Source organism: Bradyrhizobium sp. UFLA01-814, assembly GCF_046718885.1.
Lineage (GTDB): Bacteria > Pseudomonadota > Alphaproteobacteria > Rhizobiales > Xanthobacteraceae > Bradyrhizobium > Bradyrhizobium elkanii.
In genome coordinates this window covers 1-55,503 of record NZ_JAQOSR010000032.1, presented here as the reverse complement: position 1 = coordinate 55,503, position 55,503 = coordinate 1, and the positions used below count along the sequence as shown (strand labels likewise).

Sequence of the window (55,503 nt, the reverse complement as noted above, 5' to 3'; positions counted from 1 at the left end):
GCGACTGCCGCTGATGATGGGGGAAGTCGTGAAACACGACGTCATGCAGCTCGACATTGGCGAGATAGGTTCCGACGGCGCCGCGCAGCCAGGCCGACAGCCGCCCGGCGTGGTCATCCGCGGCACGTTCGCCGATCGCCGCCGCCACCCGGGCGAGGAAGTCCTGCGCGAAGCGCGTGCGCAGGGCGATGATCACATCCGCCTTGGTCGCGAAGTAGTGGTAGAAGGTGCCCTTCGCGACGCCGGCCCGGGCGGCGATGTCGTCGATCGTGGTGGCCTCGATGCCCTTCGCGATGAAGAGGGCCGCCGCAGCCGACATCAGGTCGTCGACCCTGACCTCGGCGGGCTGGGTCCGTCTCCAGCGTTGCGCCGCGCCGCGCGTGGCTGCCGCCTGCCGTTTCCCGATCATACCGTCAGCATCCATCCGTACCTGATATCCGATTCTTGGATCGCATATTTAGAATGGTTTTGAAATGGCTTAGATGAATTGACCGACTGTCAGTCGATAGATATTTCTGCCGGGGGCCGTCCGGGTCCGCGCGATCGGCACGGTCTGGCGCCGTCATCATGAGGAAGCTTCCATGAAATTCTTTCGCGAGGCCGAGCCCGGCATCTTCATCGCAACCGGCCGTCTGCAGACCGAGCAGGACGGCTGCGACTGGACCGCGGAATACAGCGAGCTGCTTGCCGCAAACCGACCGCTCGCCGTGATCGTCAACGTCAACGATCAGCCGGAGGTCGCCGCCGGCAAGCCGATGGTGCTGTGGATGAAGGCGCGCAAGGCCGAGCTCGGCCGGTTGATCCGGGTCACCGTCTACATCGCTGCTGATGACGAGGAGCGCGCCGAGCTCGAGCGCAACCTTCCCGGACGGGCCAAGGCCTTGCCCTATCCGGCCGCGATCGCCGCCAGCGAGGCGGACGCGCTCTTCCTCGCGCGCGCCAGTTTGATCTAGGAAACGAGGCTGGATAAAACTGCGCTCCCTCTCCCGCTAGCGGGCAGGGCTATCGCATTTCGTGGCGGTGCCCTCGTGGCCATCCTTCGAGACGCCCGCCTTCGGCGGGCTCTTCAGGATGAGGTCTTGTTTTGCGGCACAATAGTAGACCCTCATGGTGAGGAGCGCCGCTTGCGGCGCGTCTCGAACCACGAGGCCAAGCACTTGCCCGGTCGCCAAGGGGCATATGCGATAGCCCTGCGCTTGCGGGGGAGGGCTGGGGAGGGGGTCTCGCCGCGAGTCACCTGGTGGAGAGAGCCTCCACCCGCCGCGCTCTGGCGCGCAAGTGCGCTGCCGAGCGCGTCGACCTAAGAGCGAGCTTCGCTCGTCTCGACCCCGCAAGCGTGAGAGGTGCAGCGAATCTGTTGCGACACTGATTCAACCGAGAAACATCACGCTCTATGCCTCCAGCGCGACGAACCTGAACGCGTCGCCGTCGCGCTTGATGTGGCCGGCATTGAAATGCCCGCCGATCACCAGCGTCGGCGTGTCGGCAAAGCGCGAGAACAATTCGCGCCGCGTCGCGGCCGATTGCTTCTGGTCGGAGTCCGCGGTCGACGACCAGTCGAGGTGATACATCTGGCAGGGATGATGCGCGACATCACCGGTCAAGAGGCCTTCCTCGCCGCCGGACCTGATGTGGATGCTCATATGGCCGGGGCTGTGTCCCGGCGTCGGGATCAGCGTGATTTCTTCGGTCAGCCGGTGGTCGCTCGGCACCAGCTCGGCCTTGCCGGCATCCGCGATCGGCTTCACCGAGTCGGCGAATACGGCCGCATGTGCGGGATCGTCGCTGTGGTCGCGCCAGTGCTCGTATTCGGTCTTGCCGAACACGTAGCGGGCATTGGCGAAGGTCGGCACCCATTTGCCGCCGACGAGTCTTGTGTTCCAGCCGACATGGTCGACATGCAGATGCGTGCACAGTACGGTGTCGATGGTGTCGGGCGCAAATCCGGCCGCGGTCAGCTTCTCCAGGAACGGATCGCTGCGGTTGTTCCAGGTCGGCACGTTGCGGCCCTGCTTGTCGTTGCCGAGCCCGGTGTCGACGATGATGCGGTGCTCCGGCGTCTCCACCAGCAGCGAATGGATCGACATTTTCAGCCGGCCATCCTCGTTGGCAAAATGCGGGATCAGCCAGGGCAGGCTCTGGATCTCCTCCCGGCCGGCCAGCGGCAGGATGAAGCGTGTGCTGCCGACGGTCTCGAGCTCGACGACCTTTGTGATTTTGACCTTGCCTACGGTCCAGTGCATGCGGCGTGCCCTCCGTTTCTTGTTGCTCTTGCCGGACCATGCGGGTTTCCGCGCGCCGGCGCAATGGATCAAGTCGGCGCCTCCCGCGTTACCGCCTCGTTGGAAGAAGGAGTGTGCAATGCCGGAACTCGCAATCTCCCCTGAAAAAGTTGGCTTCTTGATCGAGAAGGCGCGGGAATTCGATGTCAAGGAAGGGATCGTCGATCCCGACTCCGGCTCGAACGGCGCCGACGACGAGATGATCGACGTGCTGGAGGACGACGGCAACGATCCGGTGGCGCGCGAGATCACCGGCTTCATCAACGCGCTCAGCGAGGACGAGCAGGTCGACCTCGTCGCGCTGATGCGGCTCGGCCGCGGCGACGGCACGATCGAGGAATGGGCCGATCTCCGCCGCGAAGCCGCCCGCGGGCGCAACGGCCGTACCGCGAGCTATCTGCTGGGCGAGCCCATGCTCGGCGATTTCCTCGCTGAAGGGCTCGACGAGTTCGGCCTGTCGCCGAGTGACGAGCGCATCACGCCGATCCACTAAGCAGCCGCATTGTTCACCTGACCTCGCCCCGCAAGCACCGGGCAATCGCATATGGAATGGACCGATTCTTCCGCGCCGTCATGGCCGGGCTTGTCCCGGCCATCCACGTCTATTCTTCGCGTGGAAACGAAGACGTGGATGCCCGGGACAAGCCCGGGCATGACGAGTTTGTGGGAACTCCGATCGCCTCAAACGGCCATATGCGATTGCCCTACCGCGTGCGGGGAGAGGGAGAAGATTATCGCGCGCAGTCGACGATCACGGTGCCGATCTTGTCGCCCTTCTCGACGGCGAGATGGGCGTCGGCGGTCTCAGCGAGCGCGAATTGCCCGGCGATATTGTGCACGCGGGTACCCGATGTCAGCCATTGGGTGATGTCAGCCTGCGCGGCCGCGAGCAGCGGTGGCGGCAGTGCGAATAGCACCAGCGAGCGCACGGTGATGCATTTCTCCATCAATTCGCGCACCGGCAACGTCGGCGTGCGGTTGCCGTTGGTGGCGTAGACCGCGATCGTCGAGTTCATCGCCATGATCTTCAGCGTGGTCGCGAGATTGCCGCCGAAATCGACGTCGATCACGCGGTCGACACCGCGGTTCTCGGTGAAGGCCATCACCTTGGAGACGACATCCTCGGTCCGGTAGTTGACGACGGTGTCGGCGCCGGCGAGCCGTGCCTCGACGTCCTTGACCTGCGAACTGACAGTCGCAATCACGCGCGCGCCGCCCCATTTTGCCAATTGCACGGCGTAGTGACCGACCGCTCCGGAGCCGCCGGTGACCAGCACCGTCTGCCCGGAGATCGGGCCGTCCGCGAACAGCGCGCACCACGCGGTCATGCAGGGGATACCGAGCGTCGCGCCGGCCGCGAACGATACGTCCTGCGGCAGCGGCGTCACCAGATAGTCGGCAAGCGTGATGTATTCGGCCGCGGTGCCGAAGGCGCGGCCATTGCGCTGGCCGTTGAACAGCCAGACGCGATCACCGACCGCAAAGCGGGTGACGCCTTCGCCGACCTGGTCGATGATACCGGCGCCGTCGCTGTTCGGGATCACGCGCGGGAATTCCATCGCGTGATAATTGCCGCTGCGGCGGCCGACATCGGCCGGGTTGACGCCGGACGCCTCGAGGCGAACCCGGACTTCGCCGGGACCTGCGTCGGGCGTCGGCATCTCGCCGACGGTGAGCACCGTCGGCGCCGCACCGGTCCGTTCGTACCAGACCGCTCTCATCTATCGTCCCTTTTCCGAAGTTCGTGAACTCGTCCAGCGACCTCTTGCGCGAACTTCGGAAAGCAAGAGGGCGCTGGCAAGAGTCATAGGTCTCTGTGCCGCTTGACCGATTTGAAGCTCCCAATCGGTCTCGCCGCATATAGTGCAGGAGCTTCAAATCGGCAGCACTAGAGGGTGCCCGGGAAGGCGCCGCCATCGAGCAGCAGGTTCTGCCCGGTGATGAAGCCGGCCTTGGCGCCGCACAGGAATGCGCAGGCATAGCCGAATTCGTCGGGATCGCCGAAGCGGCCGGCGGGGTTCAGCTTGGCGCGCTCGGCCAGGACCTGCTCGGCCGAGATGCCGCGCTTCTCGGCCTCGGGCTTCGCGGTGCCGCGCAGGCGGTCGGTCTCGAACGGGCCCGGCAGCAGGCCGTTGATGGTGACGTTGTTGATCACGGTCTTGCGCGACAGGCCGGCGACGAAGCCGGTGAGGCCGGCGCGGGCGCCGTTGGACAGGCCGAGGATCTCGATCGGTGCCTTCACCGCGGCCGAAGTGATGTTGACGATGCGGCCGAACTTGCGCGCCATCATGCCGTCGACGGTGGCCTTGATCAGCTCGATCGGCGTCAGCATGTTGGCGTCGATCGCCTTGATCCAGTCGTCGCGGGTCCAGTTGCGGAAATCGCCCGGCGGCGGGCCGCCGGCATTGTTGATCAGGATGTCCGGATCGGGGCAGGCCTTGAGCACGGCTTCGCGCCCGGCCGGGGTCGTGATGTCGCCGACGATCTCGGTGACGGTGACGCCGGGGTGGGCTTTGCGGATTTCGTCGGCGGTCTGCTTCAGCGCCTCGGCGCCGCGCGCCGTCAGGGTGACATGCACCCCCTCATTGGCGAGCGCGATCGCGCAGGCGCGGCCCAGTCCCTTGCTCGATGCGCAGACGATGGCGCGGCGGCCTTTGATTCCAAGATCCACGGTTCACTCCCTGTGATGTCGGGTCGGTTTGTAAAGGTTTGATGGCGCCATTCTAGCCAAGCTCGGCGGCGCCGATAAGGGACGTGCAATGCATAAGTGCATGCCGGGCAGGAACAGGCGGGTGAGCACGTTGGAGCAGGGCAGGAGGCTAGATGCGTTGCTCGCGCCGCAGCCGCTCGATCGCCATGGTGGCTTCGGGCGGCAGCGAGCGGAATCCGGCCTGTCCGGCCGCGGAGAACAACGGCCGCAATTGCGATCCATTGAGGAACTGCGGCTGCCTGGCGAGCGGCACCAGCTGATCGAACACCAGCACCAGCGTGGTCACGACGAGACCGACCCTGATGACGCCGAGCAGCGCGCCGCCGAGGCGGTCGCCGATCCCGATCTCCGAGCCGATGGTGTCGTCGAGCATCGTCCGCGCCATCTTTCCGAGGATGACGCCGATCAGCAGGAAGAGGCCGAACAGCAGCACGCCATTCGGCGGAAACGGCGACGACGGCAGCGTCGCGATGTGGGGCCCGATCATCGCCAGCGCGGCGACCGCGAGCGGCATGGCGACGAGATAGGCCAGGATGGTGACCGCGCTGCGCAACAGGCCGGTCGTGAAGCCGGTCACCACCGCGAACACCAATCCGACGATGATGGCAAGGTCGAAGAGGTTCATGGATTAAGGAATTCCCTGCCCGAATCTCCTGCGATCCCCTGGTTGATCAAACCTGCTTACATCAGGGACAATTGTCGCTATCAATCGTCCGCTTCAATCCGGGAACCTGTCGATGTCCGACCTATTCGATGTCAGTAAAGAAATCATCCTCATCACCGGCGCCTCGCAGGGGCTCGGGCGACAATTCGCCCGCGTGCTGGCGGCGCATGGTGCCGCGGTGGTGCTGGCCGCGCGCCAGGTCGCGAAGCTGAAGAGGCTTGAGGAAGAGATCAAGGCCAAGGGCGGCCGCGCCGCCGCGGTGCAGATGGACGTCGCGGAAATCTCCGGCATTGCGCAAGCGCTCGACGCCGCCGAAGCCGCGCTCGGTCCGGTCACGGTGCTGATCAACAATGCCGGCATCGCGATCGAGAAACTGTCGACCGAGCAGACCGAGGCGGATTGGGACGCCGTGATTGGCGCTAATCTGAAGGGCGCCTACTTCCTCGCCACCGAACTTGCGCGGCGCATGATGGCGCGCAAGCAGCCGGGCAATATCATCAACGTCGCATCCGTGCTCGGACAGGGCGTGCTCAAGGCGGTGTCGCCCTATGCGATCTCCAAGGCCGGCATGATCCAGGGTACCAAGGCAATGGCGCTGGAACTCGCCGGCAACAACATCCGCGTCAACGCACTGGCGCCGGGCTATATCGATACCGAGATGAACCATGATTTCTGGTCGACGCCGGCGGGCGAGCGGCTTGCCAAGCGCATTCCACAGCGCCGGGTCGGCGCCGAGTCCGATCTCGACGGCGCGATCATGCTGCTGGCCTCGAACGCCTCGCGCTACATGACCGGGACGGTGGTGACGGTGGATGGCGGCTTTCTGTTGAACTAGCTTTGTAGCCCGGATGAAGCGCAGCGAAATCCGGGGAGCATGCGTGAAGGTCCCGGATTACGCTTCGCTCCATCGGGCTACGATTGCAACGGATCCGCGTATATCGTCGTCCACCGCCGTCATCGCCCGGCCTGTGCGCAATTGCGCACATGGACCGGGCGATCCAGTACGCCGCGGCCGCTCGGCTCAAGCACTGCGGTCTCTGGAATACTGGATCACCCGCATGCGCGGGTGATGACACGGAGCAAGCTGAGGGCGTCTGCGCAATTTTCGGGATAATAGAATAATGCCGCTGATTTGCCCGACGAGTCAAGTCGCCGTGTCGAAGTCGGCAGCCCCGGCTCCTTTGCATGGGGTTGTTTTCGATATTTTTGCAGTGCGGCCCTGCGACGGCAGCCTCATAGGGTGGGCAAAGGCGCTCTTGCGCCGTGGCCACCCTACGCATCTGGTCACCCCGCCCGCATCTCCGCCCTGATCATATCCGCCGCCTTCTCGCCGATCATGATGGTCGGTGCATTGGTGTTGCCGCCGATCAGGGTCGGCATGATCGAGGCGTCGACCACGCGCAGGCCTTCGAGACCGTGCACGCGCAGCTTCGGATCGGCCACCGCGAGCGGATCGCCGGTGCCCATCTTGCAGGTGCCGACCGGGTGATAGACCGTGTCGACGCGCTCGCGCAGGATGCTGCGGATGTCGTCGTCGGTGCGGACGTTGGATGTGAATACATCCTTCTGCTGCAGGGCGCGCAGCGCCGGCGCTTCCATCAGCCGCCGTGTGGTCTTGTAGCCCGCCACCATCGATTCGAGATCGTCTTGCTCGCCGAGGAAGTTCGGGTCGATCAGCGGCGCCTGCATCGGGTCACTGCCGGCCAGCGCGACGCTGCCGCGGCTCTTCGGCCGGAGCAGGCAGACATGGCAGGAGAAGCCGGTGCCGCCGTGGCGCTTGCGACCGTGGTCGTCGACCATCGCCATGCCGAAATGCAGCTGGATGTCGGGGATGTCGAGATCGGGCCGCGTCTTCAGGAAGCCGCCGCATTCGGCGAAGTTCGAGGTGAGGGGGCCGCGGCGCTCGCGCCGATATTGCATGATGGCGCGGACGAGCCGCGGCATGCCCTTCAGCGAGATACCGGCGAAGTTCGGATTGTCGGACATGTAGCCGAAGATGAAATCCGGATGGTCCTGCAGATTCTGGCCGACACCGGGCAGATGATGCACGCTGGCGAGGCCGTGCCTGCCGAGCGCTGCGGCGTCGCCGACGCCCGACAGCATCAACAGCTGCGGCGACTGGAACGCGCCGGCCGCAAGGATGACCTCGCGCCGTGCGCGGAGTTGCTTCAGCTCCTTGCCCTGCCGGTATTCGACGCCGACCGCGCGCTTGCCCTCGAACAGGATGCGCGTCGCGTGCGCATTGGTCTCGACGCGCAGATTGGCGCGCCTGCCGATATGCGGATGCACATAGGCGCGCGCCGCGCTCCAGCGCTCGCCGTTGCGTTGGGTCACCTGGTAGATGCCGAGGCCCTCATGGTCCTCGGCATTGAAATCCTCGCGGATGCGGAATTGCGCCTCCTGCGCCGCCTGCAGGAAGCTCTGCTGGATCGGATTGCCGGAGCGCAGCTTGTTGACGGCGAGCGGGCCGCCCTTGCCGTGATACTCGCCGTCGAAATCGGCGTTGTTCTCCGAGCGCTTGAAATAGGGCAGTACGTCGGCGAACGCCCAGCCGGTATTGCCGAGCGCGGCCCAGTGGTCGTAGTCGGCGCGATGGCCGCGGATGTAGACCATGGCATTGATCGCCGAGGAGCCGCCGAGCCCCTTGCCGCGCGGCTGATAGCCGATGCGGCCGTTGAGCCCCTTTTGCGGCACGGTGTTGAAGGCCCAGTTGTTGACGGTGCCCGCGACCATCAGCACCAGCGCGCCGGGCGTGGTGACGACCCAATTGTCATTGGTGCCGCCGGCATCGAGCAGCGCCACCGACGTCGCCGGATCCTCCGACAGCCGCCCAGCCACCGCGCAGCCGCCGGAGCCCGCGCCCACCACCACGAAATCGAATGTGTCAGTCACGAATGTTCCCCCTTGGTCTTCGTTTTGCGTCATTGCGAGCAGAGCGAAGCAATCCATCTATTCGTTGTGCGGGACCATGGATTGCTTCGCCACGCTCGCAATGGCAGCGTGATTCTTACGACAACAACCGCATCAGCTTCTCCAGCCGCGCGACCTTCGCGCCATAGGGCGGATAGAGATCGGCAAGCCGGTTGAACCGCGAGCGGTAGAACACCGGCTTGAACTTGGTCAGCGTCTTGAATCCCCACTCGCCGTGATAGGCGCCGGCGCCGGAGGCGCCTACGCCGCCCATCGGCTCATGGGCCTGCGCGAAGTGGAACAGGCAGTCATTGACGGTGACGCCGCCGGACACCGTGCGCGCCAGCACCGCATCGCGGGCGGCGCCATCGGTGCCGAACCAGTACAGCGCCAGCGGGCGATCGCGGCTGTTGACGAAGGCGATCGCCTCCGCCGCATCGCGCACGCCGATGACCGGCAACAGCGGCCCGAAGATCTCCTCCTGCATCACCGTCATGTCCGGCGTCGCGTCGACGATCACGGTCGGCGGAAATTTGCGCCTCGCCTTCCACTCGCGGTCGTTCGGCGCCGCCGGCTGCATGATGGTCGCGCCTTTTGCGGCGGCGTCGGCGACCAGCCCCTCGAGCCGCGCATAGTGCCGATCCGAGACGATCGACGTGTAATCGGCGTTATTGGGATCGGTACCGAACATATGCTGCATGTGGCCCTGCAGCCGCATCGCGAAGGGTTGCACCGCGGCCTGCGGCACCAGCACGTAATCGGGCGCGATGCAGGTCTGGCCGGCATTGAGCAGCTTGCCATAGGCGATGCGCTGTGCGGCTTCGTCGATATCGGCGGAGCCGTCGACGATTGCGGGCGACTTGCCGCCGAGCTCGAGCGTCACCGGCGTCAAATTGCGGCCACAGGCTTCGGCCACCAGCCGGCCGACGCGGGTCGAGCCGGTGAAGATCAGATGATCGAACGGCAACGCGGCAAACGCCCTTGCGATTTCGTCGTCGATATCGGTGACCGCGAGCTCGGTGACGTCGAATTTCTTGGCGATCGCCTCGGTCAGCAGCTCGGCGAAGCGCGGCACCAGCTCGCTCGGCTTGATGATGGCGCGGTTGCCGGCCGCGATCGCGGCGACTGCGGGCGCCAGGGTCAGCTGCAGCGGATAATTCCACGGCGCGATGATGCCGACCACGCCGAGCGGCTGCGGCATCAGCCGGTTCTTGGCCGGCGCGAACTGCACCGTGGTCGGGACCCTCCGCGGCGCCATCCACCCCTTGAGATGCTTGGCCGCGTGCCTGATCTCGCCGAGCACCAGCATGGTCTCGGCGATCGCGGTCTCGACGGTGGAGCGGTGGCCGAAATCGGCCGAGATCGCCGCCTCGAATCGCGCCTCATTCTCGGTCAGCGCGGCGCGCAGGCGGCGCAGCCGGTCGAGCCGTGCCTGCAATGTCGGCGCCGGCTCGCCGCGTGAGAGCTCGAACTGGCGATGAAAGGCCTCCTCAAGCGCATGCAGCCCCGGGCTCTTCAACGGCCGGTCCATGGCATTTCCCCCGCGGATGACGTCTTCTTGACGGATTTGTTGCGCGCCAAGCTCCGCTTTTGCGCGCGGTCTGGCAAGGCCCGGTTCCCGGCGGCAAATCCTGCCGGGGCAGCCGGCGATTTCGACGTCACAAAATCCTCAAAAACCCGCATCCGGGGCTTTCCAAACCGGGCTCACGTTGATACATACGCCCCGCACCCGATGGCTTCGGCCCGGGTCGCCTTCTCAGGAAGCCCCCGGACGGATCGATCGGCGCCGTTGAAAAGCGTTGGCCGGCCGGCTCAGGCACCCTTTCTGCAAGGCACGCAACGGTTTAACGCGGGGTGGAGCAGCCCGGTAGCTCGTCAGGCTCATAACCTGAAGGTCATAGGTTCAAATCCTATCCCCGCAACCAAATATTCGATGTATTACAAAGGGTTAGGCGAAAGCCTAACCCTTTAATTTTTCGTAAATGCCCTAGCACACGCCTAGCACAAAATTCGACTAGTGACCGGTTCCGCGCTATCCTGGGTTGAGGAGGTGCGAGATGGCTCGGCACGAACTCTTAGGCGGCCTGGTTCAGGTTTACCGACGCGGCGAAGGCCGCTCCTGGCACTGTTCCGCCTCCATCGATGGCCGCCAGTATCGCGTCACGACTGGCGAGGACGACCTCGTTCTGGCCAAGCAATATGCGGAGGATTGGTATCTCGGGCTTCGAGGCAAGGCAAAAGCAGGTCTCCTCAAGGAGAATGAAAAGACCTTCCGCCAGGCGGCCGAGCAGTTCTTGAAGGAATACGAGGTGATCACCGAGGGCCATCGCAGCAAGCGATGGATTGAGGGTTACGGCATACGGTTGCGCCTCCACCTGTTGCCATTTTTCGGCGACATGGGGCTATCCGAGATCACGCCCGGTAAGGCGCAGGAATACCGGGTGCACCGAATCGCAACCTTGAAACCGAGGAAGCCTCCAGCACGAAGCACCATTCACGATGAAATCGTGACACTGCGGCAGGTGCTCAAGACGGCCATTCGGCACGAATGGCTGGCGCACCTTCCTGACTTCTCCCCGCCATACAAGTCGCAGGGGAAAGTGGTGCACCGGCCTTGGTTCAGCCCAGAGGAATACAAGCAACTGTACACAATGACCCGGGAGCATGCGAAGGCGAGCCTTCCGCATCACCGCTGGAATGCCGAGCAATTGCACGACTACGTGCTGTTTCTCGGCAATACGGGCTTACGTCCTGACGAAGCAAAGAACCTCCAGCACCGCGATATTACGATTGTGGAGGAGGGGCGTCGCGGCGATCGGATTTTGGAAATCGAAGTGCGCGGAAAGCGCGGTGTCGGTTATTGCAAGAGCACGCCGAGCGCAGTGCTTCCCTATGAGCGGCTGCTCGGTCGCCCGAAGTATGTACCGCAGGGGAAGGCGCGAGAGAGGAAGAAGAATCCTCGTCCTGTGATGCCTCCACAGTATCCGCAGCCGACTGACCCGGTGTTTCCTGGTAATCACATCAAGCTATTCAATCGGCTCCTGGAAAAGAGCAGTCTGAAGCTCGATCGCGATGGCAAGCCGCGAACGGCCTACAGCCTGCGTCACACGTATATCTGCATGAGGCTGATGGAAGGTGCGGATATCTACCAGATCGCCAAGAACTGCCGTACCAGCGTCGAGATGATCGAGAAATTCTACGCCGCACACATCAAGAATACCCTGGATGCTACAGCCATCAACGTGCGGCGCCCGAAGTCGGTGCGACAGGTGAAGCCGTTGATTTTAAGTGAGCCTACCATTCTCGTCGATCCTTCTGCCCTTGGAGCCTCAGAGACCAGAGATGTTGACGCTTAGCGGGCCAAGCTGGGCACGCACTTAGAGCCCGCAGGGGCTCCTCTTACGAGCCGGTAGCGGCTCGCCTTTTGCGCGCAGGCGCACTTGCTTGCTGGCTCTCTGATGTGTCCCTCGCCGGAGGCTCTCGGAAAAGCATCTGCCTACGGCACCGCTATCACTGATGCGTTCCCGGGTACCGTTGTTAACCGGTCTCGGAACTCCGCGGTCGGCTTGTTCGTTTTCCGCGCTGAAGACCTTTGAGGAGGGAAAACGAGTCGCTCTCTACGCACTCTTTAAGCTCAGGGGCGCGAAGTCTCGGCTCTATATTTTTTAGGACTTGGGCACGAGTACAACTGCCCATGAACGAGTTCACCTCACCTTGTACGAGAAGAGAGCACTTGCCGCTCGTAGCCAACGAGATACCAACGCCCCGCAAGCGACGCTCGAAAGCGAAAGCCGCCTCCGACCCGATCCAGGCTCGATAGCAGCGAGAAAGTGGTGTAATATTACCACTTAGTGGAAAATTAACCATAATCGAGGCAGAAATCACAAGCGACACGCTTGCACAGGACCTGGCTTGTTCTATTTTTGTTCTAAACGGAAGCCGCCCGCAATGCCAGTCCTTTCCCGCTTCGCCCGCTTGAGCGTGCCCCTCGCACGTCGCGCCTTGCTACGTATTGTCAGCGCTACCTATGAGTGATCGGGGCAAATGGCTGATCGACCTTGAGAGGAAACCCGTCGGGGCGCTACCCGACGGGCTTGTGCTCGTCGATGGCTATGCCGCCCAAGGACGACCTCCGGAAGAGGTCGCCATCATGGAAAAGGCAAAGTCCTACAACGCTCAATACGTGTTCTTCGAGGCCGGACAAAACGGACGCCCCTCAACTGCGCAAGCCTTTGTGTTCGTCTCCGACGGCCGCGATGACGACCAGCAGTTTGCGAATCTGCATAAGCGGCTGTGGAGTTGGGGTGGCGTCCCCTTGGTTTATCGCAAGACCCCGGGCCTTGTGCAGCTATTCAGATGTGCTCACCAACCTGACTTCGTCTCTGCTACCGGTCAGATCGTTTGCAAGCCGGTGAAGACGCTCGCCATCGCGGCGAGCATTTCGAACGACGACGCATGGTGGGATTCAGCACAGCTGCGCAACGGCACCTTGTGGGACGATCCCGCCGTCTGCAAGATGATGATGTCGGCGTCAAAGTCAGCGCACAAACACCTCATCGATGCCGTTAAGCAACTCAACCGTGACTTAAACGAAGAAGGTATCCTCAAGAGCCGTCTGCGGCGGCGTCTGCTCATCCTCTCGCTGTTGATCGCGTACTTGGAAGAGAGGGGTGTGTTCCCCCCTGATTATTTCGGACAGTTCCTCAAGAATGCAACGAAGTTTTTCCAGGTCTTAGCCAACGGCAAGGCGCTCATAGCGCTTCTTTCGGACCTTGAGGAGCGCTTCAACGGTCACGTGTTCACGTTAGATGATGCCGATCGGACCTCTCTTCGCACAAGTACGCAGCTAGCTCGCTTTGCGAAGCTCGTCGAAGCTCATGAGGAAATCAACGGACAGCTCACACTATGGGAGCTGTACTCCTTCCGAGATCTCCCCGTTGAGTTGATCAGCCACATCTATCAGCTGTTTGTTACCGACAGCGACGTTTCGGTTTATACCCCGCCTTTTTTGGTGCGGCTGACGTTGGAGGAAGCACTTAGCTGGGACCGTCTCGACCGACTGCACGAGCGAAACGAGGTAATCCTCGATCCCGCATGCGGGTCGGGTGTCTTCCTCGTCGAAGCATATAAGCGGCTCGTCTTGCATTGGCGAAGTCGCAATCAATGGAAGCGCCCGCGCACCGCTGATCTGAAGAAGCTTCTCAAGAAGGTGCATGGCATTGATCTAGAACAGGGAGCAGTCGAGCTGGCCGCCTTCAGCCTTTGCTTGGCGCTCTGCGACGCCTTGGAGCCAGAAGAAATTCGGTCCAGCATCAAGTTGTTCCCTCTACTGCAAGGCAAGACACTTCATAACAGCTGTTTCTTCGAAGCTAAGACGAGGCGACTTGTTAAGGAGCCGGTCGGAGTAGTCCTTGGAAATCCGCCGTTTGCATCGAAGCTAACGACCGAAGGTGCGAAGGAAAGCTATGCGGCCTACCAGCGCACTCACGGCGTGTTGCCGGATAGGCAGCTCGCCTATCTCTTTCTCCATGAGGCAATGGAGATGGTCGCTGAAGGCGGCATTCTCAGCATGCTTCAACCCTATGGCTTTCTATACAACCAGCAATCGGATGAGTTTCGAAGGGATTTCTTCGAGCGCTGGGACGTTCGCGAGGTTCTCGACTTTGTATCCGTTCGTGGCCTGTTTCAAAAAGGAGGTGCAGACACCAAGGTTATCGTCGCTGTCGTGGAGGCAAGCCCTCCGAAAGAGAAGCGCAAGTTGCTCCACGCAGTATTTCGGCGGAGCGGCCGAGCTGATGCCGAGCAAGGGTTTGACATCGACTACTACGACCTTCACTGGCTCACTCGCGACCTACTGTTGAATAATGATGGCGTATGGCGCGCGAATCTTTTTGGCGGCGGTCGGGTCTTGACCCTCCTTGATCGGCTTAAGTCATTCCGTACGTTAAGAACCTATGCGACTGAGCGGGGCTGGGACTTTGGCGAAGGCTTTATCGAAGGACAGAGGGGCGTTTCTAACCCAGCTGAACACCTCATCGGCAAGCCATTGCTTCCGTCGGAAGCTTTGAGCGCCAATAAGATAGACGAGTCTCAAATAGCAACCGTTCGGAAGCAGCCCATTGAGGGGCCACGTTCATCGAAGCGGTTCACTCCTCCCATGCTTTTGATCAGAGAACAGATGGAGTTGCCGCATGCGGTTTGGACGAAGGGCTACCTAACCTACAAGAACCAGATTGTAGGATTTGCCGCGCCAAAGTCGCACGAACAGCAATTGCGCGCGATCGATAAGTGGCTGACAGCGGAAGCGCCGGCGCTCAAGGCGTTCGTGGCAGGCGTCAGCGCTAAAGTCTTCACACAGAAGGCAACCACGCTGACCGCTGCCGATATTCTCGCTCTGCCGTACCCGGAAGCCGGGACGCTTGACCTGAGCGATAACGAGACAATCGTCGCAAGCGATATGATCGACTATCAGCGCGACCTCATCCGCTTGGGTGAGGACTCCCGTGCGATGATGAACTCTGGCTTGGAAGTGCTGCCGGAGTTTGCATCAGTTTTCATGGGCCAAATCAACAGCGTCTACAAGCGAAAGCCAATTCACGCCCTACCCGCTCAGACTTGGCCAGGAGTTATTTGCCAGCCTTTCGTCTTCGGCAATGGAGGCATTGACTGGTCCGGCGCAGACGGCCTCCAAGGAAGGCTCAATGCCCTGCTCCTCGAAAGGAACGAGACACTTCATGTGACGCGGATTGCGCGGATCTACGACAAGCAGTTTGTTTTCTTATTGAAACCTGATCGTTTGCGCTATTGGCTACGCTCCGTAGCATTGCGCGACTCCGACGAGACGCTTGCTGATCTACGGGCTCAGGGATTTTAACGGAATGCTCGCCAATTTTCCTGACCCTTCTCTGCAAATTGGTGCTCTGGCAAAAGACCTCCACCTACCGCATACGTTTTTGAGCGAACTGCTCGCGCTGATTGGAAACGAACTACCCAAATGGCGAGATAGGCCAGATCGCAAGAAAGAGACGTCAGAAACGGTGCTGTCATCTCAACTCTGCGCTCACCTAAACAGTGTCACACGGTTCGCGCCGGGGTGGGACTTTCTACAGTTTCGTCCCGAAGAGCCTGACGAGCAGTACAAGGGGCGCAAGATAGACATCGTGCCCGCGCCGAGCGGTGTCAACATCTGGGTAGACGGCCGCCGGTACTCTGACTTTGATCCGCTTCTCCCGATCGAGTGCAAGCGGCTACCTACTCCAGCCGGAACAGATCGCGACGAGCGCGAATATGTATTCAGCAAATTCACTTCAACCGGTGGCATTCAGAGATTCAAGGCCGGACACCATGGTGGCAATCACGTCCTCGGAGGGATGATTGGCTACATCCAGAAAGACTCTGGCGAAGACTGGCAAAGTCGCGTTGCCGGATGGATCGACGGGTTAATCGCCGCTAAGGAAGCGGGATGGGCAGCTACTGACCATCTGATAACTCACGCGATTGACAAAGATAAGCGGCTGATATTTCTGCGATCAGCCCACAAGCGCCAAAAAAGCCTTCCCGATATACTGCTCCATCATCTTTGGATTCATATGGACTGACTGAACGGCATCAAGGCTACGCGCTCGCGCTTTCTGGAGCCCATTCAGCCACCTTCAAGCGGAGATAACTTTCCTGCAATAGTCGTTGTTCGGCTGCCGCTCTCCAATAAGTTTCGCGGGCAGCCACTCTCTGTGTTCCTTGCCCTGGTGACACCAAAGATCACCCGTTTCAACACGTTCTGCTCGGCCTAGGACACGGTACCCCTGAGGGGAGTCGTATCGGCCGCTCTGCTGTTGGACTATCGCATACGTTTTGAACTGCTGCCAAAACGTTATCTCATAGATCGCCGATTCCACGTCATCGTCAGGTACCGCACGGATTATTTCCAAACCCGGTTCGCGCTTATATTCCTTCCCAGCTCTTTGTATCATCTCTCTTGCGATTTCTGCTCCTGCCCCGTCGACATAAGTATCTATTTTGTAGGGAGATTCGATGAATCGATTGTCTTCGCGGTAGGCTAACCCCCGAACCATTTTCTCCGTCATCGCATCGAGTCCTGCACGCGGGATCTGAATAGCCAATTGCTCAGCTTTGGGCCGCCCCCATCGTTCGCCAAGCCCTGTCATGATCTGGCCTTGCGGGATTTCCTCACCCTTAAACATCTCTCCAAGCATCTTCCTGCCTCGGGCGGCTCTCGCGGCCGCGTCTTTCTCATCCCGACCGGCCTTGGGGTCCATTGCCCTAAGAGCAGCGTCGGCGAGGCCTTGGGAAGCTTCGTGTTTGGTGTCGAGCGCAAGGGCTACGCGATTCAGCAGGTCACCTTCGATCTTGCTGTATTGCTGGTTGCAGTCGAAGCAGCTTGGAAACGTCCATCTCTCCAGGGTCTCTGGCGTCGCATCCGGATACCAAGCCTTCGGAAACATGTGGTCCGACGTTAGTTCAACGCCGTCCCGAAGGCAGTGGACGCACTTCCCGATCTCCGCCTTTTTCGCCATTGGCTCTAGCCGTTCCTGCGTTAGACCCGTCTTATAGCACACGCGCTGACGTTGTACTCTGCGATAACCTAGTGCGTTAAGGCCTGCGCCGCCCAGAGCGGGAGTTCCCCATCTCAAGCCACAAACTCATCCAGGCGCGGTTCTATTGCGTCTCAGGCCTACTCCCGTGTGGTGGCTGCATCCAATGCGCGGCCAGTAGCTGGACGGGAAGTTGGGCCCGAAGCGCGTCGGCGCAAGGCATCCAACCGTATCCCGGAGGGTCCCTCGGTCGGAGCCTCCTTGCCCCGCCGCTCATCCTTCGTTCCCTGAAAACTCCCGTCCGGCCGCGATTGGCGCAGCCGGGAAAACCAAACGGGAGTAAGAAAGATGAAACGCAATGAAAAGAAACCGGCACCACATGGAGTTTATGTGGTCGAGGGAGAAGGTGACGACGCCTTCTGGACCCGGATCGGCGCAGCCTGGTCTCACCAGGACGGCAAGGGCTTCAACATCCAGCTCAGCTGTCTGCCCCTGAATGGCCGCCTGGTCATTCGCGAACCGAAGGCCGACGCGGAGGCGGGGCAATGAGCCCCGCCGCCACGCGGCGGTACGCCGTCGGCTTCAGGAGCTGGACGCTGTACCAAACCGTCGTGCTCGCCAGCAGCGAGCACGAAGCCATCGCTAAGGGTAAGGCGCTCTACGACCTCAACGGTCTGGCTGAGTTCTCGGTCAGCGACAGCGGCGAGGAGCCCTGGCATGCCCGCATCCTTGAACAGGAGGCACGCTAATGCACCCCGTTCCTGTTCTCCTTCGCAACACGGTCGCCCATGGCGACTGTATTCAAGTCATGCGCCAGATGAAGTCCGCCTCCGTGGACTTCATTCTTACCGATCCACCGTACCTCTGTCGCTACCGTCCCCGCGATGGCCAAATCATTGCGAATGACGACCGCGACGACTGGCTCAAGCCAGCTTTCGCCGAAATGTACCGCGTTTTGAAACCCGGCTCGCTGTGCCTGAGCTTTTACGGCTGGAATGCCGCCGACAAGTTCATCGGCGCGTGGCGCGCTGCGGGCTTCCGCATCGTAGGCCATATCGTCTTTACCAAGCGCTACCCTTCATCATCTCGCTTCGTACGCACCAGGCATGAAATGGCTTACCTTCTCGCCAAGGGGCAGCCCGCGCGACCGGCAAAGCCTATCGACGATGTATTGGAGTGGCGCTACACGGGTAATCGCCTTCATCCGACTCAAAAGCCGATCGAGGTCTTGCAGCCGCTCATTGAAGCGTTCTGCCCTGCCCACGGGCTTGTGCTCGATCCCTTCTGCGGATCAGGCTCGACGCTAGTTGCCGCGCAAATGGCGGAGCGAGACTACCTAGGCATTGAGCTCAATGCCAAGCATTGCGACACCGCTCGCATGCGGGTTGCCTGCAATGAAATGGCGTGTTTCTCATGACGTGCGCTCTCCCGAGGCCAAAACGAGTGATGCCGGGTCCAACGAGGACCCGGCACCATCGCCATCAGAGGGCATTCGAGCCTTGCGCTCGCAACCGTTGACGAAGTCGCAATTCAGCATCGGCTTTCGCATTGTCGAAGGCCGCGAACAGCTGGTCCTTCGTAAGGGACGAGGGTGAAGCTGCCTTTTCTGCCGCCGCCAGTTCCGCGAAAACCGCGGCCCGGGAGGATAGCCGGATGAACGGCTCCTTTGCGGTGGGTCCGGCAAGCGTGGAAGAATTATTCACCGAGTGAGAGGAGATTTTCATAGTGCACACCGAGAGGGCCTATCTTGCGCGGCCTCGAAAGGGGCCGCAGAGCAATGATCAAGATGAGCCTGGTTCGCTCCCGGATTTATGGGGTGCCCTGCAAGTGTCATTCCTGACATTGAAGAAAATGGCGGTTGCTAATGGTCTTCGCGCCGATGTATGCGCGGTGTGGCGTGCCGTTCGGCATAGTGGCTGGCGCAGAGATTATGTGGCACACTAAGCCAAATGGCTATGCAAGCGCCCTTCTTGAAGCAGATGGTTCTCCCGGCTACCAAGGGGGAAGCCTATCCGTTCAGTATACCCCTGGTGCAAAAAGGTTTTGACCTAAGATTTACGACGCCCGTGACGTTCATCTGCGGCGAGAACGGTTCAGGAAAATCCACGCTGATTGAAAGCGTGGCGCTGCATTGTGCATTTAGTAGCACCGGTGGCAGTCGCAATCACAACCTGGGTGGACAGTCATTGGACGTAGCGCCGCTGCAAGAACTTCTGAAGTTCTCCTGGAACGTGAAGGTCAATACCGGCTTTTTCGTGCGGGCTGAGAGCTTCTTCCAGTTTTCGAATTTTATTGACGAACTGGCGCGTGAGACGGGGGTGGACATCTATCAATCTTACGGTGGTGCTTCGCTCCACGCCCAATCTCATGGAGAAGCATTTTTATCGCTTTTCTCGCACCAGTTGAGCCGGAGGGGAATCTTCATCCTTGACGAACCAGAGGCCGCGCTATCACCTCAGCGTCAACTAGCCCTGCTTAGGATTGTCCACGAGTTGGTGAAGACAGGAAATGCGCAATTCATCATTGCCACCCATAGCCCCCTCCTGATGGCTTATCCCGACGCCTCACTGTTCTTTATCAATCAGGGCGAAATCTCAGAGCGCGGGCTGACAACCACACCGCATTTCCAGGTATTGGCGCGGTTCTTTGCCAATCCGGTCAGCTATGTTTCCGAAGTGCTCGCAGATTGAAGGTTCTCCGGTCTCAGACCGCGCCTTTGCCGCCACACTGCGAACACTTGCCAGAACCACGACATTCGTAGCAACGGACGCTTTCCGACCTGCGACTAACATCATGGGGGTGGGGATGTGGATTGAGTTGCTTCACGTTTCCAGAGCCGCCACAAGTTCTGCAGGATTTTTCGCCATTGCAAGCGTGGCATTTCGTAGGCGACATGATCGATTCCCTCCGATGTTTGTGGGTGGTGAAGCACTAACTGGTACTCACGCTGGCAATCGTTGGATTACTTTGAACGTTTCCGGCGGATGCCACGATCCGGGAAACGAAGGAGCATAGTCGTATGTATTTGTCCCACCATTAAGCCGCATACTGACTTCAAAGATGACCTCCCGCGCACCATCGGCGTTGACGCGCACGCCTTTGATGGAATCGTGCAATAGCGGGTCGCTCATCAAAAAGGACAACATATGTTGGAAAGCCAGTTCTGGCTGATCGTATGCAAATGGCATTGTCCTTCTTTGGCCGCCCATTCTGGGAATAAGGTCAACGTATATTCCGGGGCTTGGGCGAGGCGCGGCTTTTGGCGTTGGCGGATTTGTGGGCTTGGGGGGAGGAGGGGGCGTCTCGGGTTGATTCACGCTGGCGAAGAACTTAAGCACTTTCGAAATCAACGACACTGTTCTGCTCCTGTAAATCCAAGGTTCAACTGAGGCTCAAACGGTTGCACCCAGCCGCTCGCGCAAAGCGGGGTCTTCGAAAGCTTTCAAGGCACGCAGTTTGGCTGGACGGCGCCCGCCTTCCAGCACAATGACCTTGTCCACGTAGTCAGGACCCATCAGATCCTGCGGTGTTGCGAGTGGTTTATCCGCGCTTGAGAACAGGTCGCGCGTGGTGCCCAATTCCTTGGAAAGCTCATGGGCGAGCGGGCCAGTTGGCTCCATGAAACAGCGCACGGCCATCATGTCCATGAGCCGGTCAGCGCCACCGTAAGCTTCCTCAATCTGGGCCTTGGTTTGCGCGAACAGCCAGAGACGCAGCCCAGGCTGGCGACCAAGCGCAAGCATCTGCTCGACTTCCTGCATGTAGCCGAGTTGCGGAAATTCATCGAGAAAGAATGTGACCGGTGGCAGACCCCATTCATTCCGCGCGTCGCGGATGCCGTAGAAAATATGGCCTAGCAAGGTACGGATGAGCGGCCGGTACATCACGAGTTCTTCCGGCGTAACACACAGGTAAAGCGTGCCATTGGCACGCCGCAGGTTCTGGAAGTCGATGGTTGTTTCGGCGACGATTGGTTCGAGCTGGGGTGCGCCCCAGATTTCGACGTGGCGCAGGACGGTATCGTAAAGGTTCGATCGGGTTTCCTCGTCGGCATTGGCGAGTTGGTTACCGACCCTCACCAAGCTGCGCACGCCAGACTCCTGCAGGAATTCGATTTGCAGTTTGAGCTGTTGGGGCGACGGCGAGAACCAGTCGACAACCGCTGACATGTCCCGGCGTTTTTGGTAGCGGTGGAGGCAGATATCGTAGAGCGCTCCATGCAGGAGCTGCGCGGCTCGACCTTCCCAGAACCCCTTCGACGACTTTGCATCGGTCGGCACCATCAGCAGCGGCAGGAGACGGCTGATCGCGGTGTATGCGGCTACGGGATCCGATGGCACGGTATCGAGGGGATTGAAGCAAAGTGTCGTGTCGGCGTTGCCTGGTGCAAAAACTTGTACCGGGCCTACGCTGCGGCCTCGCCAACCGGAGGTAAGGTCGAAAATCTCGGGCTTGACGTCGAGGACGATCGCCGGGGCGTTTAGGTAAAGCAGGTTACGGACGACATGGGCCTGGGTCTTACCCCGTCCCGGTCGGGCGATAGTGATGAGGCTCTCGCTGCCATCATAAAGGTATTCCTGGCCTGAGCCTTCAAAGACACCAAGCGAAAGGGGAGCGTTGCTCATCGCGACGTGGCCCAACCCGACGAACCGCCGCTGAGGTGACGCCGTGCGAATTCAGCCATCGGTGTATTGGGGTGCGACTCCAAATACAGGTTGACCATATCGACGGTGGTAGAGAACACTTCGTCGAAGCTCGGCGTGTAGTAGTCGAGGCATTTTTCCTGCCAGAACCGCCGGTTCTCTTCGAAGCTGCTGCCTCCGGACCGTACCTGTTCAAAAGCCACGGACGCTTTGTTATCGGCGTGCAGAATCCCGACGTAAAATTGTGCCATGAACTTCTCATAGCCGCCGTCCGGAATGAATGCTTTTATTACAGATGCGTAGTCACACATCCGAAGCCACTTGAGAACAAACAGGTGGCGCGCCGGCAGGGTACCGAGCGCTCGTTTGAAAATCATCCGATAGTAAAATTGATTGATGCCGCGATCTTCGATGTAGATGAGCACGGTTGCGTTGTTTGAAAGCTCATTTTCGACGTAATCGACCACTTGGCCGTGCAAATCGCCCGGTATGGTCGTTTCCTGCCATAGCGGCGTAAGCAGGAGTTCTGCTGGAACGCTCAAGTTGCCCCCAACCTTCAGTTGAGCCCGCCGCTATTGAACAGTCGGGCTTGCCCGCGTCAAGGTGCGTGGCAAGCGCGGATCGGCTGATTCTGGTGCGTTTTCGAGGGGGGCGGTCGGCGGTGATATTTTCGCGTTCGGCGGGTGTAGCGCTCTTGCCAACCGAATCGGAGCGGTTAAACTTCCGGTAGTGCGCACTTATGGGTTTTCAAGGAAAACCCGGCGCACCGCCTGAGGTGCCTGTGGCTATCTACAGCCTGCATCACAGTTCAATAGGCAAGTCCACTCAGGACGAGCCGTACACGGCCGCTGCTCACATCCGTTACATCACTCGGGCTCGGGCCCTCGGCAGGCTTGAGGGCGAGCGCATGCCTACCGACGCCAACGAGGCAATGGATTACCTCAAGGAGGCGGAAGATACTGGCCGAAAGAACGCCCGTGTCATCGACAAGGTGATGCTGGCCTTGCCGGTGGAGTTGGATGGCGAACAGCGCGCCGCGCTGGTTCGGTCATTTGCCGAGGCCGTTACCAAGGGCCGGGCGCCATGGCTGGCCGCCTTCCATGACAGGGGCAAGGACGCCAAGAACCCGCATTGCCATCTGGTCATTCGTGACCGTGACCCAAAAACTGGGAAGCGGGCGATTGGGATGAGCGAGGCAGGCTCGACCGAACGCTTGCGCGAGCTATGGGAAGACCATGCGAATGCCGCACTCGCCGAGGCTGGGCTTAAAGTGCGTATCGACCGGCGCACGCTGGAGGAGCAGGGTGTCCGCCGCAAGCCGACCATCCATGAGGGGGTTCGTGCCCGGCGGTTGAGCAAGGAAGGGCGCACTCCGCCGTCACGGCGAAGGTCGTATCGTAACCAGCCGCGTACTCGGAGCCGGACCAGGGAAGTGGACTACCGGAAGCTCGACAAGGGCCTAAGCCGGACCGCCTATAACCGGCGCATACGGTTGGAGCGGGAGAGCGAGCAGGACAGGTGGGCAGCGATTGATGCCGACCGCCAGTATCGGGAAATCGAACATCTCAGGGGTATTCACCGGCCTGACTTGGACGATGGGGTAGCACGGGGGCGCAAGCGGAAGCTGGAATGATGTTGGTTATCGAAACAGGTCGCCGTAGGATTCGTGGAGCTAACTAACTTATTGGAATCGAGTATGGACCGCGCAAGAGACCTCGCCATTCGGCTGGACAAAGTTGAGGAGACCTTGGAGGAATTGCAAGGACGAGAGAATGACGAGGCTTCGATCAGGAAGCGGCACCTGACCGCCATTGGTGAGCACTTGCAGTCCCAGCTTCTTGAAGAAATCGAATGGGCGAACGAGCCGCAACCTGAGTTCAAAATCAAACGTAAGAAGAAATTAAGGCGGTAGAACTCGTTGCTTGGCTACTGAGTATCTTCGTCGTACAATCTCAGCATTGGAAGATTTCGAGACCACGGCCGACTTTGAGCAAAAGCGCGAGCTGCTCAAGCTGCGCGATCGTCTCAATCAGCTGCGGAAGTATGAGCAAGAGGCCTCAGAATTGGAGAGCATCCTCAGCGATCCGGAGTGCCGAGAGGATCATTCTGCCGCCAAGGAGCGGCTTGCGGCGCTAAAGCGCGCGATAGAGACTAAAAAAGAGCTGATTGCGGTCCAGTTTGAAATCCTTAATCTGACCGGCGACAAACTCGAACTTGAAAAGCGGTTGGCTGCCTTAGACGACTAATGGAGGGCCTTAATGGCCAAGTCGGAAAATGGTTTTGAGGCCGAGCTGAAGGAAGTTCGGTTTGAAATACATACTTTGGACAACCGGCGCGAGGGACTAGTTCAGTCCCTGGAACGTGCGACCTCGCCGGAAGAAAGCAGCCGCCTCAAGGAGCAAATCGGAAAATGCGATGTTGCTCTCATGGTCGCCCGCCAGCGCGCCGATTATCTTGAAAAAAGAGAGCGCGAAGACGACGAGGCTTTGGGATTGGCCCCTCCCTTAAAGCGTAAGCTCAGGCGATAGGCCGCTAGGTCGAAAGATACGATAACGGTCATCCGTCCGAGTAGACGCGCCCAGTTGGGGCGCGTTTTCGTTATGAAGAGCCTTAAGCAAAGGACTGTAGCGGGAAAGCAACGCTAGACGCGTTTTGAAGAGGGTAGGGGAGGGGAATGGCGCACTTATACATCGCTGCGCGACATAGGTGCATGGCCGACACAGCGGCCATAAGGTGTCGCTAGCGCGACAAGTAATGGAGAGGCATGGCTTCGTATCATCTTTCGGCTCAGCCGGTGAAACGCTCGGAAGGACGCTCCGTGGTCGCGATGGCTGCCTACCGCGCAGGAGTGCTGCTAAGGGATGATCGCCGCAACTCCGAAGCTGATTACAGGCGCCGTCTAGGTGTGCAGCATGCCGAAATCATGGCACCGGAAGGAACCGCTGAATGGCTTTACAATCGCGAAGAGCTTTGGAACGCCGTTGAACGCCTGGAAGTGCGACGGGACGCCCAGCTTGCCCGAGAGATCAATATGGCACTCCCTCACGAGCTCTCCGATGAGGAACGGCTTGCCCTGGTCCGAGAATTCGTTCGCGAGCAGTTCGTCTCGCTCGGTATGGTCGCCGACTTTGCAATCCATGCGCCCGTTCCGGGGAAGGGGGATGATCCACGCAACTACCATGTCCACATACTCCTCACCATGCGCAAGGCGGGCTACTGGGGCCTGTGGCGCGTGAAGACGCGCGAGTGGAATAGCGACGAATTGCTCCTAAGATGGCGCGCCGCCTGGGCTGATCACCAGAACCGTGCCTTGCGCTCATTGGGATTGAAGGCGCGCGTGGACCACCGCAGCTTCGCCGCCAGGAAGCGGGAGGCACAAGAAAGCGGGCATCGCAACAGGTCGCTCCTCTTTGATCGGGAGCCGGAATTGCACGTCGGGCCCAAAGCAAAGAAAGCAGGACGCGCCTTACCCTTGATGAGCAAGACCAAGTCCGTAGGCCCGCACCGCAAGCGAGTCTTAGACTACGGGCGCTTTGATGCTGGTAGTCGCGGCGAATTCAATATCGGCAGACTCTCGGCGAACGCTGATCACCTGCAAAAGCTGATGGCCCGGACACAAGCGCGCGTCGCGCGCCTTCAAACGAGGCGAGTGTTTTACGAACGTCAGGTTCAGCGCTATGCGCCTGCGGCGCCAGCACGCGTGAGTTCCTTCGCTATGTCTGAAGGAAGTGAGAGCAAGTATCTCCACGCTCTGCGCAGGCGCGAGCAGGTGGCGCTGCTGGTTAGCGAACTCGACCAACTATTCTTTGAACTTCTTGATCTGCGGGAGAGCCAACTGGTCAGGCGCACGGTCTGGTCCAACCGGCTGCGGCGCTGGCGGGCCCGCGACGTGACACCTAGTGACGGGAGGTCCCGGCCGCACCGTTAGCCTTGAGCGGCCAGGAATCGTATTTTCCCCACCACCTCACGTAGCGCCAGCCTCTATAGTTGATTTTCGAGGCAAGGATTGGATGCCGCACCACGTCACTACGAAAAAGCACCAGAGAGCGCCGTCCAGGCAGTCGCATGACCTCCGAGGGGTCCAGCAACCAACGACCCGTCTCCGACATGCCCAGCGATCGCTGTCGGCGCAGCACGTCTGTATTGCTGCTTGAGATGCCCTGGTTGTGCGCCAGCGATGTTGTCTGCCCCAACATCTCCGAAATGAATCGCGCCGCCTCAAGGTCGGCCACATTGAAGAAGACCTTGCACGTGGCGTTGGCCAGGAATGATCCGGCGCGGCGATAAAGGGCGCGCAGTTGGTTCATGTCTTGGAAAATGAGGATGGGCGTGCAGTAGGCGCGCAAGTACCCAATTCCGCGCTCCAGTGGCTCGAGCGTGCCAAGGGCCGCTGCTTCGTCGAGCAGCAGCAATACTTTGGGCTTACCCTTCGAACGGTCCTTGGCCCGCGTCAGCGCGTTGATGACGCTGCCTACCATGACGCGCAAGAACCCGGCGTAGACGGAGAGCTTTTCTTCATCCACGACGAGGTAGACCGTGGCCGTATCACTGATGAGTTGGCTGAGGCTGAATGTTGAATGCGATGTTATGACACCGGCAGGGCTATCACGGGACCAGATGCGAGTGGCCTTTTCGGTATTCGATATAACGCTTTTGAACTCTTCGCTGCCGTCCATGGAAAGGAAGCTTCCCGCGAGTTCTGCCGCCGCGCGAGGTCCTTCCTTGGCGATCGAGCCCAGGAGATCCTTGAAGGACTCTGGAGGCAGGGTCGAAAGTGAACGCACCTGTGAAAGGGTCCGCTGGTCGGCCGGGAGGCGCAGGACGTGGAGAATAAGGCAGGTCAGCATCCCCTCCGCCTTCCCGTCCCAATGGCTCTCGCTGCCGTCGGGGATGACCATCAGTTTCGCGATTGCCTCGACATCGTCCTTCTCATGAAAACTGCCAAGCCGCACCATATCCAGCGGGTTGAATGCATCTGAATGAGCGGGATCGGTGCTGTCTAGGGCGTAGACCGGGCCGAACGAAGCGCGGTGGCGCGCCGTAATTGCACGGTTCTCGCCCTTGATGTCGGTGCAAAGGATTGAGCCACGGTAGTCCAGCAGGTTTGGAATCACGATGCCGACGCCTTTCCCTGCGCCCATCGGTGCGAAGACCGCTATCATTCCATCCCTGTTGAAACGCAAAAAAGAACGGCCCCTCCGGCCGACTATTGGTCCTTGTCCCCTTCGAACGCCCGACCAGAACAGCTCCCAGCTCGTTGCGAAGCGAGCTGAGCCCAGCGCACCTCCGGGATTAAACCCACCCCACCGATAGATCGTATGGATGAGCCGGACAGATCGCGTGCAGAGCCACAGGCAACCGAGCGAGACAAGCCAAGCCAATCGCAGCAGCCCGAGAAGTTTCTGTACCATGTGGTCAAGGTGGCACGTCCCAACCGTGTCCTTCAATGTATCAAGATAATTGAACTAAGCTGGCTCGCGGAAACAAGCGAGTTCGAAGCGAGCAACGCTCCGAATGCAATATGTCTAACGTCAGGTCGCGCCGGTCCCGCCGCGCGTCAAGGGTTGCACGAGCGGCAAGCCGCCCTTGACGCGCGTCCGTCCCGGCGCGAGGGCTTGCCATGGCAAATGCCCACGTGTGGGCATTGCCCCTTTTCGGACTTCAGTCCTTGATGCGGCGGATGGTCGACGCGCTTACATGCAGTGATGTGGCAATCATTTCAGGCCGCTCCCCGGCCTTGCGCCTTGCTGACGCTTCCCTCCTTTGCTGGAGCGTAAGTTTCGGCCTCCTACCAAATCGCACGCCCGCCGCCATGGCGCGTTGGCGACCGGCGGATGTGCGCCGGAGAATATCCTGCCGGGTCTTTCGGGCGATGTAACCAACCAAAGCCGCCAGCACCTCGCCCAGCTCGGTAGTCGTATCGGCCCAGGGTTCTGCGAGCGACCTGTACGTTGCGCCGCGAGATGTGATGGTCTCCAGGATCGCGAGCGTCCTGTATGGTCCTTCGCGGGTTAGTCTGTCGAGAGCCGCGAAGATCACTACGTCTCCCGGCCGTACGTCTCGCAGCAGCTGGTTGAGCACGGGGCGCTTGGCGTTAGTGCCACTTTCCTTTTCCGCGTAGATCTTGGCGCACCCTTCTGCACGCAGCTGAAATTCTTGGATGTCGAGCACCTGACCGTTGGTGCTGACTCTCGCATAACCCAGGATTGTCATCAAAGCCCTCCGTGACACGTTGAGGACCGCGCAAATGTCCTGAGTTTTGCAAGCTGAAAGCGGCTTATAATCTTAGCTTTCTTATCCTCGCGAATTCCTGAGTCTTTGCGTGGGGTTAAACGATCCAATCGAAATGGCTTTCTTTGTTCGCAATGCGTAATCCTGCGCTCAGAGAGTTAAATCGTAAATCAGAATATTTGCGCATCAATTGCCGCAGCTCAGCCTTTCAGCGTGGCCCTTCCTGGGCCAAAGGGCTGACGTTGCCTGAGGTAGACAATCGTTCACACACATCCCGATCGTGGAGAGAATGGAAATGATGAAGAAGCTTATGTTGATTTCTGTCGTATTAGTTGGAGGCGCGTGCCCGGCGCTCGCATTCCCGGCGGAGTGCACCGGCCAGTTTGGTTACTCGGCCAAGTGTTGCGCGGCGTCCTATGGACGGAAAAGCGCGGGAAGCATGGACAATGGGCAACGGCACGCGCAGTTGGCCGCTTGTACCGCCAAAGAAAAAAGCGGGAGGCGCTAGCAAGGCGCGACGATAGTCCGGGAATTCAACCAGGAGACTAGGATGTTTGGAAGGACAGTATTCGCTGCTGCGCTCACCTTGAGTGCAGGTGCCACTTGCGCTCAGGAAATCAAGATTTCGTCGGTGAGCCTCTCGCGCCTCGGGAAGGCCAACCTCTGTTCCGCCCTCGGCGGTGGCGAACAGGCCCCGGTCATCACAATTCGGCACACCCGGGGGACGGGCAGTATCTCCATCTCGATGGTCGACCGTCTGAGCAATGGCAGGACGAACGATCACGGGAGCACCGAGGTTCAGGCCGAACCGTCGGGCACAACTCTTGTCAGGAACAGCTTCCGGCCACCGTGCAACCGGATCACGTCCCAAGGCGTGAAATCGGCCTACTACGTCACGGCGACTTCCGGGCAAAGCTCGAAAACGGTTCTTTGGGGTCGGTACCCTTAGCGAAGGAGAGGCCCGGCTGGCGGATGTCCTTTGTCTTATCAATTGTTTCCGTAATGCACCGACCTTCCCGCGAAGCTTCGTGAACAGCTCGCGAGGCTCTTCGCGAAGTGGCGGGCTGTGCTAGGTTCGATTGCCGCGAGGCACATGGCCGCTACGTTCAATAACCAAAAGAAAGGCGACGACCATGAACCTACGTGGCACGCTCGCTCTATGGCTAGGCAAGCTGAGGATATTCTTCTCAGTGAGCATCAGCCACTAAAGCAACAGGGGCCGTTCGAGCGGCCCCTGTTTTCGTCCAATAACCATTCAGGCGATGACTCTCTATGAGTCAAAACGCATAAAGCGTCAAGACGGTTCTAATGGAGTTATTGCATACGGACTGCTCGTTCCGCTGGAAGCCAAGCTGACTCATCGCGGAGGTGGGCCATGTTCGAGCTGTATCCCGAGATTGCGACGTTCGCCCACTTCTCCGATGAAGTGCCCAAACCGACCGTAATTGTTCGGCGGGACGGCGCACTGAAGCCAAAGGAGCCGTCATTTCACGTTCGTGACGCCACAACGGACGCGAAATCAGGCGAGCGCCAAGGCGGACATGCAACAGCGGCACTAGCGGCGATGGCCGAGGCTTAAGCCGAGCTTGAGCGCTTTCTGGCGAAGTGCGGCTTCGCTGCGGCCAGTGAGCTTGGCGATCTTGACCACCGGGGTTCGCGCCTTTGAGTGGGCGCGCAGCTCCTTGACGTCATCTTTCGTGTAGTCACGGCGGGTTAGCTTCTTTGCTGTCCTTGAAGTCTTTTTTGCTTTCTTGGCCACGTGACTTTCCTCTTCAAGCTGTACGGCAATAACGCCTGTGCGGGGGCTCTCTTAGCTCGCTAAACGCCGAACGACCGGATGGCGGGCAATCTCGTGGCCTGCTGAATTCACCACGGAAACCTCGGTGTCGCTATAATCTGCATCATCCATGCCGATCTCGCTTGCTATCACCGCGCCGTAATCATCGGCTTCCTGCGGCGTCGCAAACTCCATTCCGTCCCGGTCAACGTTGATATGCTCTTTTGATATCACGTGGATGAAATAACGCATTGCCATTCCCGCACTGCCCAGCGTGGGGTTATGATAGCTATCTTTGGAGAAATTGAGGACAGGTCTCGCTGGCGAGTAGCAGCCTTTTGTTGCTTACGGATTAATCACATCCAAGCAAAAAGTAATTGCGTGCATCGGACAGTTCCCCAATTGTCGAAGCATGAACATTACGCAACTGCAGGAGCGGATTGAATACTACCACGACCTTGAGAGCGAGGTGGTGAACCGGCAGGCCTCCGCGACGACCGATGCTAAGCGCTTCGAGCTTGAGCGCATGCGCCGCCTTATCCAGGTCGTTATTTCCGGCCTGTTGGACAGTGCAAAGAAAGAGCTATCACGTGACCACACTGGACGAGTTGAACGTCAGGCTGTTCGTGGCCAAGCAAGAGCTTAGAGGTTTTGAGGAAGCTGGCGCAGACGCCAGGAAGGCTGCCCAAGCTCCGAATGCGGAGTTTCCCTCGGACATTTATTTGAGTCTTGCGGCAGACCTCGACGCGCAAGCCGCTGCCAAGCGTCAGGAAATTGCAGATATTGAGGCAGAGCGTACAAAGCTATTATAGCTACTTGTATTCTCGCGAGCATCAATCAAAGAGAGGTTGTGAATTTCAATGCCTCACACTTCGCGTCTTGTTCAAAGAATTCATTTTGAGGATTTTGGAGGGGCCGAGTTCGAGCGGCTTGTCTTCGCCTACCACGTTCGTGCTGGCTGGTCGGATGTGGCTTGGTATGGTCAAACCGGTAGCGATGGCGGGCGAGATATTGTCGGCAACGAGCCGCTTGATAGTCAGCCAGCCCGCAAGTGCGTGATCCAATGTGTCAATCGCGCCACCTTAACCCAAGCCAAAGCTAACAGGGACATGAAAGCGGCCCTTGCAGCCTGTGGCGGGTCTCTTGCAGCTTTCAAATTCGTGGTGCGTGGAAAGGTCTCTGCAAAGCTGCGAGACGCGGTTGAGGCGTCTGCAGCCTCGTTAGGCATTAGCAGTTTGACGATCTGGTCAGGTGTAGAATTCGAAGAGCATTTACGCCTGTATGGTGAGGACTTGCTCCGAAGGTTTTGTGCAGGTGAGCCCTTTCCAGACAGCCGAGAAGACTTGCGGCGCTTCGCAGAAGACTTTGCTGGGCTGAGTGATAAGGACGCCCTGGATATCATGGCTGCCGTATTTGACCGACCAGCGTTTCGGACTCGTTTCCAGGAAGAGAGTTCGTTGCCAGCCTTCAAGCAGGCGATCGAGGATACGATTGCCGCGCTAAATACGGGGGTCTGGCGGACTCGCGAAGGCAATGAAATTCGCCGAATACCAACGATCCATCATCTCCGTGATGCCAGAATGAAGTCGCAAGTGTCTATGGCGGTCAGTCTGGTCGATAAGCTGCGACGGACATTCTCAACTGGTCTGCGTGACGGTCGAATAAGACCCTGCGCCTGTGGTCAATCGGACTGCCCGGTTTTCATGATAACTCCGGCGATGGCAAACGAACTGGATAAGATTAGGCACGATGCGCTGGCGGCATTTCGAGGCGCCAATCCGCGATTTGACGTCTCCGTTTCCTAGTCTTTATTCCCGACCCTTGTGCTTCATGGAGACATCTAAGGTCGCGGTCTATAGTTATTCAAGTGCGACTCATCGTTACCGAGGAAAGGCACCACTGGGAGCCTCAACCGGCCGAACATTCCTGATGTGTGCGGAGATTTTGGGGTTGATTACATAAACCTGTTGCAGCTCATCCGCGCTGAGAAATGGGTCATCGGCTAAATGAAGGGGCGTAACCGGCAAAGAAACCGGCAATCTCCCGAGAGAGCGCGAATCTAAGTCTTTGCTTTGATGTGTATTGATCGTTCAACGAACCGGCAAAAACTTGGCTACTTCTTACCGTAGACCTTGATGATCTCCCGGCGGCGCTCCTCCGGTGAGAGGCCTTTCCGGTCAAACTCCGCAAACCGCTTCTTCATGGCTGGGGTCAGCTTGATCCCCTCAACAGCGCAGATCTGCTCAAAACGCTCACGGCCGATCGTAAACGTTGATGGCTTCTGAGCGCTTGCTTTCTTCGGCATGACTGGATGGTAGGGCAGAGGGGCGCAGGTGGCAAAACAATAAGGACCGCTTGCGCGGTCCTCATACCTACGTGGCGTCGACTAAGAAAGGCGATAGCTGGATTCTGAGTATGGCTCCGCGAGCCGTCAATCCCGCCTTTGGGGAGTCTATTGGCTGGTGACGGGCTTCCGCGTACGATTCGGCAGTGGAAGACATCCAAAGCCAGATTGAACTTGATCGTAAACGCGACCTGCTGAAGCTGCGAGAGCAGTTAGATGACCTTAAGTGGTGCAAGGCCCAGGTTGCCCCCTTGCAAGCTATCCTGGATGATCCCCACCAGCAGAGTAGGCATGAGTGGGCTAAACGATGCTTGGACCTAGCTGAGCGAGCGATTGTTGCTCGACAGAAAGTGGTTGATGTCGCCATTAGATTGGTTGGGCTACGGGGGGGACAAGCTTGAGATTCAGAAGCAGCTCGATGCCTTAAGGGGCTAGGCGCGATTACCAGCAGGTTTTCTCTTGAAGGTATAGCTCCGGCGGATGAGCTCGGTAGCGAGGCGATAGCAGAGGGTCGCTCCCAGCTGGGCGGGCCGTCAAGCCGATTGCCTAAATGTGTGACGTATGTCACATTGGGGTAGGGTAAGTTGTTGATTTTAGCACAATTTCTAGCACAAAAATATTTTTGAAGACGATTTTATAAATAATATCAATTGCTTGCCCCACTTGCTGGGCGGCTCATAACCTGAAGGTCATAGGTTCAAATCCTATCCCCGCAACCAAAGTTGAAAATGGAAACCCAGCAATCTCAACGGATTGCTGGGTTTTTGCTTTTCGGTCTTAAGCAGCCGCATCAACAAATCCAATTGCTTAGCTCGATAGGTTCAAATCAACCCGCAACCAATTGGAGAGTGCGAAGCGCCACGGACGATCAGTGCCAATGGCGTAGGTCCTCGCTACCAAAAAAGAGAGTGATCGCTGACGCGCAATCATCATCCCTTCAATTCCGAAGGCTGGCCCGTCTGTTAGTGCCGTGCGGCCCGAACGAAGCCCCGTGCGGCGTGCCGCGCGAGTATCCTGACGAAGGCGACGGGGCGCGCATCCGTTCCTATCGACAATACGAAATCGCGCTGCTCGTGCGCTCTGCCGATATTCAATCGAGCAGGAAGCGTCTGACTTCCTCGGCAACCGTGCGACCTTCCGTCTCAAGCGCAAAGTGCCCGGTGTCCAGAAGGACAATTCGTGCTGCGGGAATGTCCCGCCGAAACGCTTCGGCGCCCTCCGGGGCGAAGAATGGGTCGTTCCTGCCCCAGGCGGCCAGCAGCCGTGGCTGATGCTGACGGAAGAATGCCTGATAGAGCGGATAGCGTTCGATGTTGCGCTTATAGTCCAGCTTGAGGTCGATCTGCAGATCGGCATTTCCGGGGCGGGCCAGAACCGCCGCATCAAGCGTGTAGGACTCCGGCTCAATAATGGATGGATCGGCCACGCCGTGGAAGTAAGCTTGCTTGACCCCCTCGAGCGTCATGCGGGAGCGAATGGGCTCCCGTTTGTCGGGGCTTGGGCTGACCCAGTAGGCTCGCAGCGGATCCCAGGCTTCCTTCCTCAATCCCTCGACGTACGCGTTGCCGTTCTGGCTGATGATCCCTGCAACACGCTCCGGATATGTCAGCGCGAGGTCCCAACCCACCGGTGCACCGTAGTCGAAGACATAGAGCACGTAGCGCGTAAGCTCCAAGACGTCGACGAACGCTGCGATCGTGCGCGAGAGGGATTCGAAGTCATGCCGATAGTTTCGCTCGGCGGGGATTTGCGTGAAGCCGAACGAGGGTAGATCCGGCGCGATCAGCCGAAATCGATCGGCGAGCTGTGGCATCAGATGACGAAAGTAGAAGGAGGAATTCGCAAAGCCGTGCTTGAGTTTACCGCAAAGCCACCGACAGGATCCGCGATCTTGCGCCAATTTCATCGCGCAAGCTGTGGTTTTTCGCTGTTGGTTTGGAGGATGGTTCTTCCACCGCCGTTCTGTTCTCAGCATCTGTGGTCGAAGCGGCAGTATTAGAACTGCGAGTAACGCGATAAAGGGAGTTGCGGACAGTTCTGCGATCTCAGCATAGCCCATCTGCCTGGGTTGAGAATGCCGCAGGAGATGCTGGAGGCGACGATTGAGATGGCGAAGCAGGCCGACAAGTGCACATGCTTCTCACCAGCGAGCGCATTCCGGCGTCGTGTGCCTTAGGCGCCAGCGATCAGTGAGGCGATATCTGAGAGCGGACGTCGGCCGAAGTCTTTCGCGAGCTCGCCTATGATCTTGCTTCTCAGGTCGTGGTGAAAGTGCTTGCGCATCTCCCCCAAGGTTCTGGGGTCAGAGACAACGACCAAGTGCTCTATTGTCCCGTCCATGCTGAGCTTGTTCAGGAAAGCCGCGGTTGCCGCTGCAAAGTCCTCTTCGATGAACCGCCTGCCATCGGGGTTGGCGGAGCCGGTATGGTGCCGTGCACCTGAGCCTGCGTGGAGGTGCGCGGGCGGAGCTGCCGTGATCTCGACCAAGTGCACCCCAGGTTTCACGCCTGTATTGTGGAACATGCGAAACGTCTCGCCGTCAGCGACGGCAACTGTCGTACCGGCAGGTAGAATCATCGAAAGATCTCCTGTTCATCCGGCGAGCTATGACACTTGCACGCCGAGCGCCCCACTGCGTGTTTTCGATGAGCCCCTGTCGGTCGAACGAATGGTCGAGGCGGAGGGGATCATGAGCTCCCTCGCTGAACCGGTCTCCAGGTGTTCGCGCTGGCCAAGATGGCGCCAAAGCTGTCGCGGGATTCACCAACGTGAAACATCCCGCCGTTAGGGGAGGGCGTGTACGCGATCTCCGTGCCGACGATCGTGCTGGGGAGCCCGGCTCTGTGCGCGCGCGGGAGCAGCAGACGCATGCGTGTGCCGGCACCGCGCTTGCTCTCTGTACAGACCACGCCGCCTCGTTCTTCAGCGAAGCGCCGGACCTGGGAAAGGCCGGTGCCATGGCCCGTGGCCCTTGTTGTGAAGTCCGAGGTCAAGGCCTGCGATAGGATCCTCTCAGGCATGCCGTCCCCATCGTCGGCGGCAACGATCTCGACGAATTCCCCGGACGCGTCGGCGGAAGGCTCGACGTTGTGCGCCTTGACGGTGATCGTGCCGCCTCTCGGCATGGCATCCGCCGAGACTTGGCAAAGGTCCAGCAAGGCGAAGTATAGCTCCTCCGGGTCGGCATTGAAGGCCCATAGGTCAGGGGCGATCTCGGCGCGCACCGTGATGTGCAGAGGCAACGTCCAGTCAAGCGCACTTGCGATCGTTGCGAGGCGAGTGCCTGTGACAAACCCGTCGATCGACTCGGCGCCTGCTTGCTCGGCATCGAGGAACTGCCGGCTGGACATCGCGCCTCGCGCGATCGCCTGCTGCATTTTCGCAAGGATGGCCTTTCGGCGCGCGGCATCGGTCTGGCACTCGAGCAGCCGCAGGCCGCTGTCGATCACGGCGAGGAGGTTGTCGATGTTGTGGACGAGGAACTGCGCCACGTCGGGCATGATGCTCGCGATATCCCGCCTGCGAGGGGTGGCCACGCCGCGCGCATCAGACGGCACGCTGGCGCGGCACAAAATCCCCGAGACCTCGCCGTTGGGGCCGACGAGCGGGATCTCCGCGTACCTGGACGCGATGAGACCGCTACCGCCGTCGCGAACGTCTCGCACTCGTGCGCTAAACGCATGCTGCACTCCGAGCGCGACGCCGGCGCGGTCCGCGAGCACGACAACATCCTCCAGCAGCCGGCCTTCGACAGGGCCGGATAATGAAACGCCAATCGTCTCTCTGATTTGCATATCGGACCTCCTGGCTTGCAATCGTGCAGCGGAACTGCGACTTCGGCCCGCATAAGGGACGACGTAGGTCGAAGTCTGAGTCCATGATGGTCGAAAGGAAAATCACCTCTCGCCATGGAGTCGATAGCCGACCGTTATCGGATTGTCTGAAAGACGCTTGGCTAGCCGGAGTGGGCTCGTTCGCGCGGACTCTTCGACGCCCGACCGACCTGGGCTGATCTCAGGCTCCCGAACCACTGCCGGAGTAGCTGGCCTCGGTTGCGCGAGTCCGATGCGGCAGACCTCCGGCCATCATAACGCGCGGCTATCGACTTCATGGCGTGACGTCACTTCCCATTCACAATGTGGAATTCCATGCTTCGACGGCGCCGCGCTGATCCGGCTCGCAACACCACGATCGACTATGTCGCAGCACTCTGGGAGTGAGATACGATCATGTTTTCAGTGATTTTCGAGGTCCTCCCCAACAAGGGGAGTTGGGATGACTACCTCGACAGCGCCAAGATGTTGCGCCCCGAACTGGAGCAAGTCGAGGGCTTCGTCGACAACATCCGCTACAAGAGCCTGACCCGCGAGGGCTGGATCCTCTCGCTTTCGAGCTGGCGGGACGAGAAGTCGCTCGTCCGCTGGCGGACTCGCATGCGCCATCACGAGCTCCAGCAGAAGGGCCGGGACGAAATCTTCGCAGATTATCACCTCCGCGTCGGCCAGATCACCGGTGACAATCAGGTGCCTGCCGGGTACGCCCTCACGGAGCAGCGGCTCGACGAGACCGAAGTCGGGGAGGGAACGACGGTCACGCTGATCAACGCGACGCGCCCCGCGGAGTGGAAGCAGACCGACAACCCGTATGACTGCGCCGAGTGGCTCGGCCTAAACCCGTGGGCGGCCGACAGCACGTCCTGGGACATCTGCGACGCCATGCTCACGCCTGGCGATCTGATTCTGCTCATATCCTGGAAGAACCACGCTGCGGCGCAGGCCTACGAGGACACTTTCGCACCGAATGACAATGCGAGGGTCCGGAAAGTGCGGATCGTGCGCGACTACGGGAAACACGACCGCCGCGAAGCGCCTCAATACTACGCAGATGCCAAAGGCGGTGAGACGCTCCGCGCCTGACGCCATGCGCCGGAAAGGGCCGGCCGGCCGCGTAGTTAGATGATCCGGGCGAACGCACGACGCCTACAACGGCGTCGACTGCACGCCGCACGGCAACGCGTCCGAATTGAGCCTTTTCCTCGTTCACCCAACCCTTCACCATGTCGGCTCTCAGAGATTCCTGAAGGCGTGTCCGTGCGTCCAAATCAACAGCCAGGTCATTCAAACGGGGGCACGCAAGTAGCATCTAGGCCCCATGATTGCGGCGCGCCTCGTCACGTCGCGGAGCGCAAAGGCTCATCAGCACAGACAACCGCACCTTGACGGAAACGATCCATGGAGCTTCATCAAGTTCGCTACTTTCTCGCTGTGGCGTCCACACTCAACTTCACCCGCGCGGCCGAGCTGTGCAATGTCACGCAGCCGGCCCTGACCAAGGGAGTGCAGAAGCTCGAGCAGGAACTCGGCGGCCAGCTGATCTACCGCGAACGCCAGCTGACGCAGCTCACCGACCTTGGAAAGGAAGTCCTTCCGATGCTGGAGCGCACACTGGCCTCGGCGGAGGCGGTGCGCCGCAGGGCCGAGGAATTCCAACGCAAGGACGTAGCGCCATTGAAGATCGGCCTCGCCCCCTCTATCTCGGCATCGCTGGTCCTCGATCCGATCGCGGAGATCGCAAAGTTCGTCCCTGGACTTCACGTCGAACTGCGCGAGGGCGTGGCGGAGAAGCTCGTCGACCTCTTGCTTGCGGGGGAGATCAACGCGGCTATGGTCGGGGATGTGCAGGACGTGCCCGACCGTATCGACGACTGGTCGCTGTTCGAGGAACGCTACGTCGCGGTGCTCGCGCCGACACACCGGCTCGCAAACCGTCAGTCGATCGGCATCGATGACCTCCGTGAAACCGTCTTGCTGGAACGGGCTGAATGCGATGTTGCCCCGAAAATCCAGCGGTCGTATTTTCCGGAGGTGCCCCCTCACTTCGGCCACTGCAGCGGTCACGACTTGCACCTGCAGCACATGGCGGCTGCGGGCTTCGGCGTGATGCTCGCGCCCGAGCACATGCCGCGCCTTCCGACGCTCAAAACCATCCCGCTCGAAGGCGACCCGGTCTTGCGGGAGGTGCGGCTGCTGGCAGTACAGGGGCGCCGCTACTCGCCGGCGCTGGACGCTTTCGTCAAGGTCGCGCGGCTTCGCGACTGGTCGTTCGAGGTCTCCGACCGGGGTGTGCCCTACGAAACGGTCGTAGAGATGGCGAGGGCGTCCGCATGACGACGACACCCGCGCCGGCGGCCAGCCGCCTCCAGCCAACCGATCTTCAGCTTGACGGCTCCTTGCCGATGACCAACCAGGCCGACAAGACACTCGCCCAGATTCGCACCGAGCTGTTGTCGACGTTTAGCGCGGCAGATTGGGAGTCTTACAACCACCTCGTGGGCTGGCTCCGCGATACCGACGTGGCATCGCGCGCGTTGAAGGTCGGGGACGAGGCGCCAGATTTCCTTTTGCCGGACGCCGACGGCCGTCTCCACTCCTCCGAGCAATTGCGCCGCGACGGACCCCTCGTGCTGAGTTTCTTCCGCGGCGGCTGGTGTCCGTTCTGCACCGCTGAGCTCTCCGCCCTCCAGGCTGCGAAGGATGAGTTCGAGAGCGTCGGCGCGACCCTCGCAGTCGTGACGCCCGACACGAAAGACTTCCCGCGGCAGCTCAAGCGGAGCCTGGGTTTGGATCTGAAGGTCCTGTCCGATGTCGACTACGGCGTCGCCATGTCGTATGGCGTACTGTTCCGGGTGCCCGATGATACCATCGCACATTATTCCAGGTTGGGCTTTGACTTCGGCGCCCGCCACGGGTCACCGATCTGGATGCTGCCCATCCCCGCGACCTACGTGATCGACTCGGAAGGCCGGATTCGCAGTGCGTTCGTCGAGCCTGACTTCACGATACGGGACGAGCCGGCGCAGATATTGGCGTCGCTGCGCCACGCCGCCTCCATGTCTCGGTGAGGGAGGCTGAAGGTGGACAGCAGTATCCGGGATAATCCGGCGATGAGTCGGTTGAAATGCCGCTTGGCGACGGAGCGCTCGCGGTCGCCTACTACAAGATCGAAGACGGTCGCGTCGTTCTCCTCCACACGGAAGTGCCACAGGATCTGTCCGGTCGGGGGTACGGATCGCGGCTGGCGGATGGCGTTTTCGAAGCGTTGCGGCGCGACAGGAAAAAGGTAATCGCGAAATGCCCGTTCATTTCCTCCTATGCCGCGCGGCGCCTTTGAACGATACCTCACGCCTATCGAAAGCATGTCCAAAGGGAATTTCTAATTTCATAGGCTCCGTCCGATCTTTGGGTCCGCCAGGTCGGCCGAGCTGCACGCGGTCGGCTCCGCAGCGAATGAAACAGTGATTGAAGACGCTGCGCCGAGTCTCCGTACCGCGCGCGAGCAGAAAAGGAGAGCTCCCATGAAATTATCAAGGACAGTCGGTCTGGCCGTCGCCGTCTCGCTGGTGGCCGGCGCCGTGGCGGCGCTCGCGCAGATCAACGGAGCGGCCTCGGCCGGCCCGACTGCGAACGTCGTGGACGCCACCGGGCATCTGCGCGTGCCGGCGGACTACCGAACGCTCTACCAGGCGCTCGGCAGCTGGGCAATTGCCGCCGACAGCGGCCAGGGCTCGAAGGAAATGCATGTCGTCTGGGCATCCCCGGGAACGATCGATGCGTATCGGAAGACGGGGCAGTTCCCGGACGGCGCCGTTCTGGTGAAAGAGGTCTTCGCGACGGCGACGGACGAGATGACAACCGGCAGGGTGAGCCATGCCGACAAGCTCCAGGGCTGGTTCGTCATGGTGAAAGACAGCAAGGGAACGCACCCCGGCAACCCGTTGTGGGGCGACGGGTGGGGATGGTCGTGGTTCGACGCCGACAAGCCGCTCAAGACCACCTCCACAGACTACCATTCGGATTGCCAGGGCTGCCACGTGCCGGCTCAGACAACCGATTGGATCTACGTGAACGGATATCCGGTCCTGCGTCGCTAGGCGACCGAATGCGTGGGCCCTTCTCGAATCCCGCAAGTTGATGCCGCAAGCTGAAAAAATTGAAGTGCTCATGGTGAGGATTCGTTTCGGCTGTCAGCCTTTCGGACCCGATCGACGTCCAGAGTACAAGCGAGCGCATGGAGTTCGACGTGTCGTTCTCGGTCTATGACATCACCGTCCCCGTCATGGTGCACGGACTGAACGTGATGGCCGACTATCTCGACCATGCCCAAGCGCTCGAGCGGGCCCGCGGGATCGAGCCCGGCGGTATCCTTGGCGAGCGGCTCGCGTCCGACATGCTGACTTTCGGAGAACAGTTTTCGGTAAGCTGCAACAAGGTCGACGCCCACTTGGCGAAACTGATGCAGCGCGACGCGCCGGCACCGCGCGACATCCCCATGATGTACCCGGCATTGAGGGAGCGTCTCCTCGAGACGCGCCGCTTCCTGCAGAACGTGCAGCCGGACGAGGTTGCCGGCGCGCAGGCCCACACATACGGGCTAACGCCGCCCATCGCGCGCGGCTGGTTCGGCGGCGACGACTATATCCGGCATCTGGTGCTGCCTGACTTCTTCTTCCACATCTCGATTGCGCACGCGATCCTTCGGCGCCTCGGAGCGAAGATCGGAAAGCGCGACTACCTTGGCAACCTCAGTCAGCAGAGCGGAGGTGACTACTCGTGAGAGGCGGGCGCAGTGCGCGGCGCGCCCCCCCTAAAGTTTGTGCCGGAGATTTCATCCTGATAGACGGCGTCGAGCGATTACAATACGGCGATGATGACAGCTGGACCCAAGGAGCGTAGTGGCGCTTCAAGTGGGATGAATGCTGCGGCTCGCTACGTGGGATGGACACACTTGGTTCGGCCCTGGTCTCACTGATCTTCGGCCTGGGCGGAGATCATGGCGCGGTCTCTTGTCTGGTCGCCGGAGCGGCTTTCGCTTCCATGGGAGCCGCTACCAGCAGCGCTCGCCGGTTCAGATAGCGCGACGCCCGCTTTCGCAGCGCGCGGCGCCAGAGTCATCAAAGCTGTAAAGGCACCGGCGATCGAGGTCGCGGCGGCTACGGCGAGGCCGACTTCGTAACCGGACGCAAAGGGCGCGACGCCGGCGGCGAAGGCTACCCCGGCAAGCTGAGCAATCCGGCTAGCCGCATTGTTGATCCCGGAAGCGAGCCCTTCGTCGGCCTGATTCACGCTCGACAAGACCGACGCAGTGAGCGGTGCCACGAGCACAGCGAAGGACAGGCCCAGCAGGGTCACGGGTCCGATCACGCCGAGCATCAGGGATTCTGCCCGGCCGAGCGCCATCCAGACATAGGCGAGTGCCGCACCTGCCGGTCCCGCGATGAGCATGGCCCGCGCGCCAATCTTGTCCGCCAACCTGCCGAAGACGTTCGACATGAGCCCCACGCCGAGCGTGAAGGGCAGGAATGCCAGGCCGGCGTCGGTCGATGACAGCGCGCGACGATCGACGAGATCAAACGGCAACACAAAAAACATGATCGAAACCGCCGCATAGATCATCAGGGTCGCGACGTTCAGCCCGAGGAAGGCGCGGTTTTCCAGCAGGCGAGGTGGCGTCATCGGGTGTTCGCTTCTGCGCTCCCAGAACGCGTAGACGGCGAGCCCGACAATGCCGAGCCAGGCGACGATCATGAGTACCGTGACCGGCTGGGCTGGAGTGCTCGTGGCATCCAGCGCTTCGGCGGAGCCGATCTGGCTCAGTGCCCAGGTGAGGGCCCCGATCGCCGCAGCGAGGATCGCGGCACCGATCAGGTCGAATCGGCGCTGGATCCGGGCGTCTTTGGGTGCGAAGACCAGCAGAACTCCCACGGCGGCGAGCGCGAGCGGCGGGTTGATCCAGAACACGGACGGCCAGCCGAAGGTCTCGGTCAGCCAGCCGCCCAGGACAGGACCTCCGGCCGTTGTGAGGGCCGATGCCGCAGCCCATAGGCCGATCGCCCGGTTTCGCTCGGCGCGCGGATAGGTGGCCCCGATCAGGGCGAGGCTGGCGGGGGTGACGATCGCCGCGGCTGCTCCCTGTGCGATGCGGGCAGCGATCAGCCAGGTCGGCGAAGGCGCCAGCGCGCAAGCCGCAGACGTCACACCGAACAGGACGCAACCGAGCCCCAGCATTCGCGCCTTGCCGTAAACATCCGCGAGCGCACCGCCGATCAATGTCAGCGACGCGAGCGCCAGCATGTACCCGTTGAGAACCCATTGAACGGAGGCAAGGTCCGCTCCGAAATCAGCGCGCAATATCGGTAACGCAACGGGTAGCGCGGTCCCATCGATGAACGCCATCGACGACGCGAGCACGCAGGCCGTGAGCACCATGCCTCGGTGGCGGGGCGGCGCCTCCCGCCCGAGCTCTCGCGGGCAGGGTTCTGCATCGATAACGCGGTGGCTGTGCCGTCCTTCAAGGGGCTGCGTCTCGTGGTGACAAGCTCGCCGTCTCTGGCTTGCAGGCGTGGTCATTTGCAGTCTCGTTCCGGGGTGTGGGTGTGTCTGACAGCGATCTCACACCGTGGCTGTCGAACCTGCCGCGAGGGAGGTCACCTCTCGCCATGGAATCAATCGACGATCGTTATTGCCGCTTGCCGCGCGGCGTGATGCCGTCGCGGGCCGCGCGCTTGCTTTGATTTACGCAGGTAGAGAGGAACGTCACAGCAGTATTCCTCACCGCTATGGAAACCATGCATGCCGATTATTGGAAGGTTTCGTATCGCGCTGCGATCTATGGGTGGACTGTGGAGAAGAGAATGCTGCTGCCTCGTCGACCGGTTCCAGAACTGCGCGTGCCGACCCTTGCTCATGGCGACTTTGACCTTGCGACCGACACGCCGGAGCGGTTTACGTTGATATGCTTTTATCGTGGGCTCCATTGTCCGGTCTGTCTCAAATATCTGCGCGACCTGGAATCGCTGATCTCCGAATATGAGCGCCGCGGCACAAAGGTCATTGCCGTTAGCTCTGACGTTGCCGAGCGTTCGCAGGAAATGGCGCGCAAGGTCGGCACCAACTTGCGATTTGGACATTCGTTGCCGCTGACGGTTGCGCGGCAATGGGGGCTGTATATTTCTGCGTCGCAGGGAAAGTCGTCGATCAACGTCGAGGAGCCGCCGCTATTTTCGGAGCCGGGCGTGTTCCTGGTCCGTCCGGACGGTACCTTGTACTACGGCGCGGTTCAAACGATGCCATTTGCACGTCCGTTGTTCTCGGAATTGCTTCAGGCGATCGATTTCGCGATCTCCAAGGCTTATCCGGCGCGTGGCGAGTATGACGGCCCTGTCTCATCGTGAGCAGCGCGTCACTGATCCTCCCCGACCTCGGCCTTGCGCTCTCCGAGCCCAAGGCGGTTGACGCGTGGGGCAGCACCAAGGTGCTCGCCGCGTCGAGCCTGGGCTGTTGCCTGGTGTTCGTCAGCAGCGCCGTCGTCACGATTGCGCTCGCTGCGATTGGCCAAGAGATGCGCCTGTCGCCGCTCGACCTGCAGTGGGTGATGAACGCCGAGCTTCTGCCGCTCGTTGCCGTGACCTTGGTTGCCGGCGCCCTGGGTGACCGGTTCGGACAGAAGCGGATTTTCCTCGGGGGCATCGCTCTCTACGGCTTCGGCGCAACCGCAATTGCCTTCGCGCCGGGTTTCGCGTCGCTCATCGTCGGTCGATTGTTGCAAGGCCTGGGCGAGGCCGTGATCCTGCCCAATGGTCTTTCCGTGCTTGGGCGGGCCTTTCCCGCCGACCAGAAAGCTCGCGCGGTCGGAATCTGGTCCGCCGCAGCGGCTGTTGCCGCCGGCGTCGCACCCGCGATCGCCGGCGCGATCCTCGATCACGGGTCCTGGCGGACGACCTTTCTGATGCTCCTGCCGGTCGTCGCCGGCGCGCTGGCTGTCGGCATCGCGTGGATACCCAACGACGCACCGGCCAGGCACGTTCGGGTCGACGTTGGTGGCGCGGTCCTGTCGACAGTCGGGTTCGGCGGGTTGAGCGCGGCGCTGATCAACCTGACCAACGGTTCGGGTCCGAGCCCATGGGTGCTCGTCATGCTGATTGTCGGTCTGGGCAGTTTAGCCGGCTTCATCGTGAACCAACGGCGATTAGGCGACAATGCCATGCTGCCCGCTTCGCTCTTTGTTTCACGGTCGATCGTCGGCGCGAACCTGTTCACTGCGCTCCTCTACGGGCCGTTCACGGTCATGCTAACCCTGATCCCGTTTGTGATGATCCGGGGCGCGCACTTGCCGGCGCTGGTGGCGGGCCTGGCCTTCGTTCCCCTGCAGGTGCTGATTATGGTCGTCTCGCCGCTCGCCGGTGTGCTCTGCCGCCGGTTCGGCCGGCGCGTGCCATTGTTCGCCGGCGGCGCCGTCGCCGCCCTGGGATGCATCATGGCGCTCCGTATCGGTCCGAACGCGACCTATTGGGCGGACATCTTCCCGAGCATCCTGTTGCTGGCGCTTGGCATGAGCCTGGCGATTGCGCCGTTGACAACCCTCGTCCTCACCACCGTCGAGCCCGATCGCGCCGGAACCGCGTCTGGAGTCAACAGTGCGGTCTCGCGCGCCGGGTCGCTCTTCGCCATTGCCCTGCTTGGTGGCGTCCTGCAGCAGGGCGGCCCTCAGCTATTCTCGGGATTTCAGATCGCGATGGCTGTTGCCGCGGTCACCTGCGTTCTCACCACGCTCGCGGTGTTCATCATCGAGCCAGGGCCCCATGTCGATTTCATTCCGCGGGACTGACTCCGCTATCGAATGGCCAGTCGTGCGGCCGACCAAGTCTTCCGAAGCTCACGATATGGAGTTGCGATGTGAAGGAAAATAATATGGGACTATCTCCCGAGGTCGGCGACAGGATCACCGGCAAGTCAGCACCGCCCGATGACGGCACTGTCCACGACTGGATCGGGCCGAAGGCGTTCGGGCATTGGGCCGAGCTGCGTAACTGGATCGAGGCAAACTACCCCGCTGTCTTCGCGCCGGAATGGCTCTATCGTGGCAAGAAGCGCGGTTGGTCCCTGCGCTACAAAAAATCCAGGGCATTCTGCACTTTCCTGCCGGAATACAGGTTGTTTTCGGTCGAGGTGGTCCTGGGGGGAGCAGAGCGAGAGAAGTTTGAGGCGCGGCGTTACGGGTGGCGCCCGCAATTGGTCAAACTTTACGATGAAGCTCGAACTTACCCCGACGGAAAATGGTTGAAAGTTGGTATCTCTTCCGCGGTCGACCGGCGTGACGTGACGGAGCTTTTAAGTCTGAAGCGTCCTCCTCCGCGGTCACCCGGTTGAGATGTCTGCGCCGCGCCGATGCCGTAGTGATCTTCCAGGAGATCGGCGCGAGCCTCGAACACCTTACCGAGCGGTGGAGCGATGCTTCACTCACCTTCGACAGTCGCGGGGCATGGGACTTTCCCCATGACCGTCAGGTCGAGCGCCAAAAGCGCTTTTGCCCTCGCTGACGTGGCGTTATCTCCCTCAAGAAACGCAGTGGCTTGCACAGGGAGGAATTGCAAGGTTTTCAGACCAATGGAGCCCAGCACGGCCGCAAGATACGGAGTGAGAAAATCGGGCTGGTTGGCCCGGTCACCGGTGAACACGCCACCAGATGCGATACCGATGAACACCGGGCGATCATGGAGCTTTCCCACCTTCCCAACCGGCGTCGATCTGAAGGTGCGGCCGGCGCGCAAAATCTGGTCGACCCATGCCTTCAGGACCGAGGGAATGGTTAGGTTATGCATCGGCGTTCCAATGACCACCGCATCCGCCGCCTCGACTTCCTGAATGAGCGTTTCAGAAAGATCCAGCGAACCCTTCAGCGGAGCAGCCAACGTTGCTGCCGTCGAAAGCGTCGTGGCGTAGTCAGGCGTGGCATGCGGCAATGGGGCGGCGCCAAGATCTCGCCGACAGATGGTCGCCCGGGGCTCGATCTCGAGTAGCTTCTCGACAATCGCCGCCGAGAGCTGCCGGCTGTGTGATTCCGCCCGCGGGCTGCAATCAATATGAAGGATACTCTTCATGCTTTACTCTTTTCGCCCAGCCCCGTCACTTCGAGTCCCGGCCGCATCGCGCATCACATAAAAAGCTCCGATAGCCTTCAGCGATGATCGATGCGACCAGGCTGGAGTTCAGAGCGACCCAGCGGGCGCTACGGCTGGAAAGTCCTTCTCGGGATCGAAGACGTTGTTGAAGAAGTTCGTCATGGAATACATTGCCACCAGCGCGACGATCTCCATGACGTTCGCATCCGTGTAGCCGGCATCGCGCACGCCTTTCAGATCCGCGTCACTGATCTTGCCGCGGGTCTCGATGACCTTGCGCGCAAATTGGATGGCGGCGTCCCGCTTCGGGTCGCTGGCATGGCCCATCCGGGCCAGAATAATTTCATTGGCCGGCAGCTTGGCCATGTGATCGGCCGTAAAGCTGTGAACCGTCAGGCAGTAGTCGCAGCCATTCACCTCGGAAACCGCGAGGCCGATGCTGTCACGCGTCTTCACGTCGAGCGCCTTGCTCAGGGAGCCGAGCAGGGTGGCCCAAGAGTTGAATGCGATCGGGCTTGCCGCGAAGGTCGCCATCATGTTTGGAGTGAATCCGATGTTCCTGGTGAACATATCGAGGGTCGATTTTGAATCGGCCGGCACCTGTTCCGGCTTGAGAGCAGCAGTTCTTGGCATCATAGTCCCCGCGGGTTGCTGGTTGCGCTAACGATCAAACGAGATTCAACACTTCGGTCACCGGACGGCGCGGCTTCTGCGCCCAGTTGCCCGGACGCAGGGCTCCCACGGACAGCAACATGACCGGTACCTCGTCCTTGGCGAGCCCGAACTCGCGATGCACGGCTTCCGCATCGAAACCGATCATCGGCGTCGAACCCAGGCCGAGCGAGCCGGCCGCATAGATCATCGCGGCCGCGCCGAAGGTGGCGCTGCGAACGGCTTCGTCGCGCTGACGCTGCGGGTACGCCATATACAGACCGCGCGCGGGGATTTCCCATTCCGGAACCATCTTTGCCGGCATGACGCCGGATTCCACCAGCGGTGCAAGGCGTTCTGGCACGACGCTGGAGTCGGCCAACTGACCGCAGACGATGAAGGTAACTGATGCTTCAGTGATTGCAGGCTGATCCCAGGCGATCGGCCGCAATCGAGTCTTGGCTTCACGCGAGCGAACGGCAATGAAGCGCCAATTCTGCAAGTGGAAGGATGTTGGCGCGGTGGTGCCAATTCGCACGAGCTCGCTGATTTGGTCATCGCTCAGGGTGGCTGCAGTGTCGTAGTACTTGGCAGAGCTGCGGCCCAGGATGCATTCGATAACCGCGTTGGTCGTGGTGATCCCGTTTGTCATGGTGAATCCTATACGTGAAAGGACAGGTTGAAATGCTTTCGCTCTCTTCGCCGGAAATGCCGCAGGGGGTGCATCCCGGTCGACGTCTCTTGCCGAGGGGCAGGGTAGATCGCCGGCTGCCTCCGGCACGTCTGATAGGACGCGGCCGGCCGGAAGCGTGCATCGAGTAGATGTTGCTCACGGACGAGCGCGAATGATCGTCTTGCCGCTGATCCGCTTCGTCGGATTGAAGGCGGCGACAGCGTCGTCGAGAGCCGCGATGCTGCCGATGTTGGTCCGCAGTCGCCCGTCCCGCACTCGCTGGACAATCTCTCCCAGTTGGGCACGATCGGACTCAACAACGAAGTCGACGGCTAGGCCGTCAACGGGTCGTACTTCGCTCGGTCCGACGATGGACACCAGCGTTCCACCGGTTCGAATCAGACATGCGGAGCGCCTCCCGATGTCGCCGCCGATAACATCGAACACCAGATCGATTCCATTGACGTCTTCAAGGGTGTCGTTCTCGAGATCCAGGAACTCCTGCGCGCCGAAGTCTAGGGCGTTCTGACGATCGGCGGCACGCCCGGTGCCGATGACGTAGGCGCCAGACAATCTTGCGAGTTGACTCACCATCGATCCGACTGCACCGGCTGCGCCGTGCACGAGGACGGTCTGCCCAGCCTGAAGGCGGCCGTGCACAAATAGTCCCTGCCATGCGGTGAGGCCTGAAATTGGCAGACTCGCGCCCGCCGTGAATTCGATGTCCCCCGGCAGAGGCGCGAGGTTACGTGCCTCCATAGCCACGTACTCCGCCAGGGAGCCGTCGCGATACCAATCGGAAAGCCCGAACACTCGCTGCCCCACCGACAGCCCCGTCGTGCCGTAGCCGAGAGCGGTGACCACACCGGCCAGCTCGTGCCCCGGAATCGACGGTGTTCGGCTGTGGTCGAGGCGATCGGTCCACGTCGAGGGCCACGTTAGCTCGGTCGGGACGAATCCCGATGCATGAACCTGAACGATAACGTCGTTGATGGCGGCCTGCGGCTCGGACCGCTCCACGAGCCTCATTCCACCGGTCCCCGCTGCCTGGTCCGTTACGACGATTGCTTTCATCATCCACTCCTCTGCGTGTGGTATGCCGCCATCTTCTGAATTCAGTTGTAGAGGAGCAAGAAATACGACCGCGAAAGTCGATGGTCCAATGACGTGTGGCTATGGAATCGATGCCATCGACACGCCGCGCCAGAATGAAAGGCACCACGGCGCAGCAGTGAACAGAGCGAATGCCCGCGGGGTTGATTTCTGGTCACTGAGGACGCGAGAACCGTAACGCGCGCAGGAACGCAGGCTCTGTCGGCTTACGCGTTCATTAAGGGTTTTGGTTGCGCGCGGAGTAAGAAGACTCTGCCGCCGTCTCGCCGCTGAGACGGCCGACCGCTAGTAGTTGTGGAGTCGAAACGAGCAATGCCGCCGGTGCTCCTGGCGCGGTGGTCGCGGGCAGGCGAAGCGCTCAATCCGCTTCGATATAGGGGATGTGGAGCTCAGCCAGATCATCTTCATAGCTGGCCTGGGTGCTTGTGTCGTGGCTGGACGTTGCGGCGTCCGGGCGTGTGTGAATATCCGCGCTAATGCCGAGAAGTTCGCCAATAGGGCAGAGGTTCGCGGCCTCCAGCAAGAAGGCGCGTTGTTGGGCGTCGAGTTCGCCCTCCAGCACGAGCGTGCGTTCGAACGAATCTCGTTCGCCCTTTGCACCATGGTGGAAGCTGACACCGACTTCTACCCGCACCAACGGCAGTTTTCGACGTCGGGCGTGAAAGCGAACAGTCATGGCGGTGCAGGCAGCGAGAGAGGTGCTGAGAAGGTCGTAAGGATTGGGACCGGGAGAAACGTGGCCGATTCCATCCGGGCCGCCGATGGGAAACTGAGATCCATCTACCTGACCGACCAGCGTGCCATGATTGGCGGGGTCGCTCGCGACGAAAACCTCGCGGCGCTTGGATGCTTTGTCCTGGGGCGTCATAGCGTCCTTCCACTGTGTTTAGCGCTCATGCGAAGCGGCGTCACGAACCGTCGCAAGCGCCTGAGCGGCACGCCTGGCAATTAAGATCGGTGACCATTCAGGTAAAGCTATCGTATCGATAATCGGTAGGAATGCGCCGTGAAGTCGACATCGAGCAACAACGTTGGCTTCGAGTGCCATTCGGCTTTCGTCATCCTCGCTACGGCGGCACGGCGCGCGGCAATAACGATCGTTTATCGACTCCATGGCGAGAGATGATTTCCCTGGCCGACGTTGCAGCGTCAATCTCCAGGCATCGTCGTGCCGAACTCGCGGTTTCGCGATCGGCTCGCCAAAGTGCTTGGAGAGAGGGAAGTGAATACGATTGACATAACGGAGCACCGGGCTCCGGCGACCCGGCTCAATCGCAGTTCGTTTCGTCGCCTTCTGCGATGTGGCGCTGCGGTGATCGTTATGCTGGTTGTGTTGGCGATCGTTGGCTGCGACAAGGCGCAGTCGCAAGGGGCCGCGCCGCCGCCCGTCACGGTCGCGCAGCCGGTTAAGCGCACCGTTACCGATTGGGACGAGTTCACCGGCCGCTTCGAGGCGATCGAGGAGGTCCAGGTCCGCGCCCGCGTCGGCGGCTTTGTCAACAGCGTCGAGTTCAAGGACGGCGCAATCGTCAAGGCCGGCGATCTGCTCTACGTCATCGACCCGCGTCCGTTCGAGGCGGTCGCGTTGCAGGCCCAAGGTCAACTCGACGACGCACGGGCAAAGGTAGACCTTGCCAAGCGTGAACTCGAGCGTGGGCTGACCCTGGTCCAGACCAGCGCGGTCTCCGAACAGGTTGTCGACCAGCGCCGTCAGGCGTTGCAGGCGGCTCATGCTGCCGAGACGCAGGCGGAGGGCACGTTGAAGGCCGCGCAGCTCAACGTCGAATTCAGCCATGTGCTGGCGCCGATCACCGGCCGCGTCAGCCGGCATCTGGTCACCCCGGGCAATCTCGTACAGGGCAGCGAGGGCGGCGCGACGCTGTTGACCTCCATCGTGTCGCTCGATCCGATCTACATCTATTTCGACGTCGACGAGGCGACCTATCAGCGTAACAGCAAGCTGTGGTTCGAGGGCCGGCGGCCGAGCTCGCGCGATACCGCGAACCCGGTGCAGGTGACGCTGACCGGCGAGACCAAGCCCTCGCATGAAGGCAAGATGGACTTCCTCGACAACCGGCTCGACGTCTCCACCGCAACGCTGCGCAGCCGCGCGATCATTCCGAACAAGGATCTCTCGATCCTGCCCGGTCAGTTCGGCCGCGTCCGCCTGATCGGCTCCTCGCCCTATGAGGCGCTGCTGATCCCGGATACCGCTGTCGCCACCGACCAGTCGCGCAAGATCGTGTTCGTGGTCAAGGACGACAATACGGTGGAAGCCCGCGCGGTCACGCTCGGGCCGCTGGATGAAGGCCTGCGCGTGATCCGCGAAGGCCTCAAGCCGGAGGATCACGTGATCGTGGACGGGCTGCAACGCGCCCGCGTCGGCGCCAAGGTGACGCCCAAAATGACGCCGGTTCCGGCGGATGCCAAGCCGGCGGCAGGTGCGAAGCCATGAATCTCGGAAAGCTCTCCGTCAACCAGCCCATCCTCGCGATGGTGCTGTCAATCGTCCTCCTGATCGTCGGCGCGATTGCCTATCAAACGCTGCCGGTCTCGGAATATCCGCAGGCGGTGCCGCCGACCGTCACGGTTACGACGCAGTATCCGGGCGCCTCGGCGCAGACCGTGTCCGATACCGTCGCCGCGCCGATCGAGCAGGAGATCAACGGCGTCGAGGACATGCTGTATCTCTACAGCCAGGCAACTTCGAATGGCCAGCTCACCATCACCGTCACCTTCAAGCTTGGCACCGATCTCGACAAGGCGCAGGTGCTGGTGCAGAACCGCGTCGCGATCGCGCAACCGCGCTTGCCTGAAGAAGTGCAGCGCAACGGCGTCGTCACCCGAAAGAACTCGCCCGACATCCTGATGGCCGTGTTCGTGTTGTCACCCGACGACAGTTTCGACCAGCTCTACATCTCGAACTACACGTTGCTCCAGGTCCGCGATCAGCTCTTGCGGCTCGACGGCGTCGGCGACATTCAGATGTTCGGTGCGCGCGACTATTCGATGCGGCTATGGTTCGATCCTGACAGGATTGCGAATCTCGGCCTGACTTCGACCGAGGTGCTGGCTGCGATCCGGGCGCAGAACCTGCAGATCGCCGGCGGCCAGATCGCCGAGCCGCCGATCGCCGATCGCGCGTTCCAGCCCAATCTCGTATTCACCGGCCGCCTCAAGGACATCAGGCAGTTCGAGGACATCGTGGTGAAGGCCGGCTCCGACGGCCGCATTGTGCGGCTGCGCGACGTTGCCCGCGTCGAGCTCGGCGCCCTGTCTTACGCCACCAGCAGCCGCATATTGCGCAAGTCGGCCGTCGCAATGGTGGTGACGCAACGGCCCGGATCCAACGCGCTCGATACAGCGAAAGCGATCTCGAACACGATGGCGAAGCTGAAGGAGAGTTTTCCGAAGGGGCTCGACTACAATATCGGCTACAACCCGACCGAATTCATCGCCCAATCGGTCCATGAGTTGATCAAGACGGTCTATGAGGCGATGGCGCTGGTCGTCATCGTGGTGCTGGTGTTCCTGCAGGGATGGCGGCCTGCGATCATCCCGATCATTGCGATCCCGGTGTCGTTGGTCGGCACCTTTGCGGTGATGTCCGTGCTCGGATTCTCGATCAACAATCTGACGCTGTTCGGCCTCGTGCTCGCGGTCGGCATCGTGGTTGACGACGCCATCGTGGTGGTCGAGAATGTTGAGCGCCATCTCGAGCACGGCATGTCCAGGCGCGATGCTGCGCTCAAGACCATGGGGGAGGTTGGCGGCGCGCTGGTCTCGATCGCGCTGGTGCTGTGTGCGGTGTTCGTGCCCACCGCCTTCCTCGGCGGTATCTCCGGACAGTTCTTCCAGCAATTCGCGGTGACGATTGCGGTTGCGACCGCAATTTCCTGCTTCTGCTCGCTGACGCTGTCGCCGGCGCTGGCCTCGCAGATCCTCGTGCAGCACGGGGAAAAGCAGCCGCCGGCGCGCTGGAACATCATCGCGCGCGGCTGGGACAGCTTCACCGCGCTGTTCAACCGCGTATTCGACCGCCTGGCGCAAGGCTATGCTGGTGTCGCCGACTTCGTGATCCGGCACACGGTGGTGATGCTTGCGATCTACCTGGTGTTGATCGGCAGCGCCGGCTGGCTGCTCGCGACCACCTCGCAGGGCTTCATCCCGGCGCAAGATCGCGGTTACCTCATCATCTCGGCGCAGCTGCCGGGCGCGGCGTCGCTGGCGCGGACCACGGCGGTGGTGCGCGAGATCGAGCGGATTGCGCTGGACACGCCAGGTATCGTGCGCGTTGGCGCATTTAGCGGGTTCTCCGGCGCGACGCGCACGCAGGCCGGCAATGCCGCGGCCTTGTTCCCGGTGTTCGACGAGCCGGAAGTACGGCAGAAGAAGGGATTGTCGGCCGACGCGATCACAGCCGACCTTCGCAAGCGGCTGTCGGTAATCCAGGGCGCCTTCATCATCGTTATTCCGCCGCCCGCGGTGCCGGGCATCGGCACCGGCGGCGGCTTCACCATCCGCATTCAGGATCGGCAGGGACGCGGGCCGGAACTGCTGGCCGCCGCGACCGACGAACTGGTACAGGCCGCGCGCAAGTCGCCGAACCTGACCTCGGTGTTCTCGCCGTTCTCGGCTAACACGCCGCAGCTGTTCGTCGACATCGATCGCGTCAAGGCGCAGAAGCTCGGCGTTCCGATCGCCAACATCAACGACACGATCCAGACCTATTTCGGCTCCACCTACGTCAACGACTTCAACCTGTTCGGCCGCACCTATCATGTCACCGCGCAGGCCGACCTGCCGTTCCGGAAGGACAGCCCCGATCTTGCCCGGTTGCGTACCCGCAATGCCGCCGGCGACATGGTGATGCTCGGTAGCATCGTCGACTTCAAGGACGTCTCGGGACCCGACCGTGTCGCGCGTTACAATCTCTATTCGGCGTCCGAGTTGCAGGGCGAGCCGGCGCCGGGGGTGAGCTCGACGACGGCGCTCAACACCATCGAGCAACTCGCCGACCAGACCTTGCCGTCGGGCTTCTCCTTCGAATGGACCGATCTGTCCTATCAGCAGGTGACGGGCGGCAATGCCGGCCTCTACGTGTTCCCGATCTGCGTGCTGTTCGTCTATCTGGTGCTGGCCGCTCAATACGGTAGCTGGACGCTGCCGTTCGCGGTGATCCTGATCGTGCCGATGTGCCTGTTCGCGGCCACCATCGGCGTGCGCATCATGGGCCAGGACGTCAACATCCTGACCCAGATCGGCTTCGTGGTGCTGGTGGGGCTTGCGGCCAAGAACGCGATCCTGATCGTCGAATTCGCGCGCGACATCGAGCTCGAGGGCCGGCCGCGGCTGGACGCGGTGATCGAGGCCTGCCGGCTCCGCCTGCGGCCGATCCTGATGACCTCGTTCGCCTTCATCCTCGGCGTGCTGCCGTTGGTGGTGTCGACCGGCTCGGGTTCCGAGATGCGTCAGGCGGTCGGCGTCGCCGTGTTCTTCGGGATGCTCGGTGTCACGCTGTTCGGCCTGATCTTCACGCCGATCTTCTACATGGTGGTGCGCAACCTTGCGGAAGGAAAGAACGAGGGCAAGAAGGATCAGACGACCGCGGCTGCAGCCGAGTGAACCGCCCCGGGTTCCCCTGCGTCAGCGGGCATGCGGTTATTGGTCCGCGTGTGCCACCCTGCCAGCCGCAAGACCGAGGGGCGACTGGCTTTTCCGGACCGATGGAGTACGCTTTCTCGAGTGGCCGCGTGCGTGCTGCGCGGAGAGCTTGATTAGCCGACTTCAAGCTGAAGCCCGACGCCGGGATCTGACAGATGGTGCAGCAGTTGCTGAACGTCGCGTACTCGCATGGTAGCTCTCAGGTGTTGTGGGCGGACGGCGAGCGCGTGTTCAGCCGAGGCTGGCGACTGGATGACAATGGCAACCGGCTCGCCGTTCTGCTCGTTGCTCCTGCCGCCGACCAACCGTCGCGCTCAAGGCTCGATCGCCTCACGCACGAATACGAGCTGAAGGATGAGCTCGATAGCGCATGGGCGGCACGGCCGCTCGGTCTCATACGTGACGCCGGTCGGACCGTGTTGGTGATCGATGATCCGGGCGGCGTGCCGCTCGACCATCTGCTCGGTGCGCCCATGGATGTAGGGCGCTTTTTGCGGCTGGCTGTCGCTATCACTTCGGCTCTGGGAAAGCTTCATCAGCGCGGGCTTATTCACAAAGACATCAAGCCAGCCAATATCATGGTGGACTGCGCAGATGGAGAGGTGCGGCTCACCGGGTTTGGTATCGCATCGCGCCTGTCCCGCGAGCGGCAGGCTCCCGAACCGCCCGAGACCATCGCCGGTACGCTTGCCTACATGGCGCCTGAACAAACCGGGCGGATGAACCGCTCGGTCGATACCCGCAGCGATCTCTACGCCCTCGGCGTCACGCTGTATCAGATGCTCACGGGTGTCCTGCCCTTCACAGCGGCCGCCCCGATGGAGTGGGTGCACTGCCATATTGCAAGATCACCAGCGCCTCCCAGCGAGTGGTCAACGAATCTCCCGGGCATCGTCTCCGCGATCATTATGACGCTGCTCGCCAAGACGGCTGAGGAGCGTTACCAGACAGCTGCCGGCGCCGAGAGCGATCTACGGCGTTGCCTAGCTGAATGGGAAGGCCGACGCGACATCAACGAATTCCCGCTCGGGGAGCACGACACTCCGGACCGGCTGCTGATTCCCGAGAAACTGTATGGTCGGACTGCCGAGATCGATACCCTGCTTGCTTCCTTCCATCGTATCGCCGCCGGCGGCAGGCCGGAGTTGATGTTGGTTTCCGGATACTCTGGCGTCGGCAAATCCACAGTCGTCAACGAGCTTCAGAAGCGGCTCGTTTCGCTTCGTGGCCTTTTTGCATCGGGCAAGTTTGACCAGTACAAGCGCGACATTCCTTATGCCACACTTGCACAGGCCTTCCAGAGCCTGATCCGCCCGCTGCTGAGCAAGACCG

Annotated in this window: 57 protein-coding genes and 1 tRNA gene (1 of these 58 only partly in view); 32 read left to right on the top strand and 26 right to left on the bottom strand. The window is 60.8% G+C overall.

Going from position 1 to position 55,503, the window contains the following annotated elements; genetic code table 11:
- Positions 1-409, bottom strand: the 5' portion of a protein-coding gene (locus PMN64_RS12635; RefSeq protein ID WP_411780927.1) for a TetR/AcrR family transcriptional regulator. It extends 230 nt beyond the left edge of the window; the window shows 409 of its 639 coding nt (coding positions 1-409); the start codon lies at positions 407-409; the stop codon falls past the left edge of the window.
- A gap of 172 nt (positions 410-581) precedes the next feature.
- Between PMN64_RS12635 and PMN64_RS12630 the strand changes: the two genes are divergently transcribed.
- Positions 582-953 carry a hypothetical protein gene (locus PMN64_RS12630; protein ID WP_411780926.1) on the top strand — a complete coding sequence of 124 codons (372 nt, stop codon included), beginning with the start codon at positions 582-584 and terminating at the stop codon, positions 951-953.
- 438 nt (positions 954-1,391) lie between these two features.
- Here PMN64_RS12630 and PMN64_RS12625 read toward each other — a convergent pair whose 3' ends face one another.
- Complete coding sequence (locus PMN64_RS12625; RefSeq protein WP_411780925.1) at positions 1,392-2,243, bottom strand: MBL fold metallo-hydrolase; 852 nt, start codon at positions 2,241-2,243, stop codon at positions 1,392-1,394.
- Positions 2,244-2,361: 118 nt separating this feature from the next.
- On the opposite strand from PMN64_RS12625, the gene PMN64_RS12620 reads away from it, so the two are divergent.
- Complete coding sequence (locus PMN64_RS12620) at positions 2,362-2,775, top strand: DUF3775 domain-containing protein (protein ID WP_411780924.1); 414 nt, start codon at positions 2,362-2,364, stop codon at positions 2,773-2,775.
- Between the two features lie 238 nt (positions 2,776-3,013).
- Here PMN64_RS12620 and PMN64_RS12615 read toward each other — a convergent pair whose 3' ends face one another.
- The 3 genes from PMN64_RS12615 to PMN64_RS12605 form a co-directional block, all read right to left on the bottom strand.
- The gene (locus tag PMN64_RS12615; protein ID WP_411780923.1) at positions 3,014-4,003 is read right to left on the bottom strand and encodes an NADPH:quinone reductase; all 990 of its coding nucleotides are present in this window, start codon (positions 4,001-4,003) and stop codon (positions 3,014-3,016) included.
- A 167-nt stretch (positions 4,004-4,170) separates the two neighbouring features.
- The gene (locus PMN64_RS12610) at positions 4,171-4,953 is read right to left on the bottom strand and encodes an SDR family oxidoreductase (RefSeq protein WP_038385271.1); all 783 of its coding nucleotides are present in this window, start codon (positions 4,951-4,953) and stop codon (positions 4,171-4,173) included.
- A gap of 148 nt (positions 4,954-5,101) precedes the next feature.
- The gene (locus PMN64_RS12605; RefSeq protein WP_411780922.1) at positions 5,102-5,617 is read right to left on the bottom strand and encodes a CvpA family protein; all 516 of its coding nucleotides are present in this window, start codon (positions 5,615-5,617) and stop codon (positions 5,102-5,104) included.
- Between the two features lie 112 nt (positions 5,618-5,729).
- Between PMN64_RS12605 and PMN64_RS12600 the strand changes: the two genes are divergently transcribed.
- A complete protein-coding gene (locus PMN64_RS12600; RefSeq protein WP_411780921.1) occupies positions 5,730-6,491 on the top strand; it encodes an SDR family NAD(P)-dependent oxidoreductase in 762 nt (253 codons plus the stop codon).
- Between the two features lie 449 nt (positions 6,492-6,940).
- Here the strand turns inward: PMN64_RS12600 and PMN64_RS12595 are convergent, their stop codons facing one another.
- Together PMN64_RS12595 and PMN64_RS12590 are read right to left on the bottom strand one after the other, a co-directional pair.
- Complete coding sequence (locus PMN64_RS12595; RefSeq protein ID WP_411780920.1) at positions 6,941-8,548, bottom strand: GMC family oxidoreductase; 1,608 nt, start codon at positions 8,546-8,548, stop codon at positions 6,941-6,943.
- A 115-nt stretch (positions 8,549-8,663) separates the two neighbouring features.
- Positions 8,664-10,097 carry an aldehyde dehydrogenase family protein gene (locus tag PMN64_RS12590; protein ID WP_411780919.1) on the bottom strand — a complete coding sequence of 478 codons (1,434 nt, stop codon included), beginning with the start codon at positions 10,095-10,097 and terminating at the stop codon, positions 8,664-8,666.
- Positions 10,098-10,414: 317 nt separating this feature from the next.
- Between PMN64_RS12590 and PMN64_RS12585 the strand changes: the two genes are divergently transcribed.
- From PMN64_RS12585 to PMN64_RS12570, 4 genes are all read left to right on the top strand, one after another.
- Positions 10,415-10,491, top strand: a tRNA-Met gene (locus PMN64_RS12585).
- Positions 10,492-10,623: 132 nt separating this feature from the next.
- On the top strand, positions 10,624-11,922 hold the full coding sequence (locus PMN64_RS12580) for a tyrosine-type recombinase/integrase (protein ID WP_411780918.1): 1,299 nt from the start codon (positions 10,624-10,626) through the stop codon (positions 11,920-11,922).
- A gap of 671 nt (positions 11,923-12,593) precedes the next feature.
- Positions 12,594-15,440 carry a class I SAM-dependent DNA methyltransferase gene (locus PMN64_RS12575; RefSeq protein WP_411780917.1) on the top strand — a complete coding sequence of 949 codons (2,847 nt, stop codon included), beginning with the start codon at positions 12,594-12,596 and terminating at the stop codon, positions 15,438-15,440.
- A 4-nt stretch (positions 15,441-15,444) separates the two neighbouring features.
- A complete protein-coding gene (locus PMN64_RS12570) occupies positions 15,445-16,164 on the top strand; it encodes a hypothetical protein (RefSeq protein ID WP_411780916.1) in 720 nt (239 codons plus the stop codon).
- Positions 16,165-16,218: 54 nt separating this feature from the next.
- Here the strand turns inward: PMN64_RS12570 and PMN64_RS12565 are convergent, their stop codons facing one another.
- Entirely contained in the window at positions 16,219-17,100 is an 882-nt protein-coding gene (locus tag PMN64_RS12565) for a hypothetical protein (protein WP_411780915.1), read from the bottom strand.
- Between the two features lie 366 nt (positions 17,101-17,466).
- On the opposite strand from PMN64_RS12565, the gene PMN64_RS12560 reads away from it, so the two are divergent.
- Genes PMN64_RS12560 through PMN64_RS12550 form a run of 3 tightly spaced genes read left to right on the top strand, consistent with a single transcriptional unit; the run spans position 17,467 to position 18,535 of the window.
- On the top strand, positions 17,467-17,667 hold the full coding sequence (locus tag PMN64_RS12560) for a hypothetical protein (RefSeq protein ID WP_411780914.1): 201 nt from the start codon (positions 17,467-17,469) through the stop codon (positions 17,665-17,667).
- Positions 17,664-17,867 (top strand): hypothetical protein, encoded by a 204-nt coding sequence (locus PMN64_RS12555; RefSeq protein WP_411780913.1) that lies wholly within the window; start codon positions 17,664-17,666, stop codon positions 17,865-17,867. The genes PMN64_RS12560 and PMN64_RS12555 overlap by 4 nt, the downstream gene beginning before the upstream one ends.
- Positions 17,867-18,535, top strand: a complete 669-nt coding sequence (locus PMN64_RS12550) for a DNA methyltransferase (protein ID WP_411780912.1) — start codon at positions 17,867-17,869, stop codon at positions 18,533-18,535. The genes PMN64_RS12555 and PMN64_RS12550 overlap by 1 nt, the downstream gene beginning before the upstream one ends.
- A 64-nt stretch (positions 18,536-18,599) precedes the next feature.
- On the opposite strand, the gene PMN64_RS12545 is transcribed toward PMN64_RS12550, so the two are convergent.
- Positions 18,600-18,842, bottom strand: coding sequence for a hypothetical protein (locus tag PMN64_RS12545; RefSeq protein WP_411780911.1), 243 nt, complete (start codon positions 18,840-18,842; stop codon positions 18,600-18,602).
- Positions 18,843-19,097: 255 nt separating this feature from the next.
- Between PMN64_RS12545 and PMN64_RS12540 the strand changes: the two genes are divergently transcribed.
- Positions 19,098-19,808, top strand: a complete 711-nt coding sequence (locus PMN64_RS12540) for an AAA family ATPase (protein WP_411780932.1) — start codon at positions 19,098-19,100, stop codon at positions 19,806-19,808.
- A gap of 252 nt (positions 19,809-20,060) precedes the next feature.
- On the opposite strand, the gene PMN64_RS12535 is transcribed toward PMN64_RS12540, so the two are convergent.
- The 3 genes from PMN64_RS12535 to PMN64_RS12525 are packed head-to-tail and all read right to left on the bottom strand — an operon-like array spanning position 20,061 to position 22,303.
- Complete coding sequence (locus tag PMN64_RS12535; RefSeq protein WP_411780910.1) at positions 20,061-20,474, bottom strand: hypothetical protein; 414 nt, start codon at positions 20,472-20,474, stop codon at positions 20,061-20,063.
- Between the two features lie 36 nt (positions 20,475-20,510).
- Positions 20,511-21,743, bottom strand: coding sequence for a type IV secretory system conjugative DNA transfer family protein (locus tag PMN64_RS12530; protein ID WP_411780909.1), 1,233 nt, complete (start codon positions 21,741-21,743; stop codon positions 20,511-20,513).
- Positions 21,740-22,303 (bottom strand): hypothetical protein, encoded by a 564-nt coding sequence (locus tag PMN64_RS12525; protein WP_411780908.1) that lies wholly within the window; start codon positions 22,301-22,303, stop codon positions 21,740-21,742. The genes PMN64_RS12530 and PMN64_RS12525 overlap by 4 nt, the downstream gene beginning before the upstream one ends.
- Before the next feature lie 239 nt (positions 22,304-22,542).
- Here PMN64_RS12525 and PMN64_RS12520 point away from each other — a divergent pair, with 239 nt between their 5' ends.
- The 5 genes from PMN64_RS12520 to mobQ all read left to right on the top strand — a co-directional run bounded on the left by PMN64_RS12520 (position 22,543) and on the right by mobQ (position 25,689).
- Positions 22,543-23,394: a MobA/MobL family protein gene (locus PMN64_RS12520; protein WP_411780907.1), complete on the top strand. Its 852-nt coding sequence runs from the start codon at positions 22,543-22,545 to the stop codon at positions 23,392-23,394.
- A 63-nt stretch (positions 23,395-23,457) separates the two neighbouring features.
- Entirely contained in the window at positions 23,458-23,673 is a 216-nt protein-coding gene (locus PMN64_RS12515; RefSeq protein WP_411780906.1) for a hypothetical protein, read from the top strand.
- Positions 23,674-23,719: 46 nt separating this feature from the next.
- A complete protein-coding gene (locus PMN64_RS12510; RefSeq protein WP_411780905.1) occupies positions 23,720-24,007 on the top strand; it encodes a hypothetical protein in 288 nt (95 codons plus the stop codon).
- Between the two features lie 12 nt (positions 24,008-24,019).
- The gene (locus tag PMN64_RS12505) at positions 24,020-24,289 is read left to right on the top strand and encodes a hypothetical protein (RefSeq protein WP_411780904.1); all 270 of its coding nucleotides are present in this window, start codon (positions 24,020-24,022) and stop codon (positions 24,287-24,289) included.
- 236 nt (positions 24,290-24,525) lie between these two features.
- Positions 24,526-25,689, top strand: coding sequence for a MobQ family relaxase (gene mobQ, locus PMN64_RS12500; RefSeq protein ID WP_411780903.1), 1,164 nt, complete (start codon positions 24,526-24,528; stop codon positions 25,687-25,689).
- Here mobQ and PMN64_RS12495 read toward each other — a convergent pair.
- Both PMN64_RS12495 and PMN64_RS12490 read right to left on the bottom strand, forming a co-directional pair.
- Complete coding sequence (locus PMN64_RS12495; protein WP_411780902.1) at positions 25,658-27,172, bottom strand: type IV secretory system conjugative DNA transfer family protein; 1,515 nt, start codon at positions 27,170-27,172, stop codon at positions 25,658-25,660. The two genes, mobQ and PMN64_RS12495, sit on opposite strands and share 32 nt — an antisense overlap.
- Positions 27,173-27,422: 250 nt before the next feature.
- Positions 27,423-27,974 carry a recombinase family protein gene (locus PMN64_RS12490; RefSeq protein ID WP_411780901.1) on the bottom strand — a complete coding sequence of 184 codons (552 nt, stop codon included), beginning with the start codon at positions 27,972-27,974 and terminating at the stop codon, positions 27,423-27,425.
- Positions 27,975-29,367: 1,393 nt separating this feature from the next.
- Here PMN64_RS12490 and PMN64_RS12485 point away from each other — a divergent pair.
- Positions 29,368-29,571 (top strand): hypothetical protein, encoded by a 204-nt coding sequence (locus tag PMN64_RS12485; RefSeq protein WP_411780900.1) that lies wholly within the window; start codon positions 29,368-29,370, stop codon positions 29,569-29,571.
- Here the strand turns inward: PMN64_RS12485 and PMN64_RS12480 are convergent.
- Together PMN64_RS12480 and PMN64_RS12475 are read right to left on the bottom strand one after the other, a co-directional pair.
- Positions 29,548-29,751, bottom strand: a complete 204-nt coding sequence (locus PMN64_RS12480; RefSeq protein ID WP_411780899.1) for a hypothetical protein — start codon at positions 29,749-29,751, stop codon at positions 29,548-29,550. The two genes, PMN64_RS12485 and PMN64_RS12480, sit on opposite strands and share 24 nt — an antisense overlap.
- Before the next feature lie 51 nt (positions 29,752-29,802).
- On the bottom strand, positions 29,803-30,021 hold the full coding sequence (locus PMN64_RS12475; protein ID WP_411780898.1) for a DUF6894 family protein: 219 nt from the start codon (positions 30,019-30,021) through the stop codon (positions 29,803-29,805).
- Positions 30,022-30,359: 338 nt separating this feature from the next.
- On the opposite strand from PMN64_RS12475, the gene PMN64_RS12470 reads away from it, so the two are divergent.
- The 3 genes from PMN64_RS12470 to PMN64_RS12460 all read left to right on the top strand — a co-directional run bounded on the left by PMN64_RS12470 (position 30,360) and on the right by PMN64_RS12460 (position 31,775).
- Positions 30,360-30,581, top strand: a complete 222-nt coding sequence (locus PMN64_RS12470) for a hypothetical protein (RefSeq protein WP_411780897.1) — start codon at positions 30,360-30,362, stop codon at positions 30,579-30,581.
- A gap of 48 nt (positions 30,582-30,629) precedes the next feature.
- Entirely contained in the window at positions 30,630-31,574 is a 945-nt protein-coding gene (locus PMN64_RS12465) for a restriction endonuclease (RefSeq protein ID WP_411780896.1), read from the top strand.
- Positions 31,575-31,691: 117 nt separating this feature from the next.
- Positions 31,692-31,775 (top strand): hypothetical protein, encoded by an 84-nt coding sequence (locus tag PMN64_RS12460; RefSeq protein WP_411780931.1) that lies wholly within the window; start codon positions 31,692-31,694, stop codon positions 31,773-31,775.
- 107 nt (positions 31,776-31,882) lie between these two features.
- Here the strand turns inward: PMN64_RS12460 and PMN64_RS12455 are convergent, their stop codons facing one another.
- The 4 genes from PMN64_RS12455 to PMN64_RS12440 all read right to left on the bottom strand — a co-directional run bounded on the left by PMN64_RS12455 (position 31,883) and on the right by PMN64_RS12440 (position 35,907).
- Positions 31,883-32,074 (bottom strand): hypothetical protein, encoded by a 192-nt coding sequence (locus tag PMN64_RS12455; protein WP_411780895.1) that lies wholly within the window; start codon positions 32,072-32,074, stop codon positions 31,883-31,885.
- 1,129 nt (positions 32,075-33,203) lie between these two features.
- Positions 33,204-34,019, bottom strand: a complete 816-nt coding sequence (locus tag PMN64_RS12450) for an alpha/beta fold hydrolase (protein ID WP_051447950.1) — start codon at positions 34,017-34,019, stop codon at positions 33,204-33,206.
- Between the two features lie 266 nt (positions 34,020-34,285).
- On the bottom strand, positions 34,286-34,690 hold the full coding sequence (locus PMN64_RS12445) for a host attachment protein (protein WP_028341929.1): 405 nt from the start codon (positions 34,688-34,690) through the stop codon (positions 34,286-34,288).
- 110 nt (positions 34,691-34,800) lie between these two features.
- Positions 34,801-35,907, bottom strand: coding sequence for an ATP-binding protein (locus PMN64_RS12440; RefSeq protein ID WP_304497304.1), 1,107 nt, complete (start codon positions 35,905-35,907; stop codon positions 34,801-34,803).
- A 435-nt stretch (positions 35,908-36,342) separates the two neighbouring features.
- Between PMN64_RS12440 and PMN64_RS12435 the strand changes: the two genes are divergently transcribed.
- The 6 genes from PMN64_RS12435 to PMN64_RS12410 all read left to right on the top strand — a co-directional run bounded on the left by PMN64_RS12435 (position 36,343) and on the right by PMN64_RS12410 (position 40,726).
- Positions 36,343-37,029 carry an antibiotic biosynthesis monooxygenase family protein gene (locus PMN64_RS12435; protein WP_411780894.1) on the top strand — a complete coding sequence of 229 codons (687 nt, stop codon included), beginning with the start codon at positions 36,343-36,345 and terminating at the stop codon, positions 37,027-37,029.
- A gap of 315 nt (positions 37,030-37,344) precedes the next feature.
- The gene (locus PMN64_RS12430) at positions 37,345-38,280 is read left to right on the top strand and encodes a LysR family transcriptional regulator (protein WP_028341931.1); all 936 of its coding nucleotides are present in this window, start codon (positions 37,345-37,347) and stop codon (positions 38,278-38,280) included.
- On the top strand, positions 38,277-39,014 hold the full coding sequence (locus PMN64_RS12425) for a peroxiredoxin-like family protein (RefSeq protein WP_028341932.1): 738 nt from the start codon (positions 38,277-38,279) through the stop codon (positions 39,012-39,014). The genes PMN64_RS12430 and PMN64_RS12425 overlap by 4 nt, the downstream gene beginning before the upstream one ends.
- Before the next feature lie 56 nt (positions 39,015-39,070).
- Positions 39,071-39,283 (top strand): GNAT family N-acetyltransferase, encoded by a 213-nt coding sequence (locus tag PMN64_RS12420; protein WP_304497302.1) that lies wholly within the window; start codon positions 39,071-39,073, stop codon positions 39,281-39,283.
- 184 nt (positions 39,284-39,467) lie between these two features.
- A complete protein-coding gene (locus tag PMN64_RS12415; RefSeq protein ID WP_028341933.1) occupies positions 39,468-40,043 on the top strand; it encodes a cytochrome P460 family protein in 576 nt (191 codons plus the stop codon).
- 137 nt (positions 40,044-40,180) lie between these two features.
- On the top strand, positions 40,181-40,726 hold the full coding sequence (locus tag PMN64_RS12410) for a DUF1993 family protein (RefSeq protein ID WP_051447952.1): 546 nt from the start codon (positions 40,181-40,183) through the stop codon (positions 40,724-40,726).
- A 188-nt stretch (positions 40,727-40,914) separates the two neighbouring features.
- Here PMN64_RS12410 and PMN64_RS12405 read toward each other — a convergent pair whose 3' ends face one another.
- Positions 40,915-42,378, bottom strand: coding sequence for an MFS transporter (locus PMN64_RS12405; protein WP_411780893.1), 1,464 nt, complete (start codon positions 42,376-42,378; stop codon positions 40,915-40,917).
- 425 nt (positions 42,379-42,803) lie between these two features.
- Between PMN64_RS12405 and PMN64_RS12400 the strand changes: the two genes are divergently transcribed.
- The 3 genes from PMN64_RS12400 (at position 42,804) to PMN64_RS12390 (ending at position 45,318) form a co-directional block, all read left to right on the top strand.
- Positions 42,804-43,343, top strand: coding sequence for a peroxiredoxin-like family protein (locus PMN64_RS12400; RefSeq protein WP_028341934.1), 540 nt, complete (start codon positions 42,804-42,806; stop codon positions 43,341-43,343).
- Positions 43,340-44,776, top strand: a complete 1,437-nt coding sequence (locus PMN64_RS12395; protein WP_051447953.1) for an MFS transporter — start codon at positions 43,340-43,342, stop codon at positions 44,774-44,776. The genes PMN64_RS12400 and PMN64_RS12395 overlap by 4 nt, the downstream gene beginning before the upstream one ends.
- An 83-nt stretch (positions 44,777-44,859) precedes the next feature.
- Positions 44,860-45,318 carry a DUF3788 domain-containing protein gene (locus tag PMN64_RS12390; RefSeq protein ID WP_411780930.1) on the top strand — a complete coding sequence of 153 codons (459 nt, stop codon included), beginning with the start codon at positions 44,860-44,862 and terminating at the stop codon, positions 45,316-45,318.
- A gap of 86 nt (positions 45,319-45,404) precedes the next feature.
- Here PMN64_RS12390 and PMN64_RS12385 read toward each other — a convergent pair whose 3' ends face one another.
- The 5 genes from PMN64_RS12385 to PMN64_RS12365 form a co-directional block, all read right to left on the bottom strand.
- The gene (locus tag PMN64_RS12385; protein WP_035631963.1) at positions 45,405-46,049 is read right to left on the bottom strand and encodes an FMN-dependent NADH-azoreductase; all 645 of its coding nucleotides are present in this window, start codon (positions 46,047-46,049) and stop codon (positions 45,405-45,407) included.
- Between the two features lie 108 nt (positions 46,050-46,157).
- On the bottom strand, positions 46,158-46,703 hold the full coding sequence (locus tag PMN64_RS12380; RefSeq protein ID WP_028341936.1) for a carboxymuconolactone decarboxylase family protein: 546 nt from the start codon (positions 46,701-46,703) through the stop codon (positions 46,158-46,160).
- Between the two features lie 34 nt (positions 46,704-46,737).
- The gene (locus PMN64_RS12375) at positions 46,738-47,373 is read right to left on the bottom strand and encodes a nitroreductase family protein (RefSeq protein WP_028341937.1); all 636 of its coding nucleotides are present in this window, start codon (positions 47,371-47,373) and stop codon (positions 46,738-46,740) included.
- A 177-nt stretch (positions 47,374-47,550) separates the two neighbouring features.
- On the bottom strand, positions 47,551-48,468 hold the full coding sequence (locus tag PMN64_RS12370; RefSeq protein ID WP_411780892.1) for an NADP-dependent oxidoreductase: 918 nt from the start codon (positions 48,466-48,468) through the stop codon (positions 47,551-47,553).
- 397 nt (positions 48,469-48,865) lie between these two features.
- A complete protein-coding gene (locus tag PMN64_RS12365; RefSeq protein WP_304497300.1) occupies positions 48,866-49,375 on the bottom strand; it encodes an OsmC family protein in 510 nt (169 codons plus the stop codon).
- A gap of 453 nt (positions 49,376-49,828) precedes the next feature.
- Here PMN64_RS12365 and PMN64_RS12360 point away from each other — a divergent pair, with 453 nt between their 5' ends.
- The 3 genes from PMN64_RS12360 to PMN64_RS12350 form a co-directional block, all read left to right on the top strand.
- On the top strand, positions 49,829-50,962 hold the full coding sequence (locus PMN64_RS12360) for an efflux RND transporter periplasmic adaptor subunit (RefSeq protein WP_304497299.1): 1,134 nt from the start codon (positions 49,829-49,831) through the stop codon (positions 50,960-50,962).
- Entirely contained in the window at positions 50,959-54,132 is a 3,174-nt protein-coding gene (locus tag PMN64_RS12355) for an efflux RND transporter permease subunit (RefSeq protein ID WP_411780891.1), read from the top strand. Before PMN64_RS12360 ends, PMN64_RS12355 begins: the two co-directional genes overlap by 4 nt.
- Before the next feature lie 194 nt (positions 54,133-54,326).
- On the top strand, positions 54,327-55,503 hold a 1,177-nt coding region (locus PMN64_RS12350; protein WP_411780890.1), incomplete at its 3' end, for a protein kinase domain-containing protein.

Coding starts and splice junctions, on each gene's coding strand:
- PMN64_RS12400 (WP_028341934.1), top strand. CDS start 42,804: ATGCTGCTGCCTCGTCGACCGGTTCCAGAACTGCGCGTGCCGACCCTT.
- PMN64_RS12565 (WP_411780915.1), bottom strand. CDS start 17,100: ATGGCGAAAAAGGCGGAGATCGGGAAGTGCGTCCACTGCCTTCGGGAC.
- PMN64_RS12545 (WP_411780911.1), bottom strand. CDS start 18,842: ATGAAAATCTCCTCTCACTCGGTGAATAATTCTTCCACGCTTGCCGGA.
- PMN64_RS12435 (WP_411780894.1), top strand. CDS start 36,343: ATGTTTTCAGTGATTTTCGAGGTCCTCCCCAACAAGGGGAGTTGGGAT.
- PMN64_RS12630 (WP_411780926.1), top strand. CDS start 582: ATGAAATTCTTTCGCGAGGCCGAGCCCGGCATCTTCATCGCAACCGGC.
- PMN64_RS12570 (WP_411780916.1), top strand. CDS start 15,445: ATGCTCGCCAATTTTCCTGACCCTTCTCTGCAAATTGGTGCTCTGGCA.
- PMN64_RS12410 (WP_051447952.1), top strand. CDS start 40,181: ATGGAGTTCGACGTGTCGTTCTCGGTCTATGACATCACCGTCCCCGTC.
- PMN64_RS12515 (WP_411780906.1), top strand. CDS start 23,458: ATGGACCGCGCAAGAGACCTCGCCATTCGGCTGGACAAAGTTGAGGAG.
- PMN64_RS12465 (WP_411780896.1), top strand. CDS start 30,630: ATGCCTCACACTTCGCGTCTTGTTCAAAGAATTCATTTTGAGGATTTT.
- PMN64_RS12590 (WP_411780919.1), bottom strand. CDS start 10,097: ATGGACCGGCCGTTGAAGAGCCCGGGGCTGCATGCGCTTGAGGAGGCC.
- PMN64_RS12420 (WP_304497302.1), top strand. CDS start 39,071: ATGCCGCTTGGCGACGGAGCGCTCGCGGTCGCCTACTACAAGATCGAA.
- PMN64_RS12450 (WP_051447950.1), bottom strand. CDS start 34,019: ATGAAATTGGCGCAAGATCGCGGATCCTGTCGGTGGCTTTGCGGTAAA.
- PMN64_RS12575 (WP_411780917.1), top strand. CDS start 12,594: ATGAGTGATCGGGGCAAATGGCTGATCGACCTTGAGAGGAAACCCGTC.
- PMN64_RS12600 (WP_411780921.1), top strand. CDS start 5,730: ATGTCCGACCTATTCGATGTCAGTAAAGAAATCATCCTCATCACCGGC.
- PMN64_RS12440 (WP_304497304.1), bottom strand. CDS start 35,907: ATGCAAATCAGAGAGACGATTGGCGTTTCATTATCCGGCCCTGTCGAA.
- PMN64_RS12360 (WP_304497299.1), top strand. CDS start 49,829: ATGCTGGTTGTGTTGGCGATCGTTGGCTGCGACAAGGCGCAGTCGCAA.
- PMN64_RS12540 (WP_411780932.1), top strand. CDS start 19,098: ATGGTTCTCCCGGCTACCAAGGGGGAAGCCTATCCGTTCAGTATACCC.
- PMN64_RS12615 (WP_411780923.1), bottom strand. CDS start 4,003: ATGAGAGCGGTCTGGTACGAACGGACCGGTGCGGCGCCGACGGTGCTC.
- PMN64_RS12380 (WP_028341936.1), bottom strand. CDS start 46,703: ATGCCAAGAACTGCTGCTCTCAAGCCGGAACAGGTGCCGGCCGATTCA.
- PMN64_RS12475 (WP_411780898.1), bottom strand. CDS start 30,021: ATGCGTTATTTCATCCACGTGATATCAAAAGAGCATATCAACGTTGAC.
- PMN64_RS12495 (WP_411780902.1), bottom strand. CDS start 27,172: ATGGTACAGAAACTTCTCGGGCTGCTGCGATTGGCTTGGCTTGTCTCG.
- PMN64_RS12425 (WP_028341932.1), top strand. CDS start 38,277: ATGACGACGACACCCGCGCCGGCGGCCAGCCGCCTCCAGCCAACCGAT.
- PMN64_RS12555 (WP_411780913.1), top strand. CDS start 17,664: ATGAGCCCCGCCGCCACGCGGCGGTACGCCGTCGGCTTCAGGAGCTGG.
- PMN64_RS12385 (WP_035631963.1), bottom strand. CDS start 46,049: ATGAAGAGTATCCTTCATATTGATTGCAGCCCGCGGGCGGAATCACAC.
- PMN64_RS12625 (WP_411780925.1), bottom strand. CDS start 2,243: ATGCACTGGACCGTAGGCAAGGTCAAAATCACAAAGGTCGTCGAGCTC.
- PMN64_RS12365 (WP_304497300.1), bottom strand. CDS start 49,375: ATGACGCCCCAGGACAAAGCATCCAAGCGCCGCGAGGTTTTCGTCGCG.
- PMN64_RS12485 (WP_411780900.1), top strand. CDS start 29,368: ATGTTCGAGCTGTATCCCGAGATTGCGACGTTCGCCCACTTCTCCGAT.
- PMN64_RS12620 (WP_411780924.1), top strand. CDS start 2,362: ATGCCGGAACTCGCAATCTCCCCTGAAAAAGTTGGCTTCTTGATCGAG.
- PMN64_RS12455 (WP_411780895.1), bottom strand. CDS start 32,074: ATGCCGAAGAAAGCAAGCGCTCAGAAGCCATCAACGTTTACGATCGGC.
- PMN64_RS12530 (WP_411780909.1), bottom strand. CDS start 21,743: ATGAGCAACGCTCCCCTTTCGCTTGGTGTCTTTGAAGGCTCAGGCCAG.
- PMN64_RS12550 (WP_411780912.1), top strand. CDS start 17,867: ATGCACCCCGTTCCTGTTCTCCTTCGCAACACGGTCGCCCATGGCGAC.
- PMN64_RS12415 (WP_028341933.1), top strand. CDS start 39,468: ATGAAATTATCAAGGACAGTCGGTCTGGCCGTCGCCGTCTCGCTGGTG.
- PMN64_RS12560 (WP_411780914.1), top strand. CDS start 17,467: ATGAAACGCAATGAAAAGAAACCGGCACCACATGGAGTTTATGTGGTC.
- PMN64_RS12375 (WP_028341937.1), bottom strand. CDS start 47,373: ATGACAAACGGGATCACCACGACCAACGCGGTTATCGAATGCATCCTG.
- PMN64_RS12430 (WP_028341931.1), top strand. CDS start 37,345: ATGGAGCTTCATCAAGTTCGCTACTTTCTCGCTGTGGCGTCCACACTC.
- PMN64_RS12405 (WP_411780893.1), bottom strand. CDS start 42,378: ATGGTGCTCACGGCCTGCGTGCTCGCGTCGTCGATGGCGTTCATCGAT.
- PMN64_RS12605 (WP_411780922.1), bottom strand. CDS start 5,617: ATGAACCTCTTCGACCTTGCCATCATCGTCGGATTGGTGTTCGCGGTG.
- PMN64_RS12390 (WP_411780930.1), top strand. CDS start 44,860: ATGGGACTATCTCCCGAGGTCGGCGACAGGATCACCGGCAAGTCAGCA.
- PMN64_RS12355 (WP_411780891.1), top strand. CDS start 50,959: ATGAATCTCGGAAAGCTCTCCGTCAACCAGCCCATCCTCGCGATGGTG.
- PMN64_RS12445 (WP_028341929.1), bottom strand. CDS start 34,690: ATGATTCTACCTGCCGGTACGACAGTTGCCGTCGCTGACGGCGAGACG.
- mobQ (WP_411780903.1), top strand. CDS start 24,526: ATGGCTTCGTATCATCTTTCGGCTCAGCCGGTGAAACGCTCGGAAGGA.
- PMN64_RS12490 (WP_411780901.1), bottom strand. CDS start 27,974: ATGACAATCCTGGGTTATGCGAGAGTCAGCACCAACGGTCAGGTGCTC.
- PMN64_RS12370 (WP_411780892.1), bottom strand. CDS start 48,468: ATGAAAGCAATCGTCGTAACGGACCAGGCAGCGGGGACCGGTGGAATG.
- PMN64_RS12580 (WP_411780918.1), top strand. CDS start 10,624: ATGGCTCGGCACGAACTCTTAGGCGGCCTGGTTCAGGTTTACCGACGC.
- PMN64_RS12505 (WP_411780904.1), top strand. CDS start 24,020: ATGGCCAAGTCGGAAAATGGTTTTGAGGCCGAGCTGAAGGAAGTTCGG.